The following is a 57,040-nucleotide window of genomic DNA, read 5'->3' on the forward strand; positions in this document are numbered from 1 at the left end:
TCGATGACGAACACCGTCCACTCCCCCTGGTGGCGGAACAGCGCACTGGTGGGGATCTGCAGCACGTCGTCGGCCTCCCAGACGAGGAACTCCAGCTCGACCCGGAAGCCGCTGCCGAGGCCCATGGCGGCCGGGTCGCGGGTGTCGGCGAAGTCGACGATCACCGGTACCCGCTGCTCGTCGACGCCGAGGGCCGAGGTGCGGGTGAAGCCGGCGGGATCGATGCGGCGCACCCTGCCCGCCAGGGGATCGCCGCCCCAGCCGTGGATGCGTACCGCCATCCCCGGCCGCAACCGCACGGCATCCATGGAGAGCAGGTCGGCGCGGATCTCGAGGTCCTCCATCCGCCCCAGCTCGACGACCGGGTCGCCGGGGGCGACGCTGCCCTCGCAGCAGCGGTAGCGGGTGAGGACCACGCCGCCGATCGGCGCGCGGACCTCGAGCTCGGGCTGTCCCGTCGCGTCGCGCTGCCCGCTGGTCACGGCGAGCATGGCGCGGGCGCCCTCGAGCTCGAAGCGGGCGACCTCGACGCTGGAGGCGGCGGCGTTCTCCAGCGCCCGCTGGCGGTCGCGCTCCCTGAGTCGCTGGTCCAGGTCGGCGGTGGAGACCAGGTTGCGCTCGTGCAACTGGCGGTAGCGCTGGTACTCGGCCTCGGCGAAGCGCCGTTCGGCACGCGCCGTCTCGAGGTTGGCCTGGGCGGCCTGCAGCCGTGCCTGGGCCGCCTGCAGGGCGTCCTCGGCCTGCTGGCGGGTGCGCGCATCCAGCGCCGGGGCCGGGCTGGGTTCGAGCCGGAACAGCACCTGCCCCGCTTCCACCGTGTCCCCCACCTCCAGGGTGACCCGCTGCAGGTAGCCGGCGATGGGCACCGAGACGTTCCAGGTGTCGCGCAGTCGCGTGCGTCCCTCCTCGTGGATCGAGTCGACGAAGTGGCCCCGCTCCACCTCGGCGCCGGACACCTCCAGCGGCACCGGGCGGAAGGCCCAGGCCAGCAGTCCCGCTACCAGCAGGGCCACGGCGAGCCACAGCCACCGCCTCGCCGATCGACCGGCCGCTTCGCTCATGCGCTGCCCCCCTTGTCTTCCGTCATGCTACTCCACCGCCTTGAGAACCCGAATCATGTCCAGCCGGCCGAGTCGGCGCAGCACCAGCATGCCCACCACCAGGGAGGCGGCCAGTACCCCGGCGGCCGCGACCCCGAAGGCCCGCGGGGTGAGCACCAGCGGGATGCGGTAGAGGTCGTTGGTGAAGGCCTGGTTCAGCAGGATACTGAAGAGGGTACCGATGGCCCAGCCGGGCGGGATGGCCAGCAGCGTGAGCAGGGCGATCTCGCCGAGCAGGATGCGCGCGACCTCGCCCCGGGAGTAACCCAGCACCTGCAGGGTGGCCAGTTCCCGGGCGCGCTCGGCGAAGGTGACCCGGGCATTGTTGTAGACCACCCCGAAGGCGATGGACCCGGCCAGCCCCACGAAGACCAGGGCCACCACCAGGATGGTCTCGTCCATGTAGTCGCGGATGCCGCGCTCGGCATCGGAGAGCAGCCCGATGGAGGAGACCCGGGGCATGTCCCACAGGGCCTCGTTCAGCGCCCGCTGGCGGTCGCCGTCGACCAGCAGCCAGGCACCGCTGATCGCCGGCCCCTCGCGCATCAGGGCGTTGAGGGTGTCGCGCTGCAGGTAGGCCCCCACGCCGAGGGGCTCGTCCACCAGCGCCACCAGGGGCAGCGCCAGGCGCCGCCGCTGTCCCTCCATGATGGCCACCTCCAGGGTGTCGCCGACCCCGGCGTCCAGCTCCTCGGCGAGGAAGCGGGTCATCATCAGGCCTTCCGCGGGCAGTCGCTGGGCAGTGCCATCGGCGTCCAGCACCTGGCGCAGGCGGGGCTGCGCGTCCATGCCCAGCAGGCTGGTGCGGTACTCGCGGTGGCCATGGACCAGGGTGGCGGGGACCCGTCGCCAGGTCTCCACCGCCAGCACGCCGGGCAGGTGGCGAAGCTCGCCGGCGGCGCGCGCCGGCGTGACCTCGCCGAAGGTGAGCTCGATGTCCATGCGCAGCACCTGTCCGTACTGCTGGTCGAGCATCTCGTCCAGGGCGTCGAGCTGGTAGGCCCCCATCAGCAGCAGCCCGCAGGAGAGGGCGATGCCGATCACCGAGAGGCTGGCCTTGGCCGGGTGGCGGGCGAGGTGGCGCAGGATCATGCGCCCTTCGCTGCCGAGCAGGGCCGCGGGCAGGACGCGCTCCAGCCAGGTGCGGCGGAAGCGGTGGGGCGCCGGTGGCCGCATGGCCTCGGCGGGCGGGCGGCCGACGGCACGCCACACTGCGTGCCAGGTGCCGGTCAGCGCGGCCAGGGCCGCCACCAGCAGGGAGAGCCCCAGGGCCCAGGCGGGCACCCGGAAGTGCATCTCGGGGAAGCGGAAGTACGCGTGGTAGATCCCCGCCAGGGCATCGGCGGCCCAGGCCCCCAGGACCACCCCGAGGGCCCAGCCGGCCAGCACGATCAGCCCGGCGAGCAGGCCGTAGTGCAGGGCGAGGTCGGCGTCGCCGTAGCCGAAGGCCTTGAGGACCGCCAGCTGTTCGCGCTGGGTCTGGATGATCCGCCCCATCACCACGTTGAGCAGGAAGGCCGAGACCGCCAGGAAGATGGTCGGCAGGACGGTGGCCTGGAGTCGCTGCTGGGCCAGCTCCTCCTCGATGAAGCGGTGGGACTGCTGGTCGTGCCGGGTCTGGGCGCCGGTGCCGCCGTAGCGGGCCAGGGCCAGGTCCAGGGCGTCGATCACCGCGTCCACGCTGGCGCCGGCCTGGAGGGACAGGGTCAGGTCGTTGAAGGCGCCTTCCATGCCGTAGGCGTTGGCCAGGGCGCGCCGGTTCATCCACAGCACGGCGTAGCGCCGGTAGTCGGGCATGAGGTCGGTAGGGGCGGCCTGGTAGAGGTGCTCGGGGCTCAGCGCGATGCCGCTGAGCCGCAGGCGGGTGCGGCGGCCGTCGATGATCGCCTCGACCTCGTCGCCGGGGCCCAGGCGGTGGGCCTCGGCGAAGGCGTCGCTGACCACCGCCTGGTCGTCGCGGCCGGGTTCCGGCAGGCTGCCGGCGACCAGCTGCAGGCGGTTGAGGGTGGGTTGGCGGCCATCGGGGATGGAGGAGAGCAGGCCGCGGATGGGGTCGTCGAAGCCGTCGACGGCCAGGCGCACCGGGGCGCGCACGCGCGGCTCGATCAGGTTGACCCCCTCGATGGCCTGCAAGCGTTCCACCAGGCCCAGGGGCGCGCGCTTGACGCCGGCGAAGACCTCGGCGAAATGGTGGCTGGCGTAGAAGCGGTCCCGGGAACTGGAGAGCGCCTCCAGGGTGGTGACCGACAGGATCAGCGTCATCACGCCACTGGCGATGACCACGGCGATCGCCAGCGCCTGGCCCTTGAGGCGCCAGAGGTCGCGGAGCAGCTTGAGGTGCAGCGCCTTCATCGTGGGCTCACCAGTGCAGCTGGTCGGCGGGGCGACGCTCGGCGTTGACGTGGATCTCGTCGACCCGGCCGTCGCGCAGGCGAATGATGCGGTGGGCCATCTCGCCGATCACCTCGTTGTGGGTGATGATCGCCACCGTGGTGCCGGTGGTGCGGTTGATCCGCTCGAGCACCTCGAGCACGCGGATCCCGGTACGGAAGTCCAGCGCGCCGGTGGGCTCGTCGCAGAGCAGCACGTCGGGCTGCTTGGCGATGGCGCGGGCGATGGCCACGCGCTGCTGCTCGCCTCCGGAGAGTTGCGACGGGAAATGGTCGAGGCGCTGCTCGAGGCCGACCAGGGTGAGTGCCGCCTCCGGGGACATGGGGGAGTGGGCGATGTCGGTGACGATCGCCACGTTCTCCCGGGCCGTGAGGCTGGAGATGAGGTTGTAGAACTGGAAGACGAAGCCCACATGCCGGCGCCGGAAACGCGTCAGCTCGCGTCGCGAGGCGCGGGTGAGGTCGTGCTCCTGCCCATGCCGGTCGACGTAGCACACGCTGCCCTCGCTGGCGATGTCGAGCCCGCCCATGATGTTCAGCAGGGTCGACTTGCCCGACCCCGAGGCGCCGAGCATGACCACCAGTTCACCGCGGTAGAGTTCCAGATCGACCCCCTGCAGGGCCCTGATGCTGACCTCGCCCATCCGGTAGAGGCGGGTCAGCCCCCGGGTCGCGAAGACGACCTCCCTGCGCTGCTCCATGTCGGCGGTGTCCCTCGCGCGCTCGGTTCGCCCTGAGTCTAGCAGCTCGGGGCTGTCATCCGTTACATGGGGGGTCATCCTCCCCTGTGGGAACCAACCCCTACCAGGCAGGCATTGGCCTCCCTGTGGGAGCCGCGCTTTGCGGGGCGATGCGGCGCTGGCGGTCGGCAGCCGCGCTGGCGGTTTCCGCCGGGGCGCCTGGCGGCGCCAATCGCGCAGAGAATCTGCGCACACAGGGGCGCTGGCGGTCAACCGCCGCCGAGGCGGGGATTTTCCTGCCTGTGGGAGCCGCGCTTTGCGGGGCGATGCGGCGCGCAGCGCCGCTGGCGGTTGCCGCCGGGGCGCCTGCGGCGCCGATCGCGCAGAGAATCTGCGCTTGTACAGGGGCGCTGGCGGTCAGCCCCGGGTGACCAGCCGTCCCGCGTCGTCGATTTCCAGGCGGCGGTTGCGCCCGGCGAGCCAGGCGAAGCTGGCGGCGGTGGCCGTCACCAGCAGCAGCACCAGGGTCACCACGGGCAGGCCGACCTCGAGCTGCAGCATCACCCCCACGCCCAGCGGGCCCAGCGCTGCCAGGGTATAGCCGCCGCCCTGGGCGAGGCCGGAGAGCTTGCCGGCCAGCCGCGAGTTGCCGGTACGCAGCACGATCAGCGTCAGTGCCAGGCTGAAGCTGCCGCCCTGTCCGAGCCCGAGCAGCACCACCCCGACCCAGCGCCAGCCCAGCGGCCCGGCGAGCAGGATCCACAGACCCGCCGCCACGCAGCCGAGCACCAGCAGCAGCGCCGGGCGCTGGTCGCGTCCGAGGCGCGCCAGCCAGGGGGCGCCCAGGGCCGAGACGAGCTGCACCATCACCGAGGTGCCCATCATCCAGCCGGCCTCGGCCTCGCCGTAGCCGCGGGCCAGCAGCAGGGTGGGCAGCCAGCCGAAGACGATATAGGCCAGCGACGACTGGGAGCCCATCATCAGCATGACCTGCCACGCCAGCGGCTGGCCGAGGAGGTCGCGCATCGAGCCGGCGGCGCCCGGCACCGTGACCGCGACCCGGCGACGCGGCATCAACGCCAGCCAGGCCACCAGGGCCAGGGCGGCCAGCGCCGACCAGCTGGCCAGGCTGGCGTGCCAGCCCCCCAGGGCATTGGCCAGGGGGATGCTGAGCCCCGCGCCCAGGGCGCCGCCCAGGCAGAGCGCCATGGTGTAGACCCCGGTCATCAGGTCGGCCCCGCCGGGCAGCTCGCGCTTGACCAGGGCCGGCAGCAGGGTGCCGGCCACGCCGATGGCGGCGCCGACCATCAGGGTGCCGGCGAACAGCAGCTGGGAGAGCGGGGCGCCACGCAGCAGCAGGCCGGCGGCCAGCAGCAGCAGGGCGGCGGCCAGGGTGCGTTCGGGGCCGAGACGCTTGGAGAGCCAGGGGGCCAGGGGAGCGAAGAGGCCGAGGCAGAGCACCGGCAGGGTGGTCAGGGCGCCGATGGCGAGCGGCGAGAGCCCGGTGTCCTGCTGGATGCGGGCCAGCAGCGGTGCCAGGGAGGAGAGGGCGGGGCGCAGGTTGAGCCCCACCAGTACCATCAGCATCACGAAGACCACCACCGTCCGGCGACGGTCGGTGGTGGTCGGTTCAGCGTCCCTCTTCATCCCCGGACAGGGTCCGGCTTGCCGGGGGGTGTGCGATGGGGCCGACGTGAGTCCATGGTCACTCCTTGCGCCTGTCCGTTACGGGAGCGAATGGGATTCGCCGCGGCGGCTGCACGACGCCGGGCGCGGTTCAGGCCTGGCGGGAGCCCTGGCCGCGGCCTCGACGACGACGCGGCGCGCGTGCCTCGTCGCCTCCGGTGCGCTGGCCGCCGGCGTTGCCGCCGCGCGCGGACTGGCCGCCACGCCCCTGGCCCTGGCCGCCACGGCCACCGCCACCGCCGCGGCGATTGCGGCCGTTCTCGATCGGCTCGGGCCTGGCGTTGGGGTCGGGTTCGAAGCCGGGCTCGATGCGCTTCTCCAGGTCGCGCTTGATCAGCCGCTCGATCCCCTTGAGCAGCCCGTGCTCGTCGACGCAGACCAGCGACACGGCCTGGCCCTCGCTGCCGGCGCGGCCGGTGCGGCCGATGCGGTGGACATAGTCCTCGGCCACGTTGGGCAGCTCGAAGTTGACCACGTGGGGCAGCTCGCTGATGTCGAGGCCGCGGGCCGCGATATCGGTGGCCACCAGCACCTGCAGGTCGCCGGTCTTGAAGGCCGCCAGCGCCCTGGTGCGGGCCGACTGGCTCTTGTTGCCGTGGATCGCCATGGCCGGGATGTCCTGCTTGCTGAGCTGTTCGGCCAGGCGATTGGCACCATGCTTGGTGCGGGTGAAGACCAGCACCTGGTGCCAGTCATGCTCGGTGATCAGGTGGGCCAGCAGCTCGCGCTTCTTCTCGCGGTCGACGCGGTAGATGGCCTGGTCGACGAGCTCGGCGGTGGTGTTGCGGCGGGCCACCTCGATCATCGCCGGGTCGTCGAGCAGCTTGCCGGCGAGCTGCTGGATCTCGTCGGAGAAGGTCGCCGAGAACAGCAGGTTCTGGCGCTTCTCGGGGAGCACCCGGAGGATCTTCTTGATGTCGTGGATGAAGCCCATGTCGAGCATGCGGTCGGCTTCGTCGAGCACCAGGATCTCGACCTTCGACAGGTCCACGTGCTTCTGCTGGTGCAGGTCGAGCAGGCGACCGGGGGTGGCCACCAGCACGTCGAGGCCCGGGCGGATGGCATCCACCTGGGGCTGCTGGCCGACGCCGCCGAAGATCACGTGGGAGCGCAGCTTCAGGTGGCGGCCGTAGTCGGCGACGCTCTCGCCCACCTGGGCGGCGAGTTCGCGGGTGGGGGTCAGCACCAGGGCGCGCACCTGGCGCTTGCCGGGACGCGACCCGTCGGCCAGCCGCTGCAGCAGCGGCAGGGTGAAGCCGGCGGTCTTGCCGGTGCCGGTCTGGGCACTGGCCAGCAGGTCGCCACCCGCCAGCACGGCGGGAATCGCCTGGCGCTGGATCGGGGTGGGAACGGTATAGCCCTGTTCTTCGACAGCGCGAAGCAGTTCGGCACGCAGGCCGAGTTCGGAAAAGGTCATGCGGTCTCCGCAGAGACGCCCCGATCGCGCCACGCAGGCGATGCGGCGTGGCCAGTCCCGGGCCGGGGCGTGGATAAGGAATCTGGCGCGGCAGGAGGGACAAGCGATCGCCGCGTCGGTGCATTATGCCACAGGATCGCGCTCAGCGCAGCCGTTCGATTGCCGTGGCGATCCGGTCGGCCACCGTGTCCCAGCCGCGCCCCAGGGCGCGGACCAGCGCCGGGTAGCCGTCGGCCTCCAGTTCGGTCTCGACGCGGAAGCCGTCCATGGCCAGCAGGCGACCGCCGGCACCGCGCACCTGCCACTGGCCGCTGGCCACGGCCAGGCCGTCGTGGCGCCCCTGGAAGCGATCCACCTCGAGGCGCAGGCTGAGCGCCTCGGCCCCGGGGTCGCTGCCGTCGTCGAGCAGCACCCGGGTGTCGGGCAGGCGGGCGGCCAGGCGGGCGCGCAGGCCGCGCTCGAGCTGGCGGCCCAGGGCCTCGGCCCACTGGTGCTCCCGGGCCTCGACCAGGGTGATGTCGTCGAGCTGGAAGACGATGCCGTCGACATCCAGGTAGTGGGCCAGGCGCGGCGGGCGCACCAGCAGCAGGTGCTCGGCCTCGGCTCCGGCGACGGCGTCCTGCTGGCTCACGGGCAGGGTGTAGCGCTGGGGAGCCGGGCTCGAGGCGGCACAGCCGCCGAGCCAGAGCATCGCCAAGGCGACACCGATCCATCTGCTTGCCATCATCGTGTCGGCTCCTTGTGCGGGGGTCCCTCGGGGTCAGTCACGGCGGGGTGCCCGCGGTTGCGGGTCCTCGGTCTCCAGGCTGTCGAACAGCAGCGCCCGCGGGTTCTCGCTCAGGGTGCGGGCCACCGGCTGCAGGTCGCGCATCAGCCGGTCCAGGCGATCCACGGCGCCGGTCAGCTCCCGGTAGGCGGCGGATTCCGGCGACAGCCCCTGCAGGGTCGCGCGCAGCTCCTCCAGGGTGGCATTGAGGTTGCCCGGCATCTCGCGGGTGCCGGGGTCGTCGAGCAGCCCCTGCAGCGAGGCGGTGAGCGCCCGCACCTCGCCGAGCATCGCCTCGGAGGCCGAGAGGTTGCGGTCGAGGCCGGCCAGCAGCGGCTCGATGTCGAGCCCGTTGAGCTTGTCGAGCAGGTCGGTGACCTGGGCCTCGATCCGGGCGAACCCCCCGGGGGTGGTGGGGAAGACGCGGCGCTCGGCGAAGGTCTCGACGGTGACGTCGTCGGCCAGGTCGCGGTGGAAGTTGAGGTCCACGAACATCGCGCCGGTGAGCAGGTTGCCGCTCTTGAGCGAGGCGCGCAGGCCGAAGTCGAAGAGGCGGTCGAAGCGTTCCCGCCAGTCGTCCAGGTCGAGCTCCTCGCCGGTGACGCCGATGCGCTGGGGCTCGATGCGGATCAGCACCGGGATGGCGAACCGTGAGCGAGCGTCGGGCTGGGGGGCGCTGAAGTTCCAGGGCACCGCGGCCACGGTGCCGATGCGTACGCCGCGGAACTCCACCGGGGCGCCGCGGGAGAGGCCGCGTACCGTGTCGTCCACCAGCAGCACGTACTCCAGGTAGCGGTTGAAGGTGCCCTGGCGGGCGCTGTCCTCGTCGGCGTAGAGGTTGAAGGTGACGTCGGGCTGGATCGCCCTGCCCAGCGGCATGTCGTCGGGGACGCCGAAGGCGACACCGCCGCCGAGCAGCGCCTCGAGGGATTCCACGTTGACCCGGATGCCTTCGGTATCGAGGCGCAGGTCGATGCCGCTGGCCGACCAGAAGCGCGTGGTGTCGGTGACCAGGGTGTCGTAGGGCGCCTCGATGAATACCCGGTGCAGCATGCGCCGGGTCTGGGCGTCGAACTGGGTGTCCTCGATGCGGCCCACGGTGTAGCCCTGATAGGTCACCGGATCCCCGACCCGCAGCGAATTGCCCAGCTGGCTGACCAGGTTGATGCGCAGACCGTCTGCCCCGGCGGGCGCCACGGGCGGCTGGTCGCTGACCTGGAACTCGCGGGTGGCTCGCTCGCTGGCGCCCGGCTCGAGCTGGATATAGGCCCCGGAGAGCACCGTGCCCAGGCCGCTGATGCCCTCCCGGCCGATGCGCGGCTTGACCACCCAGAAGCGGCTGTCCTCGACCAGCATCGCCTCGGTGTCGGGGCTCATGCGGGCGGTGATCTCGGCGGTGGCCAGGTCCTCGGAGAGGTTGACGCGCTCGACCCGGCCGACCTCGACGTTGCGGGTCTTGATCAGGGTACTGCCGGCCTCGATCCCCTCGGCGTTGCTCATCACCAGGGTGATCAGCGGGCCGCGGCTGCGGTAGTTGTCGTAGACCAGCCAGGCACCGATCAGGATCGCCACGATCGGCACGATCCAGATCGGCGATAGGCGTGCCTGGGGCGTGGCCCTGGCCCGGTGCATGTCGCGTTCCGGGGTGTCGTCGCTGCGCGGCGTGTCGCTCATCCGGGCATTCCTCGTGGTGGGCCCGGGCTGCGGCGGCGGGATCGACGCGGCAGGGGCGGGTCCCAGATCAGTCGGGGGTCGAAGGTCATGGCGGCCAGCATGGTGATCACCACCACCGAGCCGAAGGCCAGGGCAGCGGGGCCGGGGGTGATCGACATCAGCGAGCCGGCGCGGATCAGCGCCACCAGGATGGCCACCACGAAGACGTCGACCATCGACCAGCGGCCGATGAACTCGGTGAGCCGGTAGAGTCGCGTGCGGGTGTTGGCATTGAGCTCGTCGCTGCGCTCCACCACCAGGCAGAGCCAGGCCAGCGCCACCAGCTTGCCCACCGGCACGATCACGCTGGCGACGAAGATCACCCCGGCCACCGGCCAGGAGCCCATCTGGATCAGCTCGACCACGCCGCCGATGATGGTGGAGGGAGAGCTCTGCCCCAGGCTGGTGGTGGTCATGATCGGATAGAGGTTGGCGGGGATGTACATCACCGCGGCCGCGGCGATCAGCGCCCAGGTGCGCTGCAGGCTGTGGGGCAGGCGGGCATGGAGCCGTTCGCCGCAGCGTCGGCAGTGGCTGCGGCCGCTGTCCTCCAGGCGGTTGACCAGCCCGCAGGTGGCGCAGCCGGCGAGCCCCTGGGGGGCGGCGGGCTCCCCGGTCCGTGCGCCCTCGGGCGCCCGTGGCTCGCCGGCCAGGGAGAACCACATCCAGTCGGAGTCGATGGACTGGGTGGTGACCAGCAGCAGCAGGGCGAAGACGCAGAAGGCCCAGAACGACATGCCGAGCTCGACCTGTGCCATGCCGGCCACCTTGATGAGGCTGACCAGGGCGCCGATGATGAAGACGTCCGCCATCATCCAGGGGTTCAGGTGGGCGAGCGAGCGCGCGATGCTGCGGCTGGCCGGCAGCGCCGCGTCCCTGAGCAGGCCGAGCTGCAGCCAGATCACGCCCAGCAGGTAGACCGCCGGCAGCACGATGATGGTGAGGATCACCGCGATGGCGACGACGGGCTGGTGGAAGCCGATCAGGGTGGTGGCGGTCTGGGAGAGTTCGATCCGGTTGCCGATGCCGCCCACGGTGAAGCTGACGAAGGGGAAGGAGACGGCCATGGCCAGGGCCAGCAGGGCCGCGAGGGCCAGTGCCATGCTGCGCTGGGCCGGGCGATAGTGTCGCTTGACCAGGGTGTGGCCACAGCGCGGGCAGTCGGCCTTCTCGCCGGGGCGCAGCGGCGGCAGGGCCACGAGCCAGTCGCACTCGTGGCAGGCGCGCAGGCGTCGACGCGAGGTGCGAACCTCGGGCGGGGAGCGATCCACCAGGGGCTCGCCCCGAGGCAGGGCCGGGACTCGAACGTGACGCTTGGGCACCGCGGCTGTCACCCTCCCTGAGGTGGTCGGCCTGGCGTGGCTGACCGTGGGAAGAAAGTGTGACACGTTGACCCGGGCGACACCATAGTCAAACATGCACCCCTGAATGTTCCAGAGGCGATGAGATGATCCTTCCCGCAGTGGGAGTGGTGGCAGGCCTGATCCTGCTGGTATGGAGCGCGGAGCGCTTCGTCGACGGGGCGGCGGCGACCTCCCGGCGGCTGGGGCTCTCGCCGTTGCTGATCGGCATGCTGGTGATCGGCTTCGGCACCTCGGCGCCGGAGCTGATGGTGTCGGCCCTGGCGGCGGGACAGGGCAACCCCGGCCTGGCCCTGGGCAACGCCTACGGCTCCAACATCGCCAATATCGGCCTGATCCTGGGGCTGCTTGCGCTGCTTGCGCCGCTGTCGGTGCACTCGGCGGTGATCCGCCGGGAACTGCCCTTGCTGGGCGGCGTGACCCTGCTCTCGGCACTGCTGATGTGGGGGGGCGTCATCGGCCGCTGGGAAGGGGCACTGCTGCTGGCCCTGCTGGCCGGCTTCATCGGCCTCAGCATCTTCCGTGCCCGGCGCGACATGGCCGATCCCCTGGCCGCGGAGACCGAGGAGAGCCTGGCGGTCCACCCCATGTCCCTGGGGGCGGGGCTGGCCTGGACGGGCATCGGCCTGGTGCTGCTGGTGGTCAGTTCGCGGATCCTGGTGTGGGGCGCGGTGGAGATCGCCCTGGGGTTCGGCGTCAGCGACCTGATCATCGGCCTGACCGTGGTGGCGGTGGGGACCTCGCTCCCCGAGCTGGCCTCGTCGATCAGTGCCCTGCGGCGTCGCGAGCATGACCTGGTGCTGGGCAATGTGGTGGGGTCGAACCTCTTCAACACCCTGGGGGTGGTGGGGCTCGCGGCGGTGATCGCCCCGATCCAGGTGGGTGCCGAGGTGCTGCTGCGCGACTGGAGCCTGATGACGGCCATGACCGCCATGCTGGCCGTCTTCGCCCTGGGCTGGCGGGGCCGCGAGGGGCGGATCAACCGGCTGGAGGGGGCCGCCCTGCTGACGATGTACCTGGCCTATACCGGCTGGATGGTCCATCTGGTGCTGCGTGGCGGCGCCTGACGCCCCGCTGCGACAACGCGACACAGCGATAAGCGACAACTTCTGGTCACATTTCGGTTCCATAATCGTAAGATAACCATGTCATCTGTCATAAGCTTAGTTTAATTGGTTATTTTAGCGGGGCGTCATGGTGCCTCGCGCCTGAGCTAGGCTGACGGGACGTGGGGTCGAGGTGGAATGCGTCACGGCGAGGCGGGCATGAGCCGAGCCGGAGGCACAAGAGCACCAGCGAGTGCATCCGCATCCCTTGCGACGTTCTCGAACTCATCGCACAAACGAGGCATGCGTCATGGAACTGGATCCGCTACTGTTGTCGCGATTGCAATTCGCCTTCGTGGTCTCCTTCCACGCCATCTTCCCGGTGTTCACCATCGGCCTGGCGTCCTACATCGCCGTGCTACACGGCCTCTTCTACAAGACGGAGAATCCGGCCTGGGATCGCCTGGCGCTGTTCTGGACCCGCGTCTTTGCCGTGGTATTCGGCATGGGCGTGGTCTCGGGCATCGTCATGTCCTTCCAGTTCGGCACCAACTGGAGCAACTTCTCCCAGGCGTCGGCCAACTTCCTGGGGCCGGTGCTGAGCTACGAGGTGATCACGGCCTTCTTCCTCGAGGCGGCCTTCCTCGGCGTGCTGCTGTTCGGCCGCGGCAAGGTCCCCCAGGGGGTGCACCTGTTCGCTGCCATCATGGTGGCCACCGGCACCTTCATCTCGTCGTTCTGGATCCTCTCGGCCAACAGCTGGATGCAGACACCGGCCGGCGTGGAACTGATCGACGGCAGCTTCCGCATCACGGCCTGGGGCGAGGCGATCTTCAACCCCTCCTTCTGGTACCGCTTCATGCACATGGGCCTGGCGTCCTTCCTCACCGGCGGCTTCGTGGTGGCCGGGGTCAGCGCCTGGTACCTGCTGCTTCGCCGTGACGTGGAGGCCAACCGCAAGGCGCTCTCCATGTGCCTGTGGCTGCTGCTGGTGCTGACCCCGACCCAGGCGCTGGTGGGCGACTTCCACGGCCTCAACACCCTGGAGCACCAGCCGACCAAGGTGGCGGCCATGGAGGGCAACTGGGAGACGCGCAGCCATGTGCCGCTGCTGCTGTTCGCCATTCCCGACCAGGAGGCACAGACCAACCGCTTCGAGATCGGTATCCCGAGCCTCGCCAGTGTCATCCTCAAGCACAGCCCGTCCGGCGTGGTGCCGGGCATCAGCGAGGCGCCGCCCGAGGAGCAGCCGCCGGTGGCCATCGTGTTCTGGTCGTTCCGCATCATGGTCGCCATCGGCTTCCTGATGATCGGCGTGGCGATCGCCGGGCTCTGGCTGCGCCGCGGTGGCCGGGTCTACGAGCATCGTGGCTTCCTGCAGGTGCTGCGGTGGATGACCATCACGCCCTTCATCGCCGTGCTGGCGGGCTGGATCGTCACCGAGGTGGGCCGGGCCCCCTGGCTGGTCTACGGCATGATGACCCACGCCGAGGGGCTGACGCCGTCGCTCACCGGCGGGATGGCGCTGTTCACGCTGATCGGCTACGTGCTGGTCTACTCCGTGGTGTTCTGGGCCGGGGTCTACTACCTGACCCGCGTCGTGCGCAACGGCATGCTGCCGGAAGAGGAGCGCGACACCGTGACGGGCGAGGTCGAGCGTGCCAAGCGCCCGTTCTCCGCCGCCCACACCACCTTCGAGCAGGATGCTGCCCCGACCTGGAGGAAATGACCCATGGAAATGTTCGATCTCTCGCTGATCTGGGCGCTCATCATCGGTTTCGGCGTGATCATGTACGTGGTCATGGACGGCTTCGACCTGGGGGTGGGCATCCTCTTCCCCTTCGCACCGGACGAGGAATCCCGGGACGTGATGATGAACTCGGTGGCTCCGGTGTGGGACGGCAACGAGACCTGGCTGGTGCTGGGCGGCGCCGGGCTGCTGGGGGCCTTCCCGCTGGTCTACTCGGTGTTCCTGCCGGCCCTCTACATCGGCGTCTTCCTGATGCTGGCGGGGTTGATCTTCCGCGGTATCGCCTTCGAGTTCCGCTTCAAGTCGCATCGTAACCGCCGCTGGTGGAACCGCGCCTTCTGCGGGGGCTCGGCGGTGGCGGCCTTCGCCCAGGGCGTCGTGGTGGGCGCCTACATCCAGGGCTTCGCCGTGGTGGACTTCGTCTACGTCGGCGGTCCCCTGGACTGGCTGACCCCCTTCACCGTGCTCACCGGCCTGGGACTGATGTCGGGTTATGCGCTGCTCGGCGCCACCTGGCTGATCCTCAAGAGCGAGGGGCACGTGCAGGCGTGGGCGTACCGCATCACGCCGCCGCTGCTGGCCGTGGTGCTCACCGTGTTCCTGATCATCAGCCTGTGGACCCCCTTCGTGAACCCGGACGTCTGGTCACGCTGGTTCGACAATATCCAGCTGATCTGGATCCTGCCCGGCCTGGCCCTGCTGTGCGCCTTCGTGGTGTTCCGCTCGGTCCAGCGGCGCAGCGAGGGGCTGCCCTTCGTAGCGACCCTGGGGGTCTTCATCTTCACCTACCTGGGCCTGGTGGTGAGCAAGTGGCCGGTGATCGTGCCGCCCAACTACACCATCTGGGATGCCGCCTCGGCGCCCGAGTCGCAGCTCTTCCTGCTGATCGGCACGCTCTTCGTCATTCCCATCGTGATGGCCTATACCGCCTGGACCTACTGGGTCTTCCGCGGCAAGGTCAAGGTGGGCGAGGGCTACCACTGACCCCATGACGGAAACCACGTCTGCCGGCGCCGCGCTGACCCCGCGGCGCTGGCTCGATGAGCTGGCCTCCCGCGAGCGCCGACTGCTGGGACTGGCGACCCTCGCCGGCGTGCTGGCGGGGGCGCTCACCCTGGTGCAGATGGGCCTGCTCGCCTGGCTGGTCGCCGCGCTGCTGGCCGGCGAGGGGCCGGGCGAGCTGCTGGGGCACTTTGCCGGGCTGCTGGCGCTGCTGCCGTTGCGGGCCCTGGCCCAGTGGGGACAGGAGACGGCCGGGCTGGAGGCCAGCCTGCGCATCCGCCGCCGGGCGCGAGCGGAGCTGCTCGACCACCTGGCGCGGCTGGGGCCGGTGCGGCTGGGGTCGCGCCACTCGGCGTCGCTGGCCAACCAGCTGGTGGAGCAGGTGGAGGCGCTGGACGGCTACTTCGCCCGCTTCCTGCCCCAGCTGCGCATTGTGCTGGTGCTGCCGCTGCTGATCCTGGTGGTGGTGGTCCGGCTCGACTGGCTGGCGGCGCTCTTCCTGCTCGTCTCCGCCCCCTTGATCCCGCTGTTCATGGCGCTGGTCGGCATGGGCGCCGAACGGCTCAACCGCGACCAGTTCGCCGCCGTGGCCAGGCTCTCCGGCCACTTCATCGACAGGGTGCGCGGCATCACCACCCTGCAGCTGTTCGGGCGCACCCGGGAGGCCACGGCCGAGGTGCATGCCGCCGCCGACGACTATCGGCGGCTGAGCATGCGCACCCTGCGCCTGGCCTTCCTCTCCTCGGCGGTGCTCGAGTTCTTCGCCTCGGTGGCGATCGCCGTGGTGGCGATCTACGTGGGCTTCGGCCTGCTCGGCTACATCGACTACGGTCCGTCGCCCGAGCTCACCCTCTTCTCCGGCCTGCTGGTGCTGCTGCTGGCGCCGGAGTTCTTCCAGCCCCTGCGCACCCTGTCGCAGCACTACCATGACCGGGCCGCGGCACTGGGGGCGGCGGATGGCCTGGTGGCGCTGCTCGGCGAGGCGCCCGACCCCGTGCGCGCCGAAGGCCACCGGCGGGTCCCGCCGGGCCCCGGCGAGCTGGTGCGCCTGGCCGGGGCCACGGTGGCCTACCCCGGCCGGGGGACCGTGCTGGGGCCGCTGGACCTGGTGGTGAGGCCGGGGGAGGTGCTGGTCGTGACCGGGCCCTCCGGCGCGGGCAAGTCGACCCTGCTGCAGCTGCTCGCCGGTTTCGTCGGCCCCGGGTCGGGGGAGTGCCGGCTGGCCGACGACCTGGCCTTCGCCTGGATGGACCAGCGGCCGCTGCTGATCCAGGGCAGCCTGGCCGACAACCTGCGCCTGGCGGCACCCGAGGCCGACGAGCCCGCCATGCGGGCGGCGCTCGGCCGCGCGGGCCTCGGCGAGCTGGTGGCCGGCCTGCCGCAGGGGCTGGCGACCCCGCTCGGTGAGCGCGGGGTCGGTCTCTCGGGGGGGCAGGCCCAGCGCCTGGCCCTGGCCCGGGTGTTCCTCTCGCCGGCGCCGCTGGTACTGCTCGACGAGCCCACCGCCAGCCTGGACAGCGACACCGAGGCCCGGGTCGTCGAGGCCCTGGCCGAGCTGGCCGGGGCGGGGCGCACCCTGGTGATCGCCACCCACCACCCGGCACTGATGGCGCTGGGGGATCGCCGCCTCGAGCTGGCGGCGGGGCAGCCTGACGAGGCGGCGGCGCAGGAGGTTCCGCATGGCTGATCCGCGGCGCAACGATGACCTGCTCACCACCCTGGCGCCCTGGCTGCGACTGCTCGGGCAGCGGCAGGGGCGGTTGCTGGCGGGCACGGCCCTGATGGCGCTGACGCTGTTCTCCGCCGTTGGCCTGCTGGCGCTCTCCGGCTGGTTCATCACCGCCAGCGCCCTGACCGGCCTCGCCCTGGCGGTCGGGCTGGCGGCCAGCCTGGATGTCTACGTGCCCGGGGGCGGCATTCGCTTCTTCGCCGTGACCCGTACCGTCTCGCGCTACCTCGAGCGTCTCTACAACCACGACACCGTGCTGCGGCTGCTGGCCGATCTGCGCAGCCGACTCTTCGGGGTGCTGGCGGGGCTGGACGAACGCACCCTGTCGCGGCGCCGGGCCAGCGACTGGTTGCATCGCCTGACCGCCGACATCGACACCCTCGACAGCCTCTACCTGCGGCTGCTGGCTCCCCCGGCGGTGGCGGTGCTGGCCGTGCTCGGCCTGGGCGGCTTCCTGGCCCTGTGGTCGCCCGCGGCCGGTGCGGCGGTGATCGTGCTGCTGGGCCTGGCCCTGGCCTGGATCACCCTGGGCCAGGCGCGTCTCGGCATGGCCATCAGCCACCGCCAGGTCGCCGACCTGGAACGGCTCCGCGGGCGGCTGATCGAGCAGGTGCAGGGCCTCGCCGAGCTGGAGGCCTACGCCAGCCTGGCGGACCATCGGCGCCGACTCGCGGCCATCGAGGCGCGCATCGAGGACGACCAGCGGCGGCTCGGCCAGCGGGCGGCGCTGGGCAATGCCCTGGTCGGCGTGGCGCTGGGCATGACCCTGGTGGCGGTGCTGTGGCTGGCCGCCCGGGCCCATGATGTCGGTGGCCTCTCCGGGCCCCTGGTGGTGATGATGGCGCTGGCGGTACTGGCCATGAACGAGGCGCTCGCCGCGCTGCCCATGGCCTTCACCCGCCTGGGCGCCACCCGGGCGGCCGCCGAGCGCCTCAACCGCCTGGAAGCCGCCCGCTCGCCCCGGCTGGCGGCGGCCGGGACGCTTCCGCCGGGCCCGCCGGCCGTGTCGCTGGAGGGGGTCTCGCTGCGTTATCCCGGCGCCCTGGCACCAGCCCTCGACCGGCTCGACCTGGCCCTGGCGCCGGGCGAGCGGCTGGCCATCTGCGGCGTCTCGGGGGCGGGCAAGTCCAGCGTCGCCGCCCTGCTGAGCGGCCGCCTCGAGGCCACGGCGGGGCGGGTCTGCCTGGCGGGCATCGAGATCGGGGCGCTGTCGCCCGACCGGCTGGCCGAGCGGGTGGCGATGCTGACCCAGCGGGTCGACCTGTTCGACGCCAGCCTGGCCGCCAACCTGCGTATCGCCGCGCCGGACGCCGAGGAGCCACGGCTCCGGGAGGCGCTGGAGGCGGTGGAACTGGGCGAGTGGGCCGAGGCGCTGCCCCGGGGGCTCGAGACCCGCGTCGGGGAGGGCGGCCGCCAGCTCTCGGGGGGCCAGGCGCGCCGCCTGGCGCTGGCACGCCTGTGGCTGCGTGACCCGGACCTGGTGATCCTCGACGAACTCTTCGCCGGCCTGGATGCCGGAACCGCCAGGCGCATCGCCGGGCGTCTCGATCGCTGGCTGGTTGGCCGCACGGTGGTCTATCTGGTGCATCAGCTCGGCGAGGGGGTCGACCCCCCGGGGATCGACCGGCAGCTGACGTTGTAAGCCCGGACTTTGCGCAAACGGTCAGTTTATTTCAGGATACGGTAAATGACCGTTGGAGAGGTGAGTCATGCGCGCGTTCCTCGAGGGCCTGCCCAAGGCCGAACTGCACCTGCATATCGAGGGCTCCCTGGAGCCCGAGCTGATGTTCGAACTGGCCGAGCGCAACCGGGTGCGGCTTCCCTACGCCTCGGTGGAGGAAGCGCGCGCGGCCTACGACTTCAGCGACCTGCAATCCTTCCTCGACCTCTACTACCGGGGCATGAGCGTGCTGCGCAGCGCCGAGGACTTCCACGACCTGGCCATGGACTACTTCCGCCGGGCCCACGCCGAGGGGGTGGTGCATGTCGAGATGCACTTCGACCCCCAGGCTCACCTGGCGCGCGGCGTCGACCTCGAGGTGGTGATGGAGGGGCTGAGCCTGGCGCGTCGCCAGGCCGAGCGGGAGCTGGGCATGTCCACGGCGCTGATCATGGCCTTCCTGCGGGACCGGCCCGCCGAGGAGGCCATGCGGGTGCTGGAGTGTGCCGCGCCCTACTGGGAAATGCTCGATGCCGTGGGGCTCGACAGTGCCGAGCGGGGCAATCCGCCGGAGAAGTTCGTCGAGGTCTTCCAGCGGGCGCGCCTGCTGGGGCTGCCGCGGGTCGCCCATGCCGGCGAGGAGGGGCCTCCCGAGTACATCCGCCAGGCGCTGGACCGGCTCGGGGTGTGCCGCATCGACCACGGGGTGCGCTGCCTGGAGGATCCGGCCCTGGTGGCCCGTCTGCGCGAGGAGGGCGTCGTGCTCACCGTCTGCCCGCTCTCCAATGTCAGGCTCCGGGTGGTCGAGCGGATGGCGGACCACCCGCTGCCGCAGCTTCTCGAGGCCGGCCTGAGGGTGACCCTGAATTCGGACGATCCGGCCTACTTCGGCGGCGGGATGCTCGACAACTACCTGGCCTGCTTCGAGGCCTTCGGCTGGTCCGAGGAGATCTTCGTCCAGCTCGCCGGCACCGCCATCGAGGCGGCCTTCGTCAGCGACGAGCGCCGCCTGGCCCTGCATCGCCAGCTGGCCGCCAGCGCCTGACCCGGCACCGGCATGCACGAAAACCCCCGGCGGGGCCGGGGGCGGGCGGTGTCGAGGCGTGACGGCCTTCGATGTCACAAGGGGAGCCTCGATGCAGGATGCGTCTCGGTGAATCCTCGCCTTCCGCCTGCTGGTGCCGCTGGCACTCACCTCGTGGCGCGGCGTGCAGCAGGCGATGGGCTTCACGGCCTGGCACTGGCTGCATCGGCTGGTCTATGTCTCGGCGGCGCTGGGGGTGACTCACCTGTGGATCCTGACCCGGGCCGACTACCGCATGCCGATGCTCTTCGCCGCCGCGCTGGCGGCCCTGACGGTGTTCCGGCTAGGGGATGCCCTGGTCCACCGCCGGTAGTGCCCGGGCCCGACGCGCGAAAGCCTGCCGGGGGCAGGCTTTCCGGGTGCCTCGATCGGTCGAGGCTCAGTCGCCGCTCACCGCATCGCGGGTGCGTTGCCAGGCGCTCTGGGCGCCTTCACGGGTGGATTCCCAGGCCTCTGCGGCGTTCTGGCGAGCCTGCTCCCACCAGTCCCGGTCATACTCGGGCAGCTCGCCCAGTTCCTCGGCCGAGGCGTCGACCAGAAGTCGGTAGACCGGCTCCCCGTCCTCCTCGGTGCGGGCATCCAGACGGTAGTGTTCGTTGTCGAGCACGATCTCGCGCCCGCCGAGGCCCAGGGTGGCACCGCTCTCGATCACCAGCGCCTGGACCTGCATGTCGTCGTCAAGCAGGACATCCTCGACATCCCCGATGCGCTCGTCGGGATCGCTCATGAGGTAGGCATCGGCGTCGAGGAGGGCATCGGCCGAGTAGAGGCCCTGGATGCCCGGGTCGCGCACTTCATCGGCCTGGGCCGCCATGCCCAGGCCGCCGGCGGCGAGGGAAAGGCTCAGTGCGAGCGTCGTCTTGCGCATGTCGCCATCTCCTTGGAAAGATCCGTTCGGCGGTAACGTCCGCGCTCCGCCAGGTGGGTGTTCCATGTCGTCCGCGGCCGGACATCCCCGGCATCCCGCGGTGAATCTCCGGCCTGCACAATCAAGGTAGCAGGCTCGTCCGGCCCGGGATGAAAGGAAGTTTATATAAATATTTCAATATGTTGTGTCCTGGTGTCGGGGGTGGCTCCGGCATCGTCGGGGCGCGCCATCGGGCGGGTTCATCCCTGGCGACGGTGCCGGCAGCGGCCGCCTGCCCAGGTCTCCAGCACGCTGCGGTCATCGCCGAGCATCATGAAGGCGAAGAGGCGCTCGCCCAGGGTCCGGCAGCGGGCATGGCGCCTGGCCAGCAGCGGGGTGGCGTCAGGGTCGAGCACCACAAAGTCGGCTTCCATGCCCGGCGCCAGGCGACCGATGCGGTGGTCCAGCGAGAGCGCCCGGGCGTTGCCCAGGGTCAGGCCGTAGAGGCCCTGCCAGGCGGTGAGCGGCTGGCCGCGCAACTGGCCCACCTGGTAGGCGGCCTTCAGCGTCGCCAGCCCCGAGAGGTCGGTGCCGCCGCCCACGTCGCTGGCATAGGTGATGTTGAGGCGCATGTCGCGGGCGGCCAGCCGGTCGAACAGGCCGCTGCCCAGGAACATGTTGGAGCTGGGGCAGAAGGCCAGGTTGGCGCCCCGCTCGGCGAGCCTGCCGCGCATCTCCTGGTCCAGATGGATGCCGTGGGCGAAGGTACTACGCGGGCCCACCAGGCCGGACTGCTCGTAGACCTCGAGGTAGTCGCGGCTGCCGGGAAAGAGCTCGGCGACCCAGTCGAGCTCGCCGGTGTTCTCGGCGAGGTGGGTCTGCAGCCAGAGGCCGGGATCGTTGCGCAGCAGCCCGCCGGTGGCGTCGAGCTGGGCCCGGGTGGAGGTGGGGGCGAAGCGCGGGGTCAGGCTGTAGCCGAGCCGACCCTTGCCGTGCCAGTCCCCGATCAGCCGCTCGGTGTCGCGGATGCCACCCTCGGTGTCGTCGGTGAGCCCCGCCGGGGCGTGGCGGTCCATCAGCACCTTGCCGGCGAGCATGCACAGGCCACGCCGGTGACTGGCGGCGAAGAAGGCGTCCACGGAGGCCGGGTGGCTGGAGCAGAAGACCTGGGCGGTGGTGGTGCCGACACGCAGCAGCTCGTCGAGGAAGGCCTCCGAGAGCCGCTCGGCATGTTCCCGTTCGGCGAAGCGGCACTCCTCGGGAAAGGTGTAGTCGTTCAGCCAGTCGAGCAGCTGGCGGCCGTAGGAGGCCATGATCTCCAGCTGCACATAATGCACATGGCTGTCGATAAAGCCGGGAACGAGCAATTTCCCCCGGTGATCGATGATGTCGATACCCGGGGGCAGGTCGGGCGCCAGGGTGGCGTAGTCGCCGATGGCCCTGATGCGGCCGTTCTCCAGCCACAGCGCACCGTCCTCGAGATGGCGAACGCTGCCCTCGGCCGGGGTATCGCCCTCGCCGGGGTCGGCATCGAAGCTCAGCAGTTCGGCGCGCAGCACGCGCGAGTCGGTCTTGGTCATGGGTTCGGGCTCATTCTCTTTTGGGGTCAGACCCCACAGCAAACTTTGGGGTCAGACCCCACAGGGAACTTAGGAGAAGTGCTGGCGCAGCTCGGCGGGGTCGAGGCCGCGCTGGTCGCTTCGCTCGGGCGTGTCGATCATCGGCAGCAGCTCGGCGAGGGCGGACAGGGCGATGGCGTAGGGGGTCTTGTCCCCGCCGGAGTCGCCGATGGGGCAGCGCACCCTGGCCAGGGCCGCGTCGTCATGGCCACCATCCCGCAGCCGCCCCTTGAAGCTGGCCCACTTGCTGCGCGAGCCGATCAGCCCCAGGGAAGCCGCGTCGCCGCGCCTCAGCAGGGCGTCCACCAGGGCACGGTCCTCGGCATGGTCGTGGGTCAGCACCAGGGCGTGGACGCCCGGTGGCAGGGCGTCCACGGCGGCCTGGGTGTCGGGGGCATGGTGGCATTCCAGCCGTGGCTGGTCGGATGCCCAGTCGGGAAAGGCATCCTCACGGCTGTCGTGCCACAGCACCCGCCAGGGCAGCGGGGCGGCCAGGCGCACCAGTTCCTGGCCGACATGGCCGGCGCCGAAGATCGCCAGGGTCGTGCCGCTGCCCGGGAACACCTCCAGCAGCACGTTGACGAAGCCGCCGCAGCACTGGCCGCTGCGCCCGCCCAGCGAGAAGGCTTCCAGGTACATGCCGGGCTCGGCCTTTCCATCGGATCCCGCCAGGTGCTTCCTGGCGGCCTCGATGGTCTGCCATTCGAAGGTGCCGCCGCCCAGGGTGTCATGGACCGCGTCCGCGGTGATGACCATCCGGGCGCCCGGCTCGCGGGGCGTGGAGCCAGCACTGGTGACCTGGGTGGCCAGGGCGTGGGGCAGGCCGTCACGCTGGAGGCGGTGCAGGGCCGCGTGCCAGCTTTCGGGTCGCTGTTCGCTTGCGGGGGCTCGAGCCATCACGTCGACTCCTTCTCCAGCGGCCGGGGGTCGTGCCGCGAGCGTGCGGCCTCGGCGGCCAGCAGCACCCGTTCCGGGGTGGCCGGGGTGTCGAGGCGCGGGGCCTCGCGGTAGTCCGCCAGGCTCGCCAGGGCGTCGCGCAGGGCCGACCAGACGCTGATTCCCAGCATGAAGGGCGGTTCGCCTACCGCCTTGGAGCGGTAGATGCTGGCCATGGAGTTGGGGTGGCCCTGGAGCAGTTCGACGTTGAACACCGGCGGCAGGTCGCCGTAGGTGGGGATCTTGTAGGTGGCCGGACCGTCGGAGATGAGCCGGCCGGCCTCGTTCCACTTCAGCTCCTCGCTGGTCAACCAGCCCATGCCCTGGATGAAGCCGCCCTCCACCTGGCCGAGGTCGATGGCCGGATTCAGGGAATCGCCGACGTCGTGGAGGATGTCGACCCGGTCGACCTGGTACTCGCCGGTCAGGGTGTCGACGCTGACCTCGGCCACGGCGGCGCCATGGGCGAAGTAGTAGAAGGGCCGGCCCCGGCCGGTCACGCGGTCGTAGTGGATCAGCGGAGTGGCGTAGAAGCCCTTCTCGGAGAGCGATACCCGGCCGAGATAGGCGGCCTGGAGCAGCTCGCCCCAGGGGATGCGCCGCTGGCTCTCGCCCACGCCTGCCACCAGGTGGCCGGCCTCCAGGCGCATGCCCTCGCGGTCGAGGTCGTACTCCTCGGCGGCGAAGTCGAACAGCCGCGCCTTCAGCTTCAGGCAGGCGTCCCGGGCGGCCATGCCGTTGAGGTCGGCACCGCTGGAGGCCGCGGTGGGCGAGGTGTTGGGCACCTTGTCGGTGCGGGTGGCGGTGATGCGCACCGTGTCGAGGTCCAGCGAGAGCTCGCGGGCCACCACCTGGCAGATCTTGGTGTGCAGCCCCTGGCCCATCTCGGTGCCGCCGTGATTGATCTGCACGCTGCCGTCGGTATAGACGTGCAGCAGGGCGCCGGCCTGGTTGAGGTGCTTGGCGGTGAAGGAGATGCCGAACTTCACCGGGGTGAGCGCGAGTCCCTTGCGGATCACCGGGCTGGCCGCATTGAACGCGGTGATCGCGTCGCGGCGCACCCAGTAGTCGCTGCTCGCCTCGAGGCGTTCGATCAGCTCGTGCAGCAGGCCGAGCTGCTCCACGGTCTGGCCGTAATGGGTGGTCTCGCGCCCGGGCCGGTAGAGATTGCGCTTGCGCACCGTCAGTGGGTCCTCGCCGATGCGCCGGGCGATGTCATCCAAGGCCGCCTCGATGACCATCATCCCCTGGGGGCCGCCGAAGCCGCGGAAGGCGGTGTTGGAGGCGGTGTGGGTGCGCGCCCGGTGGCCGGTCACCCGCGCCTCGCCCAGGGAGTAGGCGTTGTCGGCGTGGAACATGGCGCGGTCGACGATGGCGTCCGACAGGTCCGGGGAGTAGCCGCAGTCGCCGATCAGGGTCAGCTCGCCGCCCTGGAGCACGCCCGCCTCGTCGATGCCCAGGCGGTAGCGGTTGTGGAAGGGGTGGCGCTTGCCGGTGACGCGCATGTCCTCGGCGCGGGGCAGCCGCAGGCGCGTGGTACGGCCGGTGCGGCGAGCCACCAGGGCGGCGATGCAGGCCCAGGGCGAGGCCTGGGTCTCCTTGCCGCCGAACCCGCCGCCCATGCGACGCACCTCCACGGTCACCGCATGGAAGGGGATGCCCAGCACCTCGGCGACCAGCTTCTGGGTCTCGCTGGGGTGCTGGTTGGAGGTGTGGACCACCACGCCCTCGTCTTCGGTGGGCTGTACCAGGCAGGCCTGCCCCTCCAGGTAGAAGTGCTCCTGGCCGCCGACGAACTGCTCGCCCTCGATGACATGGGCCGCCGTCGCCAGCGAGCGCTCCCAGTCGCCGCTCTGCTGCACGTGGGTGGGACGCACGAACTCGCTGCGCTCGGCGGCGGCCACCGGATCGAGGCTCGCCGGCCGCTCGTCGATCTCGACGATCGCCGCCCTGACGGCTTCCCGGGCGGCGCGATGGCTCTCGGCTGCCACGGCGAACAGCACCTGGCCGGCATAGCTGATCTCGTCCTCGACGAAGATCGGGTCGCCGGGAAAGACCGGGCCGATATCGGTATGGCCGGGCACGTCGGCGAAGGCGACCACGTCCACCACGTCGGGCAGGGCGCGGACCTTGTCGAGGTCGAGGCGGGTGAGGCGGCCGTGGGCGACGGGCGATAGTCCCAGGGCCAGGTGCAGGGTGTCGGCGGGGGCGGCGATATCGTCGATATAGGCGGCGCGCCCGGTGACGTGCTTGACGGCACTCTCGTGGGCGCTGGCGCTGCCGGCACCGCCGTGCGAGATGGCGGGCTCGGTCTTGCGGGCGTCCGCCTGTCGGGCGAGGGGGCCGTCGCCCTTGATGCGACCCTGCTGCTCCTCGCGCACTCGTGTCGTGGCGTCATCGAGGTCGTTCGTAGCCCTGGACGGAGCATCCAGCTTAGTGAGCGTACGCATGGAGCATCACCTCCCGGTCAGAGTTGGCTTGCTGCTGCGCGATGACGAGGCGCAGCCGCTCGAGCAGGTTGGCGGCGGAGAGCCGGCGATAGTGGGCGCTGCCACGCACGTCGCTCATGGGCTGGAAGTCGCGACCGAGCGCGAGGCGGGCGGCCTGGAAGGCGGAAGGTGTCGGGGCCTGGCCCTCCAGGGCCGCCTCGGCCGCCATGGCGCGCCCCGGTGTGGCGGCCATGCCGCCGAAGCCCAGGCGGACCTCCCGCAGCACGCCCTTCTCGAGCTTCCAGCTGAAGGCGCCGAGCACCGCGGAGATGTCATCCTCCCTTCGCTTGGACAGCTTCCACACCCTGAGGTGTCGTCCCGGCTCGGGGCGGGGCAGGAAGATCGCCCGGATCACCTCGCCCCGGCGCAGGGCGGTCTGCTTGTAGTCGAGGAAGAAGTGGTCGAGCGGCAGCTCCCGCTCGCCCTCGGGGCCGGCCAGCCACAGGCGGGAACCCAGCGCCAGCAGCACCGGCGGGGTGTCGCCGATGGGCGAGGCGTTGGCGATGTTGCCGCCCAGGGTGCCGCGATTGCGGACCTGGGCCGAACCCAGCCGATGCAGCAGGTGGGCGAAGGCTTCGTGGTGTTCCTCTAGCAGCGGCTCGAGCCGTGAATAGGTGACCGCCGCCCCGATCCACCAGCCGGGCGTGCCGTCTGCGAGGGTGGCCTCCTCGATGATGCCGAGGGCGTCGACCCGGGTCACGTCGATCAGTCTCCCGAAGCGTTCCAGCCGCTGGGTGGTCTCGAGCCAGAGGTCGGTGGCGCCGGCGACCAGCCGTGCCTCCGGGTGGCGACGATACAGTTCGAGCAGTTCGGCCAGCGTGGTGGGCTGGGCGAAGAGGGCATCGACCGGTGCCGCGGGCCTCGGTGGCGCCGCATCGAGCCACCGAGGGCGTCGATCGGGGTGCTCGCCCATGGTCAGGGCGGCGTCGCGGATCGGACGGTAGCCGGTGCAGCGGCAGAGGTTGCCCCCCAGCGCCGCCTCGAGGCGCTGGGGCGTCAGCGGCGCCGGCGGCTCCTTGCCACCCCCATGCCGGCTTTCGTGCAGGGTGAACAGCGACATCACGATGCCCGGGGTGCAGAAGCCGCACTGGCTGCCGTGGCACTCGACCATGGCCGCCTGGGCCGGATGGAGCCGCTCGCCCTCGGCCAGGCCCTCCACGGTGACCAGGTGGCGGCCGTGGAGCTGGTGGGCGGGGGTGATGCAGGCATTGGCGCTGTGGTAGCGAACCCGGCCGTCAGGCCCGGCCTCGCCGATGGCCACGGTGCAGGCGCCGCAGTCTCCGGAGGCACAGCCCTCCTTGGTGCCGGTCCGGCCGAGGGTCTCGCGCAACAGCTCGAGCACGCTGGTGTCGGGTGAAGCCTCGGACTGGCGGGGTTGTCCGTTGAGCAGGAAGTCGATCATCGCCTCGTCTCTTGTTGATGGGGATGGCGGATGCCGTCAGGAAGCTGACCAATCGGTCAGGATATTTGTCAGCATGGTTCAGAAATGCCCGGTTTGCAAGCCCGTTTGCACCCCGCACGAGGGTGGTGCACTATCCCGAACACCGAGATGCCCGTGATGCGGGCCGGGACACGACATGGGGTTCAGAAAGTGTCGATGACGCAGTGGAAGACGCCTTCCGAAAGGAGCGTGAGGGAGCGGGGCGAAAGCAACGGCATGACGCGCGAGCGAAACGAGCGGGAGATCCTGGCGGCTGCCGAGCGGGTCTTCGCCCGGCATGGCTATCGTGGCGCGAGCCTCCAGGCCATCGCCGAAGAGGCCGGATTGCCCAAGTCCAACGTGCTCTACTACATGGGCAGCAAGCGCGGGCTCTACGTTCGCCTGCTGGAGCGGATGATGGCCCGCTGGAATGCGTTGCTCGATGACATCAGCGTCGACGACGACCCGGCCGAGGTGCTGGAGGCCTTCATCCGCAGCAAGATGCAGTTGTCGCGCCGCCATCCGGAGGGCTCCCGGCTGTTCGCCGCCGAGATCCTCGGCGGCGCGCCCTTCCTCCAGGAGTATCTCAGCGGCGAACTGCGCGACTGGGTGCAGGCACGGGCGCGGATCTTCGAGCAGTGGGCCGAGCGGGGGCTGATGGACCCGGTCGATCCGGTGTGGCTGATCTTCCTGATCTGGTCCGCCACCCAGCACTACGCCGACTTCGAGGCCCAGGTGCTGGGCATCACTGGCCGTGACGAGCTCTCTGACGCCGACGTGGAGCAGATCACCGCCTTCCTCACCCGGGTGATCCTCAAGGGGTGCGGGGTGAGACCGCCCGGGAGCAGGGCATGATAGAGTGTTGCCAGGCGCATGTTGAATAGGTGAAGCCATGAATACGGCCAAGGATGATGTGCGGCAACTGCTCGAGTCCCTTCCCGAGGACTGTACGATGGAAGACATCCAGTACCACCTCTACGTCGTAGAAAAGGTACAGAGAGGCAGTCAGCGTGCTGAGGCCGAGGGAGCTCTCAGCCAAGAACAGGTCGAGCGGAAGCTGGCAAAGTGGCTCGACCGCTAGCCTGGTCACCAGAAGCGCTCGAGGATCTGGAGCTCATTGCCGAGTATATCGAGCGAGATTCTGCCTTCTATGCGCGGGCTGTCGTGACCAAGTTGGTGGATACGGCTCGGGCGCTAGGTGAGTTTCCTGAGCTGGGCAGAGTCGTGCCCGAGCTTGGTGAGGCGAATATTCGTGAGCGCTTTGTCTATAGCTACCGCCTGATTTATCGCGTGGAGGCTGAGCGCATCCTGATTCTGGCCGTCATCCATGGGCGTCGTCTGTTGGAAAATACAGAGCGCTTCCCTCAATAGCCGTCACGCCTCCTTCGGCAGCGCCAGGCTGATCAGCACGGTGGCGGCGAGCATCGCGCTGGAGACCCAGAGGGTGGCGGTCAGCCCGCCCGCCAGATAGAGCCAGCCGGAGAGCAGGGTGCCGATCAGCCGCCCCATGGCGTTGGCCATGTAGTAGAAGCCCACGTCGAGCGAGACCCCGTCCGAGCGCGCCATGCGCACGATCAGGAAGCTGTGCAGGCTGGAGTTCACCGCGAAGACCGCGCCGAACAGCAGCAGCCCCCCCAGCAGTACCACCTGCGGCTGCACCTCCAGGAGCTGTCCTTGAAGACCCAGGGCGATCAGCGCCGGCAGGGTGGTGAGCCCCCCGGCCCAGGCGATGGCCGCACCGCGCCCCGCCGTGCGCCCGGTGATCCGCGGCGCGGCGGCCTGCACCGCGCCGTAGCCGATCACCCAGAGCGCCAGGAAGCCCCCCACCTGCCAGCTGTCCCAGCCGAATTGGGTGGCCAGGAAGACCGGCAGGGCCACCACGAACCACACGTCCCGGGCGCCGAACAGGCACAGGCGTGCGGCCGAGAGGATATTGATGGCGCGGCTCTTGGAGAGCATCTCGCGAAACTTCGGCTTGGCCCTGGCCCGGCCCAGGTCGCCATCCAGGCGCGAAAGCGACAGCGCCAGCACCGCGGCGAGCATCACCGCCATGGCCAGGATCGCCCCCTGGAAGCCGATCAGGGTCAGCAGCAGGCCCCCCAGGAAGAAGCCGACCCCCTTGAGGGCGTTCTTGGAGCCAGTGAGCAGCGCCACCCAGCGGTAGAGCGCCTGGTGGCCCTCCGCCCCCTGGGGCACCAGGGTCTTGATGGCGCTCTTGGCGCTCATCTTGTTGAGGTCCTTGGCGATGCCCGAGAGTGCCTGGGCGGCCATCACCCAGGGCACCGAGAGCCAGGCCACCGGCACCAGCAGCATGGCCAGCGCCACCACCTGCAGGCCGAGGCCCAGGTTCATGGTGCGGTTGAGCCCGAGGCGTGCCCCCAGCCAGCCCCCCACCAGGTTGGTCACCACCCCGAAGAACTCGTAGAAGAGGAACAGCAGCGCCACTTCGAGCGCCGAGTAGCCGAGCCCGTAGAAGTAGAGCACCACCAGCATGCGCAGGGCGCCGTCGGTGAGGGTGAAGGCCCAGTAGTTGCCGGTGACCAGCAGGTACTGGCGGATCTCCCGGGGCAGGGCGGCGACGCGGGCGATCATCCCGCCATGCCCACCTTGGCGGCCAGCTCCGCGGTGCGGCAGGCGTAGCCATACTCGTTGTCGTACCAGGCGTAGAGCTTCACCTGGGTACCGGCCACCACCATGGTGGAGAGCGCATCGACGATGGAGCTGCGCGGGTCGGTGCGATAGTCGATGGAGACCAGCGGGCGCTCCTCATAGCCCAGGATGCCGGCAAGCGGGCCCTCGGCGGCGGCCTTGAGCAGGGCGTTGACCTCCTCCTCGGTGGTCTCGCGGGCGACCTCGAAGACCATGTCGGTGAGCGAGGCGTTGGCCAGCGGCACGCGCACGGCGTGGCCGTTCAGCTTGCCGGTCAGCTCCGGGAAGATGGCGGTGATCGCCCTGGCCGAGCCGGTCGTCGTCGGAATCAGGCTCATCCCGCAGGCTCGTGAACGGCGGAGGTCAGGCTTTTGTGGAGAGCTGGGCGCATCCAGGATGGTCTGGGTGTTGGTGATGTCGTGGATGGTGGTCATGGAGCCGTGGCGGATGCCGAGCGTCTCGTGGATCACCTTGACCACCGGCGCCAGGCAGTTGGTGGTGCAGCTGGCCGCGGTGACGATGCGGTGCTCGGCCGGGTCGAAGAGGTGGTCGTTGACGCCCATCACCAGGTTGAGCACCCCCTCGTCCTTCACCGGGGCGCTCACCACCACGCGCTTGACCCCCTGGTCCAGGTAGGCCTGGAGCTTGTCGCGGGTCTTCACCTTGCCGGAGGCCTCGATCACCACGTCGCAGCCGGACCAGTCGGTGCCTTCGATCTCGCGGTTGGCGGTGAAGGCAATGCGCCGGTCGGCCACCCTCAGGGCATTATCCTCCGCCGTGATATCATCGCCGCCGCCGGTCCACTGGCCGTGCACCGAGTCGAACTGCAGCAGGTGGGCGAAGGTGGCGGCGTCGCCGCCCGGGTCGTTGATCCGCACGAACTCGAGGTCCGGGTGCGTCCAGCCGGCGCGCAGCGCCAGGCGGCCGATGCGGCCGAAGCCGTTGATGCCGATCCTGACCGTCATGGGAATCTCCTGTGGGGTGTCGAGGGTGAATGGAAGGAAGCGTCAATATATCTGGCAAATCGTATATGAATAATGATGACAGTTCGATGACGGCGGCGCTGCCCATCGAGGCGCGGCTCGATGCCATCCAGGCGGCCCTGGCGGCACACCCCCGGGCGCTGCTGGTGGCCGAGCCCGGCGCCGGCAAGACCACCCGGGTGCCCCTGGCGCTGCTCGAGGCGCCCTGGGCCGCCGAGGGCAGGCTGCTGCTGCTGGAGCCGCGGCGAGTGGCGGCACGGCTCGCCGCCGGTTTCATGGCCGAGAGCCTGGGAGAGAAGGTCGGCGAGACCGTCGGCTACCGAATGCGTGGCGAGAGCCGGACGGGGCCCGCCACGCGCCTCGAGGTGGTCACCCAGGGGGTGCTCACCCGCATGCTCCAGGAGGACCCGCTGCTGGAGGGGGTGGCCGGCATCCTCTTCGACGAGTTCCACGAGCGTAGCCTGGAGGCGGACCTCGGCCTGGCGCTGGCCCTGGATACCCAGTCGGTGCGCGACGACCTGCGCCTGCTGGTGATGTCGGCGACCCTGGACGTCGACGCCCTGCTCGGCGTGCTGGGGGACGACACCCCGGTGATCGACTGCCCGGGGCGCACCTTTCCCGTGGCGACCCGCTACCGCGCCCTCAACGCCCGCGAGGACACCGCCCCCCAGCAGGCCCGGGCGCTGCTCCAGGCGATGGAAGGGCAGGAGGGGGACGCCCTGGTGCTGCTGCCCGGGGTGGCGGAGATCCGCCGCCTGGCCCGGGAACTCGCCGGCCGGGCGCCGGGGATTGCCGTGATGGAGCTGCACGGTCGCCTGCCCCTCGACGCCCAGCGCCGGGCCCTGCGCCCCGATCCGGAGGGCCGTCGACGGGTGGTGCTCGCCACCGCCATCGCCGAATCCAGCGTCACCGTGGACGGGGTGCGCCTGGTCATGGACGCCGGCCTCGAGCGGGTACCGGTGTTCCAGCCGCGAAGCGGCCTGACCCGCCTGACCACCCGCCGCGTCAACCGTGCCAGCGCCGACCAGCGCCGCGGTCGTGCCGGGCGCCAGGGCCCGGGCCTGTGCCTGCGGCTGTGGGCCGAGGAGCAGCCGCTCATCCCCCATGGCGAGCCGGAGATCCGCCAGGCCGACCTCGCCCCGCTCGCCTTCGAGCTGGCCCGCTGGGGCGTGGCCGATCCGGCCAGCCTCGCCTGGGTCACCCCGCCCCCCGCGGCGGCGCTGGCCGCCGGTCGGGAGCTGCTCGGGCGCCTGGGGTTGCTGGATGCCGGGAACCACCTCACCGAGCTGGGTCGGGCCGCGGGGCGCTGGCCCACCCACCCGCGCCTGGCGGCGATGCTGGAGCGCGCCCGGGCGCTCGACGCGCTGCCCCTGGCCTGTGCCCTGGTGGCGCTGCTGGAGGGGCGCGGCCTGGATGACGAGCGCGACCTGGAGCGGGCGCTGCAGGCGCGGCTGCGCGAACCCCGGGCGGATCGCCAGTGGCAGCGGGACGCCGGGCGGCTGGCCCGCATCGCCGGGGTGAAGCTCGGGGTCGCGAGCCTGGCGCCGCTGGGGGAGCTGCTGGCGCTGGCCTATCCGGAACGGGTGGCGCAGCGGCTCGAGCCGGGCCGCTTTCGGCTGGCCGGCGGGGGACTGGCGACCCTGCCCGAGGATCACCCCCTGGCCCATGCCGAGCTGCTGGTGGCGGTGGAACTGGATGGCCAGGCCAGCGGGGCGCGCATCTTCCGTGCCGTGGCACTGGGCCGCGACCGGCTGGAGGTGCTCTATCCCGAGTGCGGCGAGTGGCGGGCCAGCCTGGAGTGGTCGGATGAACAGGGGCGCCTTATTGGCGAGCAGGTGCGCGGCCTGGGGGCGGTGGTGCTGGAGCGAAAGCCGCTGGCCAAGCTGCCGGCGGAGGCGGTCAGGGCGGCCCTGCTCGAGGCGCTGCGCCGCCGCGGCCTGCCGCGGGACGAGGCCCTGATCCAGCTACGGGGTCGGCTGGCGCTGCTGCGCCGGACGTTGGGCTCAGAAGGGGATGAGGAATGGCCCGATGGGGCCGAAGAGGCGCTGCTGGCGTCCCTGGAGGCGTGGCTGGGCCCGCACCTCGATGGCATCACCCGGCTGGAGGCGGTGGAGCGCCTGCCCCTGGCGCGCCTGCTGCTCGACACCCTCGACTGGGCGCTGCGCTCGCGGCTCGATGCCCTGGCCCCGGAGCGGCTACCGGTGCCCAGCGGCGCCCGCCACCGGGTGGACTATGCGCCCTGCCTGGAGGGCAAGCCGCCGGTGCTGGCGGTGAAGCTGCAGGAGTGCTTCGGCTGGCAGGCCTCGCCGCGGGTGGCCGACGGCCGCGAGGCGGTACTGCTGCACCTGCTCTCGCCGGCGCGCCGCCCGCTGCAGGTCACCGCCGACCTGGCGAGCTTCTGGGCCAACGGCTACCCGGAGGTGCGCAAGGAGATGCGCGGCCGCTACCCCAGGCACCCCTGGCCGGAAGACCCGCTGACCGCCGAGGCCACCGCCCGCACCAGGCGGCGCTTGTGATCAGCGCAGCGCCGCGTGCTCCTTGTGGTGCTGGGTTGTGGATGAGGGGCCGCCCCCCGCGGCCTGCCGGCGGCGCAGTACCCACTTCTCGAGTTCCACGACCAGGAAGATCGCCATGCTGCCGGCGAGGATGACCAGCCAGTGGCCGGCGTCCAGGGCGGCGCTGCCGAAGATCAGTTGCATGAAGGGCAGGTAGGTCCAGGCCAGCTGCAGCATCACCACCAGGCCGATGGCGATCCACACCGGGCGGCTGCCGAAGATGCCCCGCATGGAGAGCGAGCGGTGGATCAGGAAGCGGCTGTTGATCAGGTAGGCGGCGCTGCCCATCACCAGCATGTTCACCGCGCCGGCCCGGGCCAGGGCCTCGCTGCCCTGCTGGTAGAGCAGGATCCAGGCGAACATGGCGAAGACGCCGACCAGCAGCAGTACCGAGACGAACACCACCCGCCACAGCAGGAAGAGGTCGAGCAGGGCGGCGCCGGGGTCGCGGGGCTGGCGCTGCATGATGTCGGGCTCGGCATCCTCGAAGGCCAGTGCCAGGCCCAGGGTCACCGCCACCACCATGTTGACCCACAAGGCCTGGAGCGGGGTGACCGGCAGCAGGGTGCCGCCCAGCACGGCGAGCATGATGGCCAGCCCCTGGCCACCGTTGGTGGGCAGGATGAAGGTGATGGTCTTGCGGATGTTGTCGTAGACCTTGCGGCCCTCCTCGATGGCCGCGGCGATGGTGGCGAAGTTGTCGTCGGCGAGCACCATCTCGGCGGCCTCCTTGGCGGCCTCGGTGCCCTGGATGCCCATGGCCACGCCGACATCGGCGCGCTTGAGCGCCGGGCCGTCGTTGACGCCATCCCCGGTCATGGCACAGATGCCCCCCCGGGCCTGCATGGCCTTGACCAGGCGCAGCTTGTGTTCGGGCGCCGCCCGGGCGAAGACATCCACGTCGAGGATGATCTCCTCGAGCTCGGCGTCGGACATGGCCTCGACATCGCGGCCGGTCAGGGCGCGGTCGGTGTGCGCGAAACCGAGTTGCTCGGCGATGGCGCGTGCCGTCACGGCATGGTCGCCGGTGACCATCACCGGGCGGATGCCGGCCTGCAGGCACTGCTTGACCGCCTTGATCGCCTCCTCGCGGGGCGGGTCGAGCAGGCCGACCAGGCCCAGCAGCACCAGCTCCTCCTCGGCGTGCTCGTCGGCCAGCTCATGGACGTCCCGCACGGATTTCTCGGCCAGGGCCAGCACCCTGAGGCCGCGGGAGGAGAGGGCATGGATGCGTTCCTCCCACAGCTCCGGATCGAGCGCTTCCTCGTCGCCATTGGTCCGCTGCCGGTGGCACATCTCCAGCAGACGGTCGGGCGCCCCCTTGACCAGCAGGTACTGCTCGCCGTCCACCGCATGGAGGGTGGCCATGTACTTGCGCTCGGACTCGAAGGGAATGGCGTCCTGGCGGTCATGGTCGCCGCGCAGCCTGGCGGTGGTCAGCCCCGCCTTGGCGGCGGCCACCACCAGGGCGCCCTCGGTGGGGTCGCCGTGGATACGCCAGCGGCCGTTCTCCTCCTCGAGTTCGGCGTCGTTGCACAGGACGCCGACCTTGAGGAAGTGGCGCAGCGCATGGTGGTCGTCGAGATCCAGCGCCTCTTCGCGGGCCTCGCCATCCTCGACCTCATGGAAGTCGCCTTCCGGTGCGAACCCCACGCCGTCGATACGGACCTCGCCCGAGGGGAGCCAGATCGCCTGGGCGGTCATCTCGTTGCGGGTCAGGGTGCCGGTCTTGTCGGAGAAGATGGTGGAGATCGAGCCGAGGGTCTCGACCGCCGGCAGGCGGCGGATGATGGCGTTGCGCCTGGCCATGGCCTGCACGCCGAGTGCCAGGCCGATGGTGACGATGGCCGGCAGGCCCTCGGGAATGGCGGCGACCGCCAGGCCCACCCCGGCCATGAACATCTCGCCCACGGGCTGGCCGTGCACCAGCACGCCGAACAGGCCGGTGAGCAGGGCGGCGCCGAGGATGAACACGGCCAGTACCCGCCCCGCACGGTCCAACTGCTGCAGCAGGGGGGTCTTGAGGGTCTCCACGCCGCGCAGCATCTCCGAGATGCGGCCGATCTCGCTGTGACTGCCGGTCTCCACCACCAGGCCCAGGGCATTGCCCTGGACCACGATGGTGCTGGCGTAGGCCATGCTGGAGCGGTCGCCGAGGTCGGCATCGGAGTTCACCGCCTCGGTGCCCTTGTCGACGGGGGTGGACTCGCCGGTGAGGGCCGCCTCCTCGGTGCGCAGTCGCCTGGCCTCGATCAGGCGCAGGTCGGCGGGGACCCGGTCACCGCTCTCGACCATGACGATGTCCCCGGGCACCAGCTCGGCGGCGGGAATCACGCCCCGCCGGCCGTCGCGGAGGACCTGGGCGCGGGGCGACAGCATGTTGCGTATGCTCTCGAGCGCCTGCTCGGCCTTGCCCTCCTGGAAGAATCCGATCAGCGCAATGATCAGCACCACGCCGAGGATGGCCGCGGCGTCCAGATGATGGCCGAGGCCGAGGCTGGCCACGGACGCCGCGAGCAGGATCAGCATCAGGATGTTGTTGAACTGCTCGAGCAGCCGCCTCCACCAGGGCCTGCCCCTTGCCTGCTCGAGCTGGTTCGGGCCATGCCTGGCCAGGCGGGACCCTGCCTCGTCACGGTCCAGTCCCTGCGGCGTGGCATCGAGTCGTGTCAGTGCCTCCTTGACCGACAGGGCATGCCAGCTGGGGCGTTCGTTCGGGTTCTGCTCGGGCATCCTGGATACCTCCGGCATGGGACGTCGCTGTAACCGATGCCAAGTGTACAGGTGTAGCACACGACATGCTGCACTGCAGTGATCCCGATCAAGGCCGGGAAGAGGCGTGTGGGGCCTGGCCACCGGCAGGCGCCGATGGCCAGGCGAGCGACGATCTTGCCCCCGGGGGAGCGCTCCCTAGAGGATCATGGCGGCGAGCCAGCCGAAGGCGACCAGCGGGATGTTGTAGTGCAGGAAGGTGGGGACGACCGAGTCCCAGATATGGTCGTGCTGGCCGTCGGCGTTGAGGCCGGCGGTGGGGCCCAGGGTCGAGTCCGAGGCCGGCGAGCCGGCGTCGCCCAGGGCCGCGGCGGTGCCCACCAGGGCCACGGTGGCCAGGGGCGAGAAGCCGAAGCCCAGCGCCAGGGGCACGTAGAGGGAGGCGATGATCGGGATCGTCGAGAACGACGAGCCGATGCCCATGGTGATGAACAGCCCCACCAGCAGCATCACCAGGGCCGCGAGCCCCTTGTTGTCGCCGATCAGCTCGGCGGAGCCCGCCACCAGTCCCTCGACCTCGCCGCTGGCCTGCATCACGCCGGCGAAGCCCGCCGCCGAGATCATGATGAAGCCGACCAGGGCCATCATGCGCATGCCCTCGGTGAAGATGCCGTCCTGCTCGTGCCAGCGGAAGACGCCGCTCATCGAGAGCAGGGCGAAGCCGAAGATGCCACCCAGCACCATGGAACCGGAGAGCAGCTGGATGGCCACGGTGCCGCCCAGGGCCACGGCCAGCACGCCGAGCTGCCAGGGCGCCAGGTGCGTCGCCGCCTCGGCCGGCGTCTCGTCGCCGTGGGCCAGGTCGCGATCCTCGTAGCGGCGAGGCCTGCGGTAGCTCCACAGCACGGCGACGGCCAGTCCCAGGGCCATGCCGCCGATGGGGATCACCATGGCCATGGGCACCATCTGGCGGGTCACCTCCAAGCCCAGGGCGGCGCCGCTCTCGTTGAGGTTGGCCAGCAGGATGTCGTTGAGGAAGATCGCGCCGAAGCCCACCGGCAGCAGCATGTAGGGGGCGGTGATGCCGAAGGTGATCACGCAGGCCGCCAGGCGCCGGTCGAGCTGCAGGTGATTCATCAGCTTGAGCAGCGGCGGCACCAGTACCGGGATGAAGGCGATATGCACCGGGATCAGGTTCTGGGAGCTCACCGCGGCGGCGAGCAGGGCGGCCAGCAGGGTATAGGCGACGGTGCGGCGGCTGCCGCCCGCCTCGTCCAGGTGGAAGCGGCGGATCGCCCGGTTGGCCATCAGCTCGGTGATGCCGGAGCGGGAGAGGGCCACGGCGAAGGCGCCCAGCACCGCGTAGGAGAGGGCAATGGTGGCGCCGTTGCCCAGGCCGTCATTGAAGGCGTCGAGGATATCCCCGAGCGGCATGCCGGCATGGAGGCCGCCCACCAGGCTGGCGACGATCAGCGCGAAGACCACGGAAACCCGGGCCAGACTCAGGCCGACCATCACCAGGATGGCCAGTACGATGGCATTCATGGAACAGGCTCTTGTCGTTGGATTGAAGGCGATGACCGCCCCCCGGCGCCCGGCCGAGGGGCGGATGTGGCAGCGGGGCCGCGTCAGTGAAGGCTCGGGAGAATACCGGCGGGCACCAGCGGGCTCAAGGTGCGGGTGGCGAGCAGTTCGGTGGCCGCCTCGATGTCCGGGGCGAAGAAGCGGTCGCGGTCGTAGTGGTCGACGCGTTGGCGAAGAGCACCGCGCGCCTGTTCCAGCGCCTCGGTGGACCGGCGGCGCTGGCCGTTCTCGTCGGTACGGAAATCCAGCCCCTGGCAGGCGGCCAGCCACTCGATGGCCAGTATCCCCCGCACGTTGGCGGTCATCTCCCACAGCCGCTTGCCGGCGGCCGGGGCCATGGAGACGTGATCCTCCTGGTTGGCCGAGGTGGGCAGGCTGTCGACGCTGTGCGGGTGGGCCAGGGCCTTGTTCTCGCTGGCCAGGGCGGCGGCTGTCACCTGCGCGATCATGAAGCCGGAGTTGACCCCGCCGTTCTCCACCAGGAAGGGCGGCAGCTGCGACATGTGGGTGTCCATCATCAGCGAGACGCGCCGCTCGGTGAGCGAGCCGATCTCGGCGATGGCCAGCGCCAGGTTGTCCGCCGCCATTGCGACGGGCTCGGCATGGAAGTTGCCGCCCGAGATGATGTCGCCCTCGTCGGCAAACACCAGGGGGTTGTCCGAGACGGCATTGACCTCCACGGCCAGTACCTCGGCGGCCTGGCGGATCTGGGTCAGGGCGGCGCCCATCACCTGGGGCTGGCAGCGCAGGGAGTAGGGGTCCTGTACCTTGTCGCAGTCGACATGGGAGTCGCTGATGGCGCTGCGGCTGCCCAGCAGGTGGCGGTAGGCCGCGGCCGCGTCGATCTGGCCCTGCTGCCCCCGCGCCGCGTGGATGCGCGGGTCGAAGGGCGCGCGGGAGCTGAGCGTCGCCTCCACGGTGAGCGAGCCGCATACCGTGGCGGCGGCATGGAGGTCCTCGGCCTCGAACAGGCCGCGCAGGGCGTAGGCGGTGGAGACCTGGGTGCCGTTGAGCAGTGCCAGGCCCTCCTTGGGCGCCAGCGACAGGGGGGCCAGGCCGGCGATCTCCAGCGCCTGGCGGGCAGGAAGCCATTCGCCCCGATGGCGGGCCTTGCCCTCGCCGAGCAGCACCACGCTCATATGGGCCAGGGGCGCCAGGTCGCCGGAGGCGCCCACCGAGCCCTTGAGGGGGATATGCGGGTAGACCTCGGCGTTGATCAGGGCGACCAGCGCATCGAGCACTTCGCGGCGAATGCCGGAGAAGCCGCGGGCCAGGCTGTTGACCTTGAGCACCATGATCAGGCGCACCAGGGCGTCCTCCATGGGCTCGCCGACGCCGGTGGCATGGGAGAGCACCAGGGAGCGCTGCAGGTCTTCCAGGTGTTCATGGTCGATGCGGGTCTGGGCCAGCAGGCCGAAACCGGTGTTGATGCCGTAGACGGTGCGGTCCTCGGCGACCACCCGGTTGACGCAGTCGACGCCGCGCTGGATGGCATCGTCGGCGCTGGCCGGCAGGCTGACTTGGATAGGGGCCTCGTAGACACGGCGCGCCTGGGCCAGGGTCATCGTGCCGGGTTGGATCTCGAGATGGGTCATAAGGGGATTCCTGTCTGCCTCTAGGGCTTGTTACAGCACCTCGCTGGATCGGAGCTGTTCCGGGGGCAGGCCTGCGAGGAGGCGCTGTGAACCCCTCCCTGGGCGCTACCGATTCCTTCCCTGGAATCGGACCTCCTCTTCGGCCTGCCCCCGGCGCTCCTCGCCAAGTCGGGATGCGTTGCCATGTCGCGGTGAAGGGCTCTTACCTATCGAGCATCGGCAGGTCGAGTCCGTTCTCGCGGGCGCACTGCTTGGCGATCTCGTAGCCGGCGTCGGCGTGGCGCATCACGCCGGTGCCCGGGTCGTTGCGCAGCACCCGGCCCAGACGGGCGTGGGCGTCATCGCTGCCGTCGGCGACGATCACCACCCCGGCGTGCTGGGAGTAGCCCATGCCCACGCCGCCGCCGTGGTGCAGCGACACCCAGGTGGCGCCGCCGGCGGTGTTGAGCAGGGCGTTGAGCAGCGGCCAGTCGGAGACGGCATCGGAGCCGTCCTGCATCGCCTCGGTCTCGCGGTTGGGGCTCGCCACCGAGCCGGAGTCGAGGTGATCGCGGCCGATGACCACCGGCGCCTTGAGCTCGCCGCTGGCGACCATCTCGTTGAAGGCCTGGCCGAGGCGCGCGCGGTCCTTGAGGCCCACCCAGCAGATGCGCGCCGGCAGCCCCTGGAACGAGATCCGCTCACGGGCCATGTCGAGCCAGTTGTGCAGGTGCGGGTCGTCGGGGATCAGCTCCTTGACCTTCTGGTCGGTCCTGTAGATGTCCTCCGGGTCGCCGGAGAGCGCCGCCCAGCGGAAGGGGCCGATGCCCTGGCAGAACAGCGGGCGGATATAGGCCGGGACGAAGCCGGGGAAGTCGAAGGCGTTGGTGACGCCCTCTTCCAGGGCCATCTGGCGGATGTTGTTGCCGTAGTCGAAGGTCGGCACGCCCATCGCCTGGAAGTCGAGCATGGCCTGGACATGCACCGCCATGGAGCGCTTGGCGGCCTTGATGGTGGCCTCCGGCTCGCGTTGGCCGCGTTCCACGTACTCGTCCCAGGTCCAGCCGGACGGCAGGTAGCCGTGGAGGGGGTCGTGGGCGCTGGTCTGGTCGGTGACCATGTCCGGCTTGATGCCACGCTTGACCAGCTCGGGCAGCACATCGGCGGCATTGGCGCACAGGCCGATGGAGACCGCCTTGCCCTCGGCGGTGTAGCGCTCGAGGCGCGCGAGGGCGTCATCCAGGTCCTCGGCCTGCTCGTCCAGGTAGCGGGTGCGCAGGCGGAAGTCGAGGCGCGATTGCTGGCACTCGATGTTGAGCGAGCAGGCGCCGGCCAGGCTGGCGGCCAGGGGCTGGGCGCCACCCATGCCACCCAGGCCGGCGGTGAGGATCCAGCGGCCCTCGAGGTTACCGTCATGGTGCTGGCGGCCGGCCTCGACGAAGGTCTCGTAGGTGCCCTGGACGATGCCCTGGGAGCCGATGTAGATCCACGAGCCGGCGGTCATCTGGCCGTACATCATCAGGCCTTTCTTATCCAGCTCGTTGAAGTGCTCCCAGTTGGCCCAGGCCGGCACCAGGTTGGAGTTGGCGATCAGCACCCGGGGGGCGTCCCTGTGGGTCTCGAAGACCCCCACCGGCTTGCCGGACTGGACCAGCAGGGTCTGGGTGTCCTCCAGGCGCTGCAGGGTCTCGACGATGGTGTCGTAGCACTGCCAGTCACGGGCGGCGCGGCCGATGCCGCCATAGACCACCAGGTCCTCGGGGCGCTCGGCCACGTCCGGGTGGAGGTTGTTCATCAGCATGCGCAGCGGCGCCTCGGTCAGCCAGCTCCTGCAGCTGCGTTCGGGGCCGGTGGGGGCGGCGATGCGACGTGACGGGTCGTGGCGGGGGTCGCGGTCGATGGAGGGGTGTTGGGTCATGATGCTCTCTTCTCGTGTGGGTGGTGAGGGGGGCGCGTTCGGTGTCAGGGCTCGAGCGTCAGCCGGTGGATCAGGCGCGCTGCCGCCCGGGCGGTGCGGTGGTCGATATCGAAGCTGGGGTTGAGCTCGGCGAGGTCGGCCAGGCGCAGCTTGCCGCTGTCGCGCACCGCCTCGAGCAGGGGCTCGAGCAGGGCGAGCGACACGCCGCGGGCGGCCGGCGCGCTGACGCCCGGGGCCTCGCCGACGGGCAGAACGTCCAGGTCGATGGTCAGGTAGAGGTGGTCGCACTCGCCGATGAAGGCCTCCAGCTCGTCGCCGATGACCGGCAGGCTGGTCGGGGTGATCTCGTGGTCCTCGCGGACCATCACGTCGAGCTCGGCGGCGCGGGCGAACAGCGCCCGGGTGTTGGCGGCGCGGCTCACCCCCAGGCAGGCGTAGCGGAACGGCCAGCCACGGGCACGGCAGTCGTCGGCGATCTGGGCGAAGGGGGTGCCGGAGGAGCGCACGTGAGCCGGGTCGCGCAGGTCGAAATGGGCATCGAAGTTGATGATCCCGATCGTCGGTGCCTCGTCGCTGCCTGCCTCCAGATGACGAGCGAGCCCCGACCAGCTGCCGAAGGCCACCTCATGGCCGCCGCCCAGCACGACGGGCCGATGGCCCGCGGCCAGCAGGGTGGCGAGGCACTCGGCGAGGCGGCCCTGGGCGGTTTCCATGCCGTCGTCGCGGCCGTGTCCGTGGCAGACCACGTCGCCGGCGTCATGGACCGGCGACTGCCGGTGCCAGGCCAGGGGCGCCAGCGCCTTGCGGATGGCACGTGGACCGGCGGCGGCGCCGAGGCGGCCCTGGTTACGCGCCACGCCGGCGTCGCAGGCGAAGCCGAGCAGCGCCACGCCGACGGGGCTGTCCACCGTCAGCGGCTCGACGACCTGGTGCCAGCGCAGGCTGTCGGGCTCCGGGTCCTCCCGGCCGGCCCAGGGCGACATGTCGATGGGGTCAAGCATGTGCAGTGTCATGGGTCACCTCCCCATTGAAGATGCGCTGACGCAGGCGGCCGGGCTGCACCGCATAGGCGAGCGCAGCGGGGGACTCGATATCCCACCAGCAGAGGTCCGCCGGGGCGCCTGCGGCGATGCGGCCAGGCCCACCGCCGCCCTGCTCACGAAGCCCCAGGGCGCGGGCGCCCTGCGCGGTCATGCCGGCCAGGGCCTCGCGGGGGGTGAGCCGGAACAGGGTGCAGGCGAAGTTGAGCATCAGCGTCGGGTTGAAGATCGGCGAGCTGCCGGGATTGGCGTCGGTGGCCACCGCCATGGGCACCCCGGCCTCGCGCAGCGCCGCGATGGGCGGCAGCCGTGTCTCGCGCAGGGTGTGGAAGGCCCCGGGCAGCAGCACGGCGACGCTGCCGGCCTCGCGCAGCGCGGCCACCCCGGCCTCGTCCAGGTATTCGACATGGTCCGCCGAGAGCGCGCCGTGACGCGCCGCCATGGCGCTGCCCCCGAGGTTGGAGAGCTGCTCGGCGTGGGCCTTGACCGGCAGGCCATGGGCCTCGGCCGCCGCGAAGACCCGCTCGCACTGGGCCACCGAGAAGGCGATCGTCTCGCAGAAGACGTCCACGGCATCGGCCAGGCCCTGCTCGGCCGCCGCGGGAATCATCTCCCGGCAGACCAGCTCGATATAGGCGTCGCTGTCATCCTTGAACTCCGGGGGCAGGGCGTGGGCGCCGAGCAGGGTGGTCACCACTCGTACCGGCAGCGCCTCGCCCAGGCGCCGCGCCACCCGCAGCATCTTGAGCTCGTCGGCGACGCTGAGCCCGTAGCCGGACTTGATCTCCACGCTGGTGACGCCATCGGCCATCAACGCCTCGAGGCGCGGCCGGGCGGCGTCGAACAGCTCGTCTTCGCTGGCCGCGCGGGTGGCCTGCACGGTGCTGAGGATGCCGCCGCCGCGGCGGGCGATCTCCTCGTAACTCACGCCTTCCAGCCGCTGTTCGAACTCGTCGGCGCGGGAGCCGCCGAACACCAGGTGGGTGTGGCAGTCCACCAGGCCCGGGGTGATCACCCCGCCGTGTCCCATCTCCTCGCACCCGTCGGCCAGACCGTCGTCCAGTTCGGCCATGGGCAGCACGTGGGAAATGCGTTCGCCCGTGACGATGACCGCCATGGGCTCGGGGCGGGTGTCGAGCCCGTCGAAGAGGATGACGTCGCGCCACAGTCGGGGTGTCTTCGGGTTGCCTGCCATCGGGGCCTCCTGGGGGTGTCACGTATTTGTATATACATTTAGTGGATGACGGGGACGGCGTCAACCCTGTGTCGGGTGCCTAGGGCTGACGCCCTTGAAGCCCGGTCGTCCCCTGTCTCGCAAGAGATTCCCAATCATCTGAAATTAATCTATTAAATTTAATATTGTCGGCGATTTGCCGAGCATGGGGAATGCCTGCTTGCTACTAAAGTATAGGCCAGGTGGGGGCATCGGGGTTGGCGTCGTGTGACGCGTTAATGTATATACATATCGAGGCGCTCAGGCCCATCACCACTCCACATCACAACGAGAGGGAGGAACTCCCCCATGGCAAACCAGGAGCAGGCGACGGACATCACCCGCCGCCCATCACTCACCACGATTCTCAAGCTGTTCGTGCCCAGTGCGCTGGGGATCTTGATCTTCTTCGTGCCGCTCACCCTCGGTGAACGCACCACCATCCTGCTCGACCACCTGGTCACCGGGGCACGCTCCCTGCTGGGGGATCTCAGCGGCTTCTATGCCCTGGCGCTGATCGTGGCCGGGGCCGCCTACCCCTTGATCAAGGGGTACTGGCGGCGCAGCCTCACCGAGCGCATCTTCACGCTGCTCAAGATCGCCGGGGTGGTGGCGGCGGTGATGGCGCTGACCGGCTGGGGCCCGGCCTTCCTCCACGAGCCGGACATGCTGCCCTTCCTGTTCGACAAGCTGGTGATCCCGGTGGGGCTGATCGTGCCGATCGGGGCGGTCTTCCTGGCGCTGCTGATCAGCTACGGCCTGCTGGAACTGATCGGCGTGCTGGTGCAGCCGGTGATGCGGCCGATCTGGCGTACCCCGGGGCGCAGCGCCATCGATGCCGTGGCGTCGTTCGTTGGCAGCTACTCCATCGGCCTGCTGATCACCAACCGGGTCTACCAGGCGGGGCAGTACTCGGCGCGGGAGGCGGCGATCATCGCCACCGGCTTCTCCACGGTGTCGGCCACCTTCATGATCATCGTGGCGCGCACCCTGGAGCTGATGAGCGTGTGGAACCTCTACTTCTGGCTGACGCTCGCGATCACCTTCATCGTCACCGCGATCACCGTGCGGCTGCCGCCGCTGTCGCGCATGGACGATGACAAGACCGACGGCGAACCCGTGTCGGTGCCCGGCAAGCGGCTCGCCACCGCCTGGTACACCGGTCTGGGTGTCGCCGAGAAGGCGCCCAGCCTGGCCGGGAGCGTGGCACTCAACGTGCGCGAGGGGCTGGTGATGGCGATCAGCATCCTGCCGTCGATCATGTCGGTGGGGCTCGCGGGTCTGGTGATTGCCAAGTACACCCCGCTGTTCGAATGGCTGGGCTGGTTCTTCTATCCCTTCGTGGCGATCTGGGGCCTGGAGGATGCCGCGGCGCTGGCCCAGGCGTCCGCCTCGGGCCTCGCCGAGATGTTCCTCCCGGCACTGCTGATGGGCGATGCCGACTTCGTGGCGCGCTTCGCCGCCGGGGTGGTGTCGGTCTCCGCGGTGCTGTTCTTCTCTGCCTCGATCCCCTGCATCCTCTCCACCAGCATTCCGCTGTCGGTGGGGCGCATCGTGGTGATCTGGTTCCTTCGCGTGGCGCTGAGCCTGCTGCTCGCGGTGCCGGCGGGATACCTGGCCCAGGCCCTGGGCGGTGGCTGAGCGGTGACGATCGACCCGCGGCGAGGCCGGGGCATTCCCGGCCTCGCCCGATCAGGATGACTGTCGATGCACCGAGGAGCGCAGCTTGTAGCGCTCGCCGGGGTGGATCAGCCGGGCGTAGCTGACCAGGCTCTCGCCGGACCAGGTGCGGCGGATCATGCTCAGGCAGGGGCGAGCGACGTCGGTCTCCAGGTGCCGGGCGGTGGCGGCGTCGACCAGGACGGCCTCGACCACGTGCTCGATATCGGTGATCGGGCAGGCCGCCACCAGCACCTCGTTGGGGGTAAGGAGGGAGAAGTCGGTGTCGAGGTACTCCGGCACCCAGCGCGGGTTGACGTAGCGATCCTCGAGCTGGATCGGCACGCCGTCCTCGCGGTGCACGATCAGCGTGTGGAAGACCCGGGTGCCGAGGCGCACGCCGAGGCGCAGGGCGACCTCGTCGTCGGCCGCCATGGCCTCGCTGCGCAGCACGACGTTGCTGTAGTCGTGCCCGCGGCTGCGCACCTCCTCGGCGATGTTGTGGACCTCCACCAGCGACGACTCGGCCTTGCGGTCGGTGACGAAGGTGCCGAGCCCCGGCTGACGCGTCAGGTAGCCCTGTTGCACCAGGTCGCGGATCGCCTTGTTGGCGGTCATGCGGCTGACGCCGAAGTCCCGCGCCAGCTGCTCCTCGGGTGGAATCTGGTGATGGGCCGGCCAGTCGCCGCACTGGATCTTCTCCAGCAGGTGCTGCTGAATCTGCAGGTAGAGCGGGGGGGAGCTGCCCATGGTCTGCGCTGAGTCCTTTCGCCGCGAGTGAATGTATATACGTCTAGTCTACCCGCCTCGCGTCCACCAGGCACGCGGCATTCCGCCGATTGATGCCCGGTGTCGCGGGCGCCGGGCGCGACGGGGTGGCCGTCGTCCTGGTTCGACACCCCCCCGGGGCTTTGCTAACGTCAATGCATGTCACCAGGCCCGTGCAGATTCATTCCGACCCTCACCGGAGCTGCTGCGGATGGCTACGCCCCCTTCGGATGCAATCGCTGACCTCGCCGCGACGACTCCCCTGCTGGAGGTCAGCAACCTCGTCATGGACTTCGGTGGGCTGCGCGCCCTGGATGCGGCGTCGCTGACGGTGGGGCAGGGGAGCATCACCGGCCTGATCGGCCCCAACGGTGCCGGCAAGACAACGCTGTTCAATGTCGTGGCCGGCTACTACGAACCCCGCGCCGGGCGCGTCTACCTCGATGGCGAGGACATCACCGGCCTGCCGCCGCACCGGATCTTCGCCCGTGGGCTGTGCCGTACCTTCCAGATCCCCCGGGAGCACGCCAGCCTGTCGGTGCTCGAGAACCTGATGCTGGTGCCCAGGGGGCAGGCGGGCGAGGGCTTCTTCGCCAACCTGCTGCGGCCCGGCCGGGTGCGTGAGCAGGAAGCGGCACACCGGCAACACGCCGAGGAGGTGCTGGCCTTCCTGGATCTCTCCCACCTGGCCCAGGAGTATGCCCGCAACCTCTCCGGTGGGCAGAAGAAGCTGCTCGAGCTGGCGCGAACCCTGATGGCGAATCCCAAGCTGGTGCTGCTCGACGAGCCAGGGGCAGGCGTCAACCCGACCCTGATGGGGCGACTCAAGGAGAACATCGAGCGCCTCAACCGCGAGCGCGGCATCACCTTCCTGATCATCGAGCACGACATGGACCTGGTGATGAGCCTGTGCGATCCGGTGATCGTGATGAGCGAGGGCCGCTACCTGATGGAAGGCCCGCCCGAGACGGTGCGCCGTGATGCCCGCGTCCTGGAAGCCTATCTCGGAGGCCAGTATGCCGCTGCTGAAGGCTGAAGGGGTCACCGCCGGCTACGGCGAGATGGAGATCCTCCACGATGTCGACCTGGAGGTGGAGGCCGGCGAGATCGTCTCGCTGATCGGGCCGAACGGGGCGGGCAAGTCGACGCTGATGAAGACCATCTTCGGACTGCTGCGTCCGAAGTCGGGCACCATCACCTACCGGGACGAGCCGATCCACGGTCGCAAGCCCCACGAGATCGTCACCCTCGGCCTCTGCTACGTGCCCCAGGTCGCCAATGTCTTCGTCGCCCTGACGGTGGAGGAGAACCTCGACATGGGGGGCTACCTGCTCGACGAACGGCAGATCCCGGAGCGCCGCGAGCGGGTCTACGAACTCTTCCCCAGGCTGCGCGAGCGCCGGCGACAGCGAGCGGGCAAGATGTCCGGCGGCGAACGCCAGATGGTGGCCATGGGGAGCGCGCTGATGCTGGATCCGGACCTGCTGCTGCTGGACGAGCCGTCGGCCGGCCTGTCGCCCAAGCTGGTGGACGAGATCTTCGACAACATTCGCCGCATCAATGCCGCCGGCCTGGCCGTGCTGATGGTCGAGCAGAACGCCAGGAAGTCCCTCGAGATGGCGAATCGCGGCTATGTGCTGGCGAACGGCGAGAACCGCTACGACGGCACGGGCCAGGCACTGCTCGCCGACCCGGACGTGGCGCGCCTCTACCTGGGGGGATGATCGATGGCCGTATCCGACACCCGCAAGACAGGGCAGGGGGTGCCCGCCGACCGACGCCGACATGGCGAACGCATGCGTGCCTACATCCGCACCCGCGGCTTCCTGGTCGGCACCCTGGTGGTGATCCTGATCGCCATGTACGTCGCCGGCCTGATCGCGGGGGCCGGCGCACAGCGTCTGCTGGCGCTCACGGCCTGGGGGCTGATGCTCGGCGGTATCATCGCCCTGGGCAGCATCGGCCTGTCGCTGGTCTACGGCGTCCTGAAGTTTCCCAACTTCTCCCACGGGGCCCTGGTCACCCTGGGCGCCTATGTGGCGTACACGGTGGTGCCCCTGCTGCCCCAGGGCGAGGCGCTGCGCCCGCTCTCCTTCGGCTACGAGTTCCTCGTGGCCCTGGTCGTGGCCATGCCGGTGGTCGGGGTGGTCGCGGTCGCGATCGATCGCGTGGTGTATCGGCGGCTGCGCAACACCGGCGCCCACCTGGTGCTCTTCGCCATGGCCTCGCTGGCGATGGCCTTCTTCGTGCGCAGCATGATCTATCTCGTCTGGGGGCCCGATTTCCACTTCTACTATCCCGGGCGGGCCAATCCGGCCCTCTACCTGCCCTTCGGCATGCGCGTGCGCGCGGACCAGCTGTTCATCCTCGTGCTCGCTTTCGGCCTGGTCGCCGCCGTCTACGTCCTGCTCGAATGGACCCGCATGGGCAAGGCGATGCGCGCCACCGCCGACAATCCCCACCTCGCCCAGATCCGCGGCATCAATACCGAGCGCGTCATCGGCTGGACCTGGATGCTCGGGGGCGGTCTCGCCGCCGCCGGCGGCATCATGTACGGCCTGAGCTCGCAACTGCGGCCCGAGATGGGCTTCTGGCTGCTGTTGCCGATGTTCGCGGCCACCATCATGGGGGGGATCGGCAATCCCTACGGCGCGTTGATCGCGGCGCTGATCATCGGCATTGCCCACCAGGTGTCGACCTCGTTTCTCGATCCGACCTACGGCCCCGCGGTGGCGTTCGTGCTCATGGTGCTGACGCTGCTCATCCGCCCCCAGGGGCTGCTCGGCCGCACGGAGGGGTGATCCGCCATGTCCCAGTTGATCTTCCTCAAGGGCCTGATGCTGGGGGTCGCCCTGGCGTGCATCCTGCCGATCCTGCTGCCGCCCGGGGCGCGGTGGCGGGTGCCGGGCGGCATCCTGCTGGGTCTCGTCGCCGGCCTGGGGATCGCGGCCAGCGTGCCGTCCGGCTATCTCTCCTACTTCATCGGTTTCCTGACCATGGCGAGCCTCTATGCGATTCTCAGCCTGGGCCTGAATACCCAGTGGGGCTACACGGGGCACCTGAACTTCGGCGTGGCGGGCTTCTTCGCGGTGGGCGCCTTCACCTCGGCGCTGTTCACCATCGAGGCCCCCACCGGCCTGGCGGCCCAGTACACCCAGGTGCTGTTCGGGCTGCAGATGCCGTTTCTCGTCGGGGTCCTCGCGGCGGCGGTGGTGTCGGGGCTGGTGGCCTTCGTCGTCGCCGTCCCCGTGCTGCGCCTGCGCCTGGACTTCCTCGCCATCGCCACCATCGGCGTGGCGGAGATCATTCGCCTCATCTTCCAGAACGAGCGCTGGCTCGCCAACGGGCCCCAGCCGCTGCGCGGCATCCCGCAGCCGGGCCGTTGCCTCTTCGAGTCCCGTCCCTGCGACTGGCTCCCGGAGCCGCTGCTGTGGCTCGTCGAGCCCCTAGGCACGCGGGACTACACCGCCTTCTACCTGATGGTCGTGGCGGGCTTCCTGGCGCTGATCTACCTGGTGCTCGAACGCACCTGCCGCTCCCCCTGGGGGCGCATGCTGCGGGCGGTGCGCGACGAGGAGTCGTCGGCGGCCATGAACGGCAAGAACGTCACCTTCGCCCGGGTCCAGGCCTTCGTGGTCGGTGCCGTGGTCATGGGGATCGCCGGGGCGCTCTACGCGCACTACACCGTGGCCATCGACTACAGCCACTTCCACGCGCTGTTCGGCACCTTCCTGGTGTGGATCATGCTCATGCTCGGTGGCAGCGGGAACCACCGCGGCGCCATCCTGGGGGCCATCCTGGTGTGGGGCGTGTGGGCCGGCACGGCCTTCCTGGCCAACGCCCTGGCGCCGGTGCTGGCCCTCATTCACGACGATCTGCCCGGCCGTGCCCAGTACATCCGCTGGTTGCTGGTGTCGCTGCTGCTGGCCGCGGTGGTGCTGTTCCGGCCCCAGGGCCTGCTGCCGGAGGAGATGCGGGTGTCCAACCACCTGCGCGGGAACGGTCGCTGACACTTGCCGGCGGGCATCCTGGAGTGCCGGCCCGCCAGGGAAGCGGAGCCCTCGATGAGGGCTCCGCCGGGCTTGGCGCCTACTCTTCCGGAATGTCCTCCGGGGAGCGGATCTCGAGGGTCTCGCTGGCGCCGTTCTGGAACTGCCAGATGGCGATGGGCGTCAGCACGTCGCCGTTGTCGTCGAAGTCCACCGGCCCGGCCGCGCCGCTGTACTGGACGTCCTCGCCGGCCATGATCGCCTCGATGCCCGCGACGATGCTGTCGATGTCCCCGGCCATGATGGTGTGCCCCGGCGGGTTGGCCACCTCACGCAGGCGGTCGCGGAGCACGGTGCCGGTGATCTCCTCGGCCGCCTCGTGGCCATCCGCGTAGGCCTTCACCGCGGCCAGGCCGATGACGATCGCCGCGTCGTACGCCGACTCGGTGAACGGCGGGATGCGATCGTGTCCGAACTCCGCCATGAACTGCTCGGAGAATTGCTGGAAGCCCGGAATGCTGGGGTCCTGCCCCGGTGCGGTGCCGATCACGCCCTCGACGGTATCGGCACCGAGCGCCTCGACGACGTCATCGGAACGGTTACCGTCGACGAACTGCCAGGCCACCGGGTCGAAGAGGTCGCGCGCCTCGGAGAGGAAGGTCGCGGTATGTGCCGGATAGCTCGCCGCGAACAGCATGTCCGGTTCGTCCTGCAGCGCGGAGGCGAGCTGGGAGGTATAGGTCGGCTGGACCTCCTCAGGGTGCGGGACCTGGGCGTGGACCACCCCGCCGCGGAGCTGGAACGAACGGGCGAAGGCATTCGACAGGCCCTGGCCGTAGGGGTTGTTGATGAAGAGGGTCGAGGCGCTGTCGAACCGGTAGTCGTCGATGATCTCGCCGGCGGCGAGCTGTGCGGCGACGACCCCCTGGAGGGCGTCGGACGCCGTGGTGCGGAACAGCAGGTCGGCGTCGCGGTCTTCCGGGAGCACGGAGATCAGCGGCGATGTCGAGCCATTGGAGACCTGCAGGACCTCCGACGGAATGGTCACGGAGGTCGCCACGGCGACCGTCACGCCGCTGGACCAGCCGCCGATGATCGCCGGTACGCCGTGCACCTCGACCAGGCCGCGGGCCGCCTCGATGGCGGGGCTCGGCAGGGTGGCACTGTCCTCGGCGACATGGTTGCCGATGATGGCGCCGCCGAGCGCCTCCTCGGTCGCGGCGTTGATGTGCTGGACGCCGAGCGCCGCCCCGTCGCGGTAGTACTCGCCGAACTCGGCGCCTGCGCCCGTGAAGGGGGCGATCTGGCCCAGGGTGATCGACGGAGGCTGTGCGACGGCGGCGCTGGCGCCGAGAGCCAGCGCCAGTGCCGCCAGGCCGGCCAGGCTCGGGCCCCTGGCCGATGAAACGTCAGGTATGTGTGCCGTCATGACTGCTACCTCCCTTGACGGAAAGGTTGCTGGAGTCGGTCGGCCCCGTCGTCTGCCATGTCCGCAATGCGTGGTGGATCGCGACAGGATCGACGACAATCAGGCTAGCCCGCCGGCGGGGCTACCGCCACTTTCCGGCCCGTCCCTGCCGGCGGCAGGTCTGCCCCCGTTTCCGATGATGTCGAGTGATGCCATGAATGACCCTCGCCTGAAGAGCCCCGCCACGGCGCGCAATCGCCAGCCGATCCTCGAGGTACTGCAGCAGGTGTTGCCGGAGAAGGCCCATGTGCTGGAGGTGGCCAGCGGCAGCGGCGAGCATGCCGTGCATTGTGCCGCCGCCATGCCGGGCTGGCAGTGGCAGCCCAGCGACCCGAATGCGCATGCACGTCGCTCGATCTCGGCGTGGCGAGAGCATTCGGGCCTGGCCAACCTCCACGAGCCCATGGCGCTGGATGTGACGGTTCTCTGCCCGGGCGGCTCCTGTGACGCCATGGTGGCGATCAACCTGCTGCATATCGCGCCGTGGGAGGTCGCCGAAGCACTGCTGGCCTGTGCGGGGTCGCGATTGCCGAAAGGTGGCGTGCTCTATCTCTACGGGCCCTTCCGGCGCGAGGGGATCCCGACGGCGCCCGGCAACGCGGCCTTCGATGCCGACCTTAGGGCGAGGGATCCGCGCTGGGGCGTCCGGGATCTCGAGGCGGTGACGGCCGAGGCCGAGCGCCAGGGGCTGGCACTCGAGCGCGTGGTGGAGATGCCCGCCAACAACCTCAGCGTGGTCTTTCGCAAGGGCGCTTGATGCCGCAGCCGTTACTCGGGCATCTCGCCGGGCACCCGGTACTCGATCGGTTCGGCCTGGCGCTCCTCGCGGGTCCTGGTCTCGTCCTCGGTGGGCACGCCCCACAGGGTCTCGCGGCTGCCGTCGGGGAAGGTGTAGGTGGTGCAGCCGCCCAGCAGGGCGAGGGCCAGGCCGGCGGCGGGCAGCAGGAGGTGTCGGGATCGAATCACGGGTCTTTCCTCGAGGGCATGATGTTCATGGCACAGGGCGGTGGGGCCAGCCTGCTGGCTGGCCGTTCGTGGGTCAAGGCGTGCCGGGTCAGCCGGACCAGCCGGCCAGGATCGGCACGTAGACCACCAGCAGCAGCACCGCGATCAACCCCAGCAGGTAGGGCAGGATGGCGCGGGTGATGCGCTCGAGGGGCAGCTGGGTGACCGACGAGGCCACGTAGAGGTTGATCGCCACCGGCGGGGTGATCATGCCGATGGCCAGCCCCACGACGATGATCAGCCCGAAGTGGATCGGGTCGATGCCGAGCTGGGTCACCAGCGGCAGCAGCACCGGGGTGAGGATGATCAGGGCGCTGGCCGTCTCGATGAACACCCCGGTGAGCAGGATCACCGCGACCACCAGCAGCATGATCACGTAGGGGTTGGTGGAGAGCGACAGCACCGCCTGGGCGATGGCGCCGGGCACCTGCCAGCTGGAGAGCGTCCAGCTGAGCACCGCCGAGGTGGCGATGACCAGCATGATCACCGAGGTGGTGATCGCCGAGCGGATCAGGATGCGATAGACGTCGGGCAGGCGCAGGTCGCGATAGACGAACAGCGATACCAGCAGGGCGTAGTTGACCGCCACCACCGCCGCCTCGCTGGGCGTGAACACCCCCGAGAAGATGCCGCCGAGGATGATCACCGGGGTCATCAGGCCCCAGCTGGCGCTCTTCAGGGTGCGCCAGATGGTGGCCGGCGCGAAGGCGGTACCCCGCGGGTAGTTGCGCCGGTAGGCCTGGACGATGGCGATGGCGGCCAGGCCCAGCCCCATGGCCAGCCCCGGCAGGAAGCCGTTGAGGAACAGCCTGGAGACCGACTGCTGGGCGATCACCGCATAGATGATCATCGGCACCGAGGGCGGGATCACCACCCCGATGGTGCCGCTGGCGGCGATCAGGCTGGCCGCCGAGGCGGGGTCGTAGCCCTTCTTGCGCAGCTCCGGCACCAGGCTCGAGCCCACCGCGGCGGTGGTGGCCGCCCCCGAGCCGGAGATCGCGGCGAAGAACATGCCGGCCCCCACCGAGACGATCGACAGCCCGCCCTTGAGGAAGCCGAACAGCGAGTCGGCGAAGTCCACCAGCTTCTCGCTGACCTTGCCCTGGGCCATCAGGTCGCCGGCCAGGATGAACATGGGCACCGCCACCAGGGCGAAGGAGTTGATGCCCTGGAACATCTGCTGGGTGACCACCATCAGCGGCACGCCCTGGGCGTTGAGGGCCAGCAGGGTGCTGGCGCCGATGGCCAGGGCGATGGGCACCCCCAGCAGCATGAAGACGAAGAACAGCACGAACAGCAGGCCGGTCATGCGGGAGGCTCCTCGGCGGTGCCGCTGCCCGGGTCACCGGCCGCCGGTCCCTTGACGAGCAGCTCGAGCAGGTCGACCAGCGCGTACCAGCTCATCAGGGCGCCGCTCAGCGGGATCACGGCGTAGATCCAGGTCATCGAGATGCGCAGCGAGGCGGACTTCTGGAAGCTCTGCACCTGCATGTAGCGATGGCCGATGACGATCAGCGCCACCGTGAAGCCCAGCGCCACCAGCACGGCGGCGAGGCGCGCCAGCTGCTGGAGGCGCAGCGGCAGGGCGTCCACCACGAAGGTCACCGCGATGTGGCGCCCGCGCTGGAAGGCCAGGGTGGCGCCGAGGAAGGTGATCCACACCAGAAGGAAGCGGGCCACCTCCTCGGTCCAGCCCACGGCGGTGAAGAGCACCCGGGAGACCACCTGCAGCGTGATGACGCCGATCAACGCCGCCATCCCCGCGAAGACCACGGGCTGGATGACGGCGTCGATGGCGCGCTCACACCGCTGCAGCAGGCCCAGCAGGGAACGCGGCAGGGCTCGCACTTACTGCAGCGCCGCCTGGATGCGTTCCAGGTAGTCGCCGAACTGCTCGCCGTACTTCTCGTAGACCGGTGCCACGGCGGCCTGGAAGGCCTCGAGGTCGGCGTCATCGATGATCTCCATGCCGGCGGCGCGCAGCTCGGCCAGCTGCTCGGCCTCCATCTCGGCATTCACGCGACGCTCGTGCTCGGCGGCTTCCCGGGCGGCCTGCACCAGCACCTCCTGGGCCGCGTCCGGCAGCTGGTTCCACACCGGCATGCCCATCACGAAGATCGCCGGCGCATAGGTGTGCCGCGACAGGGTCATGTAGGTCTGGGTCTCGTTGAGCTTGAACGAGTGGATGACGTTGACCGGGTTCTCCTGGCCGTCGATGGTGCCCTGCTGCATGGCGGTGAGCGCCTCGGTCCAGGCCATGGGGATGGCGTTGGCGCCCAGCTCGCGGAAGGTGTCCACGTAGACCGGGTTCTCCATCACGCGGATGCGCAGGCCGTCCATGTCCTCCGGCGAGTTCACCGGCCGCTCGCTGTTGGTCAGGTTGCGGAAGCCGCGCTCGGCATAGGCCAGGCCCTTGAGGTTGACGTCCGCCAGCTTGTCGAGCAGCTCCTGGCCGATCTCGCCGTCGAGCACCGCGTAGGCGGCCTCCGGCGAGGGGAAGAGGAAGGGCAGTTCGAAGACCGCCATCTCCTCGACGAAGTTGGCCACCGGGCCGTTGGTGATCACGCCCATGTCCACGGTGCCGATCTGCATCCCCTCGAGCAGGGTGCGCTCGTCGCCCAGGGAGGCGTTGGGGTAGATGTCGACGCTGACCGCGCCCTCGGTGCGCTCGGCGACCAGTTCCTGGAACTTGACCGCGGCGATATGGAAGCCGTCCTGCTCGTTGACCACGTGGGCCAGGCGCAGGGTGACCGGGTCCATGTCGGCGAACTCGGAGGCCTGGGCGGTGGTGGCCAGGGCCAGCGAGACGGAGAGTGCCAGCATGCCGCGTGAGAAGGTTTTCTTCATTGTCGTTTTCCTGTTGTGGTTCAGTCCCTTGGGGAGCATGCCCGAGCGCGATACGGGAGGTCAAACGTCGCCGGGGGGAGGCGTGGCTGCCGGGAGCGGGGCGACCCGTTGGGCGGCGTGTCGCCTTCTGGCATCGAGGGGTGTCATCACCGGGCAGATACGGGTTAGGGTCGTGGGACCCTTTCACAGCAATGGAGTCCGCATGACCGCACTCAAGTCCCTTGCCATTTCCGCCCTGACATTCGCCCTGGCTGCCCCGGCCATCGCCCAGCAGGCGATGCCCCAGGGCCAGGCCCCCAGCGCCGAGGAGCAGGTGGGCCAGCTGGATGAACTGGTCGGCCTCGACGACGACCAGCAGCAGGAGCTGGTCACCCTGCTCGGCGACTCGCAGAGCCGTATCCAGGAACTCCAGGGCGAGGCTCGGGAGGTCCAGATGCAGCTGCAGGAGCACATCGGTCCCGAGTTCGACGAGACCGCCATCCGCCAGGACGCCCAGCGTCTCGGCCAGCTCACCGGCGACATGACCGCCGAGAGCGTGCTGATGCAGGCACGACTCGAGGCCACCCTGACCCCGGAGCAGCGCGACGAGCTGCAGCGGAAGATGCAAGCCCGGCAGGAGCAGATGCGCCAGATGCAGCAGCAGCTGCAGCAACAGCAACAGTAAGCCCGCCCAGGCGGACGGGCGTTTGCCGGCGACATGCCGGCGCGACACGAGGAGGCGGCGACCCACGGCGGGTTGCCGCCTCCCGTCGCAGGGGCGCCGGGGGGCTCGGTCAGGCCGGGCCGACCAGGTGCTTGACCTCCAGGTGCGCCGACAGCCCCCAGGGGCCGAGCTCGCGGCCGATGCCGCTGCGCTTGAACCCGCCCCAGCCGGCCCGGGCGGGGAGGCTCACCGGCCGGTACCCCAGTGGTGGTTCAGCTCGTCGCGGGTGACCTGGTCGATGACCACTTCCGGATGGTGGCGATGGATCGCCGAGTAGATCTCCTCTTCCCGATCAGCGGGCACGTCCACCATCATCAGGAAGGCCCCGTTCTCGATCTCGCCCTCGAACTTGTCGACCTTCACGTCATGGACCGACACGCCGATCATGGTGCTGCTCCAGATGCCGAAGAGGCCACCGAACACCGCCATGCCCAGGATGAGCAGGACGAAGCTGATGCCTTCGAGGGCATTGTCGAGGACGACGTAGGCGATCACGCCCAGTGCGAGCCCCAGCGGGATGCCGTACTTGAGCCCACGCATGGCGGCATTGACCACGTCGGTGGTCTCGCGGAGGGTGGCGTTGTGCACGCCCTGTTCCTGCAGTTGCTTCCAGTCTCTGCCCGTGACATGAACCTGATCCTTCTTCAGCTTGAGGCCGTTCAGTTCATGGGCGATGTTGACGGTGGTATCCAGGTCAGGGGTCAAGAAGTACAAGCGACTCATGTTATTCTCCTGTCCAGCAACATCGAGTAGCCCGAGCGAGCGGCTCGAACGTCCTCCTGCTCCTTACCGGCAAACCGCTTCCCTGTCCCCCTGCAGTGGAACGACGAGGTGACGAGGTCGTGCCTCGGCCCAGGGGATGAGTCGTTGCCCCCCTGGCTGCGGCAGGGACTGACACTACCAAGGTTGTCGATAATGCGGTGTACGGCAAGCGAGGATTGGGCGGGAGCCCACGTTGGTCGCCGTGCTTGTGACGCCCTCCCGAACAGGGTATAGGTGCTGCTGCCCCAAGCAGACTATCCCGACAGCCCATGCCACTGCAGAATCTCCATCTCAACTGGCTGAGAACCTTCGAGGCGGTAGGCCGGCACCTGAGTTTCTCGAAGGCCGCGCAGGAACTGAGCATGAGCCAGTCGGCGGTCAGCCAGCAGATCAAGTTGCTCGAGCACAAGCTGGGCAGGTCGCTGTTCGAGCGCCAGACCCGCGCCATCCAGCTGACCGTGGCGGGACGCGCCTACCACGGGGTGGTTCGCGAAGGGCTCCAGCACATGGAGCAGGGCATCAACAGCATCTTCGATTCCGCGGCCCAGGGGACGCTGGAGCTCAGCATCAACAACACCTTCGCCCAATTCTGGCTGGCGCCGAGGCTGGAGCGCTTTCATGGGCTTTACCCCGGCATCTCGCTGCGGCTCTTCGGGATGAACTGGGAGGCCGACGCGCCACCCAGCAGTGCCGAGCTGGAAATCCGCTACGGCTCCGGCAACTGGCCGTCATTCCACGCTCGGCGCCTGCTCTCGCGTGAGCTGCGGCCATACTGCTCGGTGACGCTCGCCGACCGGTTGCGGGGAGGCGCCGGGCTGCTCGGCCTGCCGTTGATCGATGTCCTGGGCACGCCCAATGGCTGGAACGACTGGCTGGCCCGCCACCCGCAGGGCGAGGCAGGGAGTGCTCCGCGACT

47 protein-coding genes (2 of these 47 cut by a window edge) are annotated in these 57,040 nt (G+C 70.0%); 19 read left to right on the top strand and 28 right to left on the bottom strand.

Features of this window, described 5'->3' with window-relative positions; all coding sequences use genetic code 11:
• From ACOMD9_RS06920 to ACOMD9_RS06955, 8 genes are all read right to left on the bottom strand, one after another.
• Positions 1-1,061, bottom strand: the 5' portion of a protein-coding gene (locus ACOMD9_RS06920; RefSeq protein ID WP_421413062.1) for an efflux RND transporter periplasmic adaptor subunit. It extends 145 nt beyond the left edge of the window; 1,061 of the gene's 1,206 nt are visible here — the first part of the coding sequence; the start codon lies at positions 1,059-1,061; the stop codon falls past the left edge of the window.
• A gap of 27 nt (positions 1,062-1,088) precedes the next feature.
• Entirely contained in the window at positions 1,089-3,452 is a 2,364-nt protein-coding gene (locus ACOMD9_RS06925) for an ABC transporter permease (protein WP_421413063.1), read from the bottom strand.
• A gap of 7 nt (positions 3,453-3,459) precedes the next feature.
• A complete protein-coding gene (locus ACOMD9_RS06930; RefSeq protein WP_421413065.1) occupies positions 3,460-4,191 on the bottom strand; it encodes an ABC transporter ATP-binding protein in 732 nt (243 codons plus the stop codon).
• A 396-nt stretch (positions 4,192-4,587) separates the two neighbouring features.
• A complete protein-coding gene (locus tag ACOMD9_RS06935) occupies positions 4,588-5,817 on the bottom strand; it encodes an MFS transporter (RefSeq protein WP_421413066.1) in 1,230 nt (409 codons plus the stop codon).
• Between the two features lie 130 nt (positions 5,818-5,947).
• The gene (locus ACOMD9_RS06940) at positions 5,948-7,273 is read right to left on the bottom strand and encodes a DEAD/DEAH box helicase (protein ID WP_421413067.1); all 1,326 of its coding nucleotides are present in this window, start codon (positions 7,271-7,273) and stop codon (positions 5,948-5,950) included.
• 142 nt (positions 7,274-7,415) lie between these two features.
• Entirely contained in the window at positions 7,416-8,000 is a 585-nt protein-coding gene (locus tag ACOMD9_RS06945; RefSeq protein WP_421413068.1) for a PqiC family protein, read from the bottom strand.
• A 33-nt stretch (positions 8,001-8,033) separates the two neighbouring features.
• Positions 8,034-9,713 carry an intermembrane transport protein PqiB gene (gene pqiB, locus ACOMD9_RS06950; protein ID WP_421413069.1) on the bottom strand — a complete coding sequence of 560 codons (1,680 nt, stop codon included), beginning with the start codon at positions 9,711-9,713 and terminating at the stop codon, positions 8,034-8,036.
• Complete coding sequence (locus tag ACOMD9_RS06955; protein WP_421413070.1) at positions 9,710-11,023, bottom strand: PqiA/YebS family transporter subunit; 1,314 nt, start codon at positions 11,021-11,023, stop codon at positions 9,710-9,712. Before ACOMD9_RS06955 ends, pqiB begins: the two co-directional genes overlap by 4 nt.
• 176 nt (positions 11,024-11,199) lie before the next feature.
• On the opposite strand from ACOMD9_RS06955, the gene ACOMD9_RS06960 reads away from it, so the two are divergent.
• The 7 genes from ACOMD9_RS06960 (at position 11,200) to ACOMD9_RS06990 (ending at position 19,697) form a co-directional block, all read left to right on the top strand.
• The gene (locus tag ACOMD9_RS06960) at positions 11,200-12,180 is read left to right on the top strand and encodes a calcium/sodium antiporter (RefSeq protein ID WP_421413071.1); all 981 of its coding nucleotides are present in this window, start codon (positions 11,200-11,202) and stop codon (positions 12,178-12,180) included.
• A gap of 289 nt (positions 12,181-12,469) precedes the next feature.
• On the top strand, positions 12,470-13,888 hold the full coding sequence (locus ACOMD9_RS06965) for a cytochrome ubiquinol oxidase subunit I (protein ID WP_421413073.1): 1,419 nt from the start codon (positions 12,470-12,472) through the stop codon (positions 13,886-13,888).
• A gap of 3 nt (positions 13,889-13,891) precedes the next feature.
• Positions 13,892-14,893 carry a cytochrome d ubiquinol oxidase subunit II gene (gene cydB / locus ACOMD9_RS06970; RefSeq protein WP_421413075.1) on the top strand — a complete coding sequence of 334 codons (1,002 nt, stop codon included), beginning with the start codon at positions 13,892-13,894 and terminating at the stop codon, positions 14,891-14,893.
• 4 nt (positions 14,894-14,897) lie between these two features.
• Positions 14,898-16,598, top strand: coding sequence for a thiol reductant ABC exporter subunit CydD (gene cydD, locus ACOMD9_RS06975; protein WP_421413076.1), 1,701 nt, complete (start codon positions 14,898-14,900; stop codon positions 16,596-16,598).
• Entirely contained in the window at positions 16,591-18,282 is a 1,692-nt protein-coding gene (gene cydC / locus ACOMD9_RS06980; protein WP_421413078.1) for a thiol reductant ABC exporter subunit CydC, read from the top strand. The genes cydD and cydC overlap by 8 nt, the downstream gene beginning before the upstream one ends.
• Before the next feature lie 67 nt (positions 18,283-18,349).
• The gene (locus ACOMD9_RS06985; RefSeq protein ID WP_421413079.1) at positions 18,350-19,345 is read left to right on the top strand and encodes an adenosine deaminase; all 996 of its coding nucleotides are present in this window, start codon (positions 18,350-18,352) and stop codon (positions 19,343-19,345) included.
• Between the two features lie 163 nt (positions 19,346-19,508).
• On the top strand, positions 19,509-19,697 hold the full coding sequence (locus tag ACOMD9_RS06990) for a hypothetical protein (RefSeq protein ID WP_421413080.1): 189 nt from the start codon (positions 19,509-19,511) through the stop codon (positions 19,695-19,697).
• Between the two features lie 66 nt (positions 19,698-19,763).
• Here ACOMD9_RS06990 and ACOMD9_RS06995 read toward each other — a convergent pair whose 3' ends face one another.
• The 5 genes from ACOMD9_RS06995 to xdhA all read right to left on the bottom strand — a co-directional run bounded on the left by ACOMD9_RS06995 (position 19,764) and on the right by xdhA (position 26,677).
• Positions 19,764-20,252 carry a PRC-barrel domain containing protein gene (locus ACOMD9_RS06995; RefSeq protein WP_421413081.1) on the bottom strand — a complete coding sequence of 163 codons (489 nt, stop codon included), beginning with the start codon at positions 20,250-20,252 and terminating at the stop codon, positions 19,764-19,766.
• Between the two features lie 239 nt (positions 20,253-20,491).
• Positions 20,492-21,811, bottom strand: coding sequence for a guanine deaminase (guaD, locus tag ACOMD9_RS07000; RefSeq protein ID WP_421413082.1), 1,320 nt, complete (start codon positions 21,809-21,811; stop codon positions 20,492-20,494).
• A 69-nt stretch (positions 21,812-21,880) separates the two neighbouring features.
• Complete coding sequence (xdhC, locus tag ACOMD9_RS07005; protein ID WP_421413083.1) at positions 21,881-22,747, bottom strand: xanthine dehydrogenase accessory protein XdhC; 867 nt, start codon at positions 22,745-22,747, stop codon at positions 21,881-21,883.
• Positions 22,747-25,236: a xanthine dehydrogenase molybdopterin binding subunit gene (xdhB, locus tag ACOMD9_RS07010; protein WP_421413085.1), complete on the bottom strand. Its 2,490-nt coding sequence runs from the start codon at positions 25,234-25,236 to the stop codon at positions 22,747-22,749. Before xdhB ends, xdhC begins: the two co-directional genes overlap by 1 nt.
• On the bottom strand, positions 25,220-26,677 hold the full coding sequence (xdhA, locus tag ACOMD9_RS07015) for a xanthine dehydrogenase small subunit (RefSeq protein WP_421413086.1): 1,458 nt from the start codon (positions 26,675-26,677) through the stop codon (positions 25,220-25,222). The genes xdhB and xdhA overlap by 17 nt, the downstream gene beginning before the upstream one ends.
• A gap of 255 nt (positions 26,678-26,932) precedes the next feature.
• Between xdhA and ACOMD9_RS07020 the strand changes: the two genes are divergently transcribed.
• From ACOMD9_RS07020 to ACOMD9_RS07030, 3 genes are read left to right on the top strand one after another with little or no spacing between them, the layout of a single operon-like run.
• Positions 26,933-27,550: a TetR/AcrR family transcriptional regulator gene (locus tag ACOMD9_RS07020; protein WP_421413088.1), complete on the top strand. Its 618-nt coding sequence runs from the start codon at positions 26,933-26,935 to the stop codon at positions 27,548-27,550.
• Positions 27,551-27,587: 37 nt separating this feature from the next.
• Positions 27,588-27,776: a hypothetical protein gene (locus tag ACOMD9_RS07025; RefSeq protein ID WP_421413090.1), complete on the top strand. Its 189-nt coding sequence runs from the start codon at positions 27,588-27,590 to the stop codon at positions 27,774-27,776.
• A complete protein-coding gene (locus tag ACOMD9_RS07030; protein ID WP_410280412.1) occupies positions 27,761-28,066 on the top strand; it encodes a type II toxin-antitoxin system RelE/ParE family toxin in 306 nt (101 codons plus the stop codon). The genes ACOMD9_RS07025 and ACOMD9_RS07030 overlap by 16 nt, the downstream gene beginning before the upstream one ends.
• A 3-nt stretch (positions 28,067-28,069) precedes the next feature.
• Here ACOMD9_RS07030 and arsJ read toward each other — a convergent pair whose 3' ends face one another.
• Positions 28,070-29,287, bottom strand: coding sequence for an organoarsenical effux MFS transporter ArsJ (arsJ, locus tag ACOMD9_RS07035; RefSeq protein WP_421413093.1), 1,218 nt, complete (start codon positions 29,285-29,287; stop codon positions 28,070-28,072).
• Positions 29,284-30,309, bottom strand: a complete 1,026-nt coding sequence (locus ACOMD9_RS07040; RefSeq protein ID WP_421413096.1) for an ArsJ-associated glyceraldehyde-3-phosphate dehydrogenase — start codon at positions 30,307-30,309, stop codon at positions 29,284-29,286. The genes arsJ and ACOMD9_RS07040 overlap by 4 nt, the downstream gene beginning before the upstream one ends.
• A 65-nt stretch (positions 30,310-30,374) precedes the next feature.
• Here ACOMD9_RS07040 and hrpB point away from each other — a divergent pair, with 65 nt between their 5' ends.
• On the top strand, positions 30,375-32,843 hold the full coding sequence (gene hrpB / locus ACOMD9_RS07045) for an ATP-dependent helicase HrpB (RefSeq protein ID WP_421413098.1): 2,469 nt from the start codon (positions 30,375-30,377) through the stop codon (positions 32,841-32,843).
• Here hrpB and ACOMD9_RS07050 read toward each other — a convergent pair whose 3' ends face one another.
• The 6 genes from ACOMD9_RS07050 to hutI all read right to left on the bottom strand — a co-directional run bounded on the left by ACOMD9_RS07050 (position 32,844) and on the right by hutI (position 42,905).
• Positions 32,844-35,615, bottom strand: coding sequence for a cation-translocating P-type ATPase (locus ACOMD9_RS07050; protein WP_421413101.1), 2,772 nt, complete (start codon positions 35,613-35,615; stop codon positions 32,844-32,846).
• 177 nt (positions 35,616-35,792) lie between these two features.
• Positions 35,793-37,139 carry a Na+/H+ antiporter family protein gene (locus ACOMD9_RS07055; protein ID WP_421413104.1) on the bottom strand — a complete coding sequence of 449 codons (1,347 nt, stop codon included), beginning with the start codon at positions 37,137-37,139 and terminating at the stop codon, positions 35,793-35,795.
• 83 nt (positions 37,140-37,222) lie between these two features.
• The gene (hutH, locus tag ACOMD9_RS07060) at positions 37,223-38,773 is read right to left on the bottom strand and encodes a histidine ammonia-lyase (RefSeq protein ID WP_421413107.1); all 1,551 of its coding nucleotides are present in this window, start codon (positions 38,771-38,773) and stop codon (positions 37,223-37,225) included.
• Positions 38,774-38,975: 202 nt separating this feature from the next.
• Positions 38,976-40,670 carry a urocanate hydratase gene (hutU, locus tag ACOMD9_RS07065; protein WP_421413109.1) on the bottom strand — a complete coding sequence of 565 codons (1,695 nt, stop codon included), beginning with the start codon at positions 40,668-40,670 and terminating at the stop codon, positions 38,976-38,978.
• 44 nt (positions 40,671-40,714) lie between these two features.
• Positions 40,715-41,683, bottom strand: a complete 969-nt coding sequence (gene hutG / locus ACOMD9_RS07070; RefSeq protein WP_421413111.1) for a formimidoylglutamase — start codon at positions 41,681-41,683, stop codon at positions 40,715-40,717.
• Complete coding sequence (gene hutI / locus ACOMD9_RS07075) at positions 41,664-42,905, bottom strand: imidazolonepropionase (RefSeq protein WP_421413114.1); 1,242 nt, start codon at positions 42,903-42,905, stop codon at positions 41,664-41,666. The genes hutG and hutI overlap by 20 nt, the downstream gene beginning before the upstream one ends.
• A 327-nt stretch (positions 42,906-43,232) precedes the next feature.
• On the opposite strand from hutI, the gene ACOMD9_RS07080 reads away from it, so the two are divergent.
• A complete protein-coding gene (locus ACOMD9_RS07080) occupies positions 43,233-44,564 on the top strand; it encodes a YjiH family protein (protein ID WP_421413117.1) in 1,332 nt (443 codons plus the stop codon).
• Between the two features lie 51 nt (positions 44,565-44,615).
• On the opposite strand, the gene hutC is transcribed toward ACOMD9_RS07080, so the two are convergent.
• Positions 44,616-45,332, bottom strand: a complete 717-nt coding sequence (gene hutC / locus ACOMD9_RS07085) for a histidine utilization repressor (protein ID WP_421413119.1) — start codon at positions 45,330-45,332, stop codon at positions 44,616-44,618.
• Positions 45,333-45,561: 229 nt separating this feature from the next.
• On the opposite strand from hutC, the gene ACOMD9_RS07090 reads away from it, so the two are divergent.
• Genes ACOMD9_RS07090 through ACOMD9_RS07105 form a run of 4 tightly spaced genes read left to right on the top strand, consistent with a single transcriptional unit; the run spans position 45,562 to position 49,360 of the window.
• Positions 45,562-46,386, top strand: coding sequence for an ABC transporter ATP-binding protein (locus tag ACOMD9_RS07090; protein WP_421413121.1), 825 nt, complete (start codon positions 45,562-45,564; stop codon positions 46,384-46,386).
• A complete protein-coding gene (locus ACOMD9_RS07095; RefSeq protein ID WP_421413124.1) occupies positions 46,367-47,074 on the top strand; it encodes an ABC transporter ATP-binding protein in 708 nt (235 codons plus the stop codon). The genes ACOMD9_RS07090 and ACOMD9_RS07095 overlap by 20 nt, the downstream gene beginning before the upstream one ends.
• A gap of 3 nt (positions 47,075-47,077) precedes the next feature.
• Positions 47,078-48,151, top strand: a complete 1,074-nt coding sequence (locus tag ACOMD9_RS07100; protein WP_421413126.1) for a branched-chain amino acid ABC transporter permease — start codon at positions 47,078-47,080, stop codon at positions 48,149-48,151.
• Positions 48,152-48,157: 6 nt separating this feature from the next.
• A complete protein-coding gene (locus tag ACOMD9_RS07105) occupies positions 48,158-49,360 on the top strand; it encodes a branched-chain amino acid ABC transporter permease (protein ID WP_421413129.1) in 1,203 nt (400 codons plus the stop codon).
• Positions 49,361-49,439: 79 nt separating this feature from the next.
• Here ACOMD9_RS07105 and ACOMD9_RS07110 read toward each other — a convergent pair whose 3' ends face one another.
• Positions 49,440-50,768, bottom strand: coding sequence for an ABC transporter substrate-binding protein (locus tag ACOMD9_RS07110; protein WP_421413132.1), 1,329 nt, complete (start codon positions 50,766-50,768; stop codon positions 49,440-49,442).
• A 193-nt stretch (positions 50,769-50,961) separates the two neighbouring features.
• On the opposite strand from ACOMD9_RS07110, the gene ACOMD9_RS07115 reads away from it, so the two are divergent.
• The gene (locus ACOMD9_RS07115; RefSeq protein WP_421413134.1) at positions 50,962-51,564 is read left to right on the top strand and encodes a DUF938 domain-containing protein; all 603 of its coding nucleotides are present in this window, start codon (positions 50,962-50,964) and stop codon (positions 51,562-51,564) included.
• Positions 51,565-51,575: 11 nt separating this feature from the next.
• Here ACOMD9_RS07115 and ACOMD9_RS07120 read toward each other — a convergent pair whose 3' ends face one another.
• The 4 genes from ACOMD9_RS07120 to ACOMD9_RS07135 all read right to left on the bottom strand — a co-directional run bounded on the left by ACOMD9_RS07120 (position 51,576) and on the right by ACOMD9_RS07135 (position 54,659).
• Entirely contained in the window at positions 51,576-51,773 is a 198-nt protein-coding gene (locus ACOMD9_RS07120; protein ID WP_421413136.1) for a hypothetical protein, read from the bottom strand.
• Positions 51,774-51,861: 88 nt separating this feature from the next.
• The gene (locus ACOMD9_RS07125; protein WP_421413138.1) at positions 51,862-53,121 is read right to left on the bottom strand and encodes a TRAP transporter large permease; all 1,260 of its coding nucleotides are present in this window, start codon (positions 53,119-53,121) and stop codon (positions 51,862-51,864) included.
• Entirely contained in the window at positions 53,118-53,660 is a 543-nt protein-coding gene (locus ACOMD9_RS07130) for a TRAP transporter small permease (protein ID WP_421413141.1), read from the bottom strand. The genes ACOMD9_RS07125 and ACOMD9_RS07130 overlap by 4 nt, the downstream gene beginning before the upstream one ends.
• Complete coding sequence (locus tag ACOMD9_RS07135) at positions 53,661-54,659, bottom strand: TRAP transporter substrate-binding protein (protein WP_421413143.1); 999 nt, start codon at positions 54,657-54,659, stop codon at positions 53,661-53,663. It abuts the gene before it with no gap.
• Between the two features lie 202 nt (positions 54,660-54,861).
• On the opposite strand from ACOMD9_RS07135, the gene ACOMD9_RS07140 reads away from it, so the two are divergent.
• Positions 54,862-55,323 carry a Spy/CpxP family protein refolding chaperone gene (locus ACOMD9_RS07140; RefSeq protein ID WP_421413146.1) on the top strand — a complete coding sequence of 154 codons (462 nt, stop codon included), beginning with the start codon at positions 54,862-54,864 and terminating at the stop codon, positions 55,321-55,323.
• 225 nt (positions 55,324-55,548) lie between these two features.
• Here ACOMD9_RS07140 and ACOMD9_RS07145 read toward each other — a convergent pair whose 3' ends face one another.
• Entirely contained in the window at positions 55,549-56,085 is a 537-nt protein-coding gene (locus tag ACOMD9_RS07145; protein WP_421413149.1) for a DUF1269 domain-containing protein, read from the bottom strand.
• 308 nt (positions 56,086-56,393) lie between these two features.
• Here ACOMD9_RS07145 and ACOMD9_RS07150 point away from each other — a divergent pair, with 308 nt between their 5' ends.
• On the top strand, positions 56,394-57,040 hold the 5' portion of the coding sequence (locus tag ACOMD9_RS07150; protein WP_421413151.1) for a LysR family transcriptional regulator. It continues 229 nt past the right edge of the window; the window shows 647 of its 876 coding nt (coding positions 1-647); its start codon is at positions 56,394-56,396; the stop codon falls past the right edge of the window.

Origin of the sequence: Halomonas terrestris, from assembly GCF_049166755.1 — a bacterium.
Lineage (GTDB): Bacteria > Pseudomonadota > Gammaproteobacteria > Pseudomonadales > Halomonadaceae > Halomonas.

Coding starts and splice junctions, on each gene's coding strand:
- ACOMD9_RS06925 (WP_421413063.1), bottom strand. CDS start 3,452: ATGAAGGCGCTGCACCTCAAGCTGCTCCGCGACCTCTGGCGCCTCAAG.
- ACOMD9_RS06930 (WP_421413065.1), bottom strand. CDS start 4,191: ATGGAGCAGCGCAGGGAGGTCGTCTTCGCGACCCGGGGGCTGACCCGC.
- ACOMD9_RS06935 (WP_421413066.1), bottom strand. CDS start 5,817: ATGAAGAGGGACGCTGAACCGACCACCACCGACCGTCGCCGGACGGTG.
- ACOMD9_RS06940 (WP_421413067.1), bottom strand. CDS start 7,273: ATGACCTTTTCCGAACTCGGCCTGCGTGCCGAACTGCTTCGCGCTGTC.
- ACOMD9_RS06945 (WP_421413068.1), bottom strand. CDS start 8,000: ATGATGGCAAGCAGATGGATCGGTGTCGCCTTGGCGATGCTCTGGCTC.
- pqiB (WP_421413069.1), bottom strand. CDS start 9,713: ATGAGCGACACGCCGCGCAGCGACGACACCCCGGAACGCGACATGCAC.
- ACOMD9_RS06960 (WP_421413071.1), top strand. CDS start 11,200: ATGATCCTTCCCGCAGTGGGAGTGGTGGCAGGCCTGATCCTGCTGGTA.
- ACOMD9_RS06965 (WP_421413073.1), top strand. CDS start 12,470: ATGGAACTGGATCCGCTACTGTTGTCGCGATTGCAATTCGCCTTCGTG.
- cydB (WP_421413075.1), top strand. CDS start 13,892: ATGGAAATGTTCGATCTCTCGCTGATCTGGGCGCTCATCATCGGTTTC.
- cydD (WP_421413076.1), top strand. CDS start 14,898: ATGACGGAAACCACGTCTGCCGGCGCCGCGCTGACCCCGCGGCGCTGG.
- cydC (WP_421413078.1), top strand. CDS start 16,591: ATGGCTGATCCGCGGCGCAACGATGACCTGCTCACCACCCTGGCGCCC.
- ACOMD9_RS06985 (WP_421413079.1), top strand. CDS start 18,350: ATGCGCGCGTTCCTCGAGGGCCTGCCCAAGGCCGAACTGCACCTGCAT.
- ACOMD9_RS06995 (WP_421413081.1), bottom strand. CDS start 20,252: ATGCGCAAGACGACGCTCGCACTGAGCCTTTCCCTCGCCGCCGGCGGC.
- guaD (WP_421413082.1), bottom strand. CDS start 21,811: ATGACCAAGACCGACTCGCGCGTGCTGCGCGCCGAACTGCTGAGCTTC.
- xdhC (WP_421413083.1), bottom strand. CDS start 22,747: ATGGCTCGAGCCCCCGCAAGCGAACAGCGACCCGAAAGCTGGCACGCG.
- xdhB (WP_421413085.1), bottom strand. CDS start 25,236: ATGCGTACGCTCACTAAGCTGGATGCTCCGTCCAGGGCTACGAACGAC.
- xdhA (WP_421413086.1), bottom strand. CDS start 26,677: ATGATCGACTTCCTGCTCAACGGACAACCCCGCCAGTCCGAGGCTTCA.
- ACOMD9_RS07020 (WP_421413088.1), top strand. CDS start 26,933: ATGACGCGCGAGCGAAACGAGCGGGAGATCCTGGCGGCTGCCGAGCGG.
- ACOMD9_RS07025 (WP_421413090.1), top strand. CDS start 27,588: ATGAATACGGCCAAGGATGATGTGCGGCAACTGCTCGAGTCCCTTCCC.
- arsJ (WP_421413093.1), bottom strand. CDS start 29,287: ATGATCGCCCGCGTCGCCGCCCTGCCCCGGGAGATCCGCCAGTACCTG.
- ACOMD9_RS07040 (WP_421413096.1), bottom strand. CDS start 30,309: ATGACGGTCAGGATCGGCATCAACGGCTTCGGCCGCATCGGCCGCCTG.
- hrpB (WP_421413098.1), top strand. CDS start 30,375: ATGAATAATGATGACAGTTCGATGACGGCGGCGCTGCCCATCGAGGCG.
- ACOMD9_RS07050 (WP_421413101.1), bottom strand. CDS start 35,615: ATGCCCGAGCAGAACCCGAACGAACGCCCCAGCTGGCATGCCCTGTCG.
- ACOMD9_RS07055 (WP_421413104.1), bottom strand. CDS start 37,139: ATGAATGCCATCGTACTGGCCATCCTGGTGATGGTCGGCCTGAGTCTG.
- hutH (WP_421413107.1), bottom strand. CDS start 38,773: ATGACCCATCTCGAGATCCAACCCGGCACGATGACCCTGGCCCAGGCG.
- hutU (WP_421413109.1), bottom strand. CDS start 40,670: ATGACCCAACACCCCTCCATCGACCGCGACCCCCGCCACGACCCGTCA.
- hutG (WP_421413111.1), bottom strand. CDS start 41,683: ATGACACTGCACATGCTTGACCCCATCGACATGTCGCCCTGGGCCGGC.
- hutI (WP_421413114.1), bottom strand. CDS start 42,905: ATGGCAGGCAACCCGAAGACACCCCGACTGTGGCGCGACGTCATCCTC.
- ACOMD9_RS07080 (WP_421413117.1), top strand. CDS start 43,233: ATGGCAAACCAGGAGCAGGCGACGGACATCACCCGCCGCCCATCACTC.
- hutC (WP_421413119.1), bottom strand. CDS start 45,332: ATGGGCAGCTCCCCCCCGCTCTACCTGCAGATTCAGCAGCACCTGCTG.
- ACOMD9_RS07090 (WP_421413121.1), top strand. CDS start 45,562: ATGGCTACGCCCCCTTCGGATGCAATCGCTGACCTCGCCGCGACGACT.
- ACOMD9_RS07095 (WP_421413124.1), top strand. CDS start 46,367: ATGCCGCTGCTGAAGGCTGAAGGGGTCACCGCCGGCTACGGCGAGATG.
- ACOMD9_RS07100 (WP_421413126.1), top strand. CDS start 47,078: ATGGCCGTATCCGACACCCGCAAGACAGGGCAGGGGGTGCCCGCCGAC.
- ACOMD9_RS07105 (WP_421413129.1), top strand. CDS start 48,158: ATGTCCCAGTTGATCTTCCTCAAGGGCCTGATGCTGGGGGTCGCCCTG.
- ACOMD9_RS07110 (WP_421413132.1), bottom strand. CDS start 50,768: ATGACGGCACACATACCTGACGTTTCATCGGCCAGGGGCCCGAGCCTG.
- ACOMD9_RS07115 (WP_421413134.1), top strand. CDS start 50,962: ATGAATGACCCTCGCCTGAAGAGCCCCGCCACGGCGCGCAATCGCCAG.
- ACOMD9_RS07125 (WP_421413138.1), bottom strand. CDS start 53,121: ATGACCGGCCTGCTGTTCGTGCTGTTCTTCGTCTTCATGCTGCTGGGG.
- ACOMD9_RS07135 (WP_421413143.1), bottom strand. CDS start 54,659: ATGAAGAAAACCTTCTCACGCGGCATGCTGGCACTCTCCGTCTCGCTG.
- ACOMD9_RS07140 (WP_421413146.1), top strand. CDS start 54,862: ATGACCGCACTCAAGTCCCTTGCCATTTCCGCCCTGACATTCGCCCTG.
- ACOMD9_RS07145 (WP_421413149.1), bottom strand. CDS start 56,085: ATGAGTCGCTTGTACTTCTTGACCCCTGACCTGGATACCACCGTCAAC.